At 44.2% G+C, this 57,671-nt stretch carries 56 protein-coding genes and 2 pseudogenes (1 of these 58 only partly in view); 8 read left to right on the forward strand and 50 right to left on the reverse strand.

All coding sequences use genetic code 11. The annotated features are described in order from the left end of the window. A protein-coding gene (locus NSQ57_RS20170) for a DUF2225 domain-containing protein (protein WP_049817024.1) crosses the window boundary here: on the reverse strand, window positions 1-144 show its 5' end (the start). It extends 588 nt beyond the left edge of the window; only the first 144 of its 732 coding nucleotides appear in the window; the start codon lies at window positions 142-144; the stop codon falls past the left edge of the window. Between the two features lie 21 nt (window positions 145-165). Next, a complete protein-coding gene (locus NSQ57_RS20175; protein ID WP_029518198.1) occupies window positions 166-543 on the reverse strand; it encodes a globin in 378 nt (125 codons plus the stop codon). Between the two features lie 411 nt (window positions 544-954). Here NSQ57_RS20175 and ylbJ point away from each other — a divergent pair, with 411 nt between their 5' ends. Continuing rightward, the gene (gene ylbJ / locus NSQ57_RS20180) at window positions 955-2,250 is read left to right on the forward strand and encodes a sporulation integral membrane protein YlbJ (RefSeq protein WP_340886357.1); all 1,296 of its coding nucleotides are present in this window, start codon (window positions 955-957) and stop codon (window positions 2,248-2,250) included. A gap of 66 nt (window positions 2,251-2,316) precedes the next feature. After that, a complete protein-coding gene (locus tag NSQ57_RS20185; RefSeq protein ID WP_013372943.1) occupies window positions 2,317-3,120 on the forward strand; it encodes an NAD kinase in 804 nt (267 codons plus the stop codon). Between the two features lie 58 nt (window positions 3,121-3,178). Here the strand turns inward: NSQ57_RS20185 and NSQ57_RS20190 are convergent, their stop codons facing one another. Together NSQ57_RS20190 and lipA are read right to left on the reverse strand one after the other, a co-directional pair. Beyond that, window positions 3,179-4,093, reverse strand: coding sequence for a YutD-like domain-containing protein (locus tag NSQ57_RS20190; protein ID WP_340956784.1), 915 nt, complete (start codon window positions 4,091-4,093; stop codon window positions 3,179-3,181). Between the two features lie 24 nt (window positions 4,094-4,117). Further along, window positions 4,118-5,020 (reverse strand): lipoyl synthase, encoded by a 903-nt coding sequence (lipA, locus tag NSQ57_RS20195; RefSeq protein ID WP_029518195.1) that lies wholly within the window; start codon window positions 5,018-5,020, stop codon window positions 4,118-4,120. Between the two features lie 246 nt (window positions 5,021-5,266). Between lipA and NSQ57_RS20200 the strand changes: the two genes are divergently transcribed. Then, window positions 5,267-6,373, forward strand: a complete 1,107-nt coding sequence (locus NSQ57_RS20200; protein WP_342425214.1) for a M23 family metallopeptidase — start codon at window positions 5,267-5,269, stop codon at window positions 6,371-6,373. Between the two features lie 46 nt (window positions 6,374-6,419). Here the strand turns inward: NSQ57_RS20200 and yunB are convergent, their stop codons facing one another. The 20 genes from yunB to NSQ57_RS20300 all read right to left on the reverse strand — a co-directional run bounded on the left by yunB (window position 6,420) and on the right by NSQ57_RS20300 (window position 29,114). Then, window positions 6,420-7,229 (reverse strand): sporulation protein YunB, encoded by an 810-nt coding sequence (gene yunB / locus NSQ57_RS20205; protein ID WP_165148474.1) that lies wholly within the window; start codon window positions 7,227-7,229, stop codon window positions 6,420-6,422. A gap of 126 nt (window positions 7,230-7,355) precedes the next feature. Further along, window positions 7,356-8,288 (reverse strand): aldo/keto reductase, encoded by a 933-nt coding sequence (locus NSQ57_RS20210; RefSeq protein WP_029518192.1) that lies wholly within the window; start codon window positions 8,286-8,288, stop codon window positions 7,356-7,358. An 83-nt stretch (window positions 8,289-8,371) separates the two neighbouring features. Next, entirely contained in the window at window positions 8,372-9,208 is an 837-nt protein-coding gene (locus tag NSQ57_RS20215; protein WP_340933131.1) for a carbohydrate ABC transporter permease, read from the reverse strand. Window positions 9,209-9,210: 2 nt separating this feature from the next. Beyond that, on the reverse strand, window positions 9,211-10,113 hold the full coding sequence (locus NSQ57_RS20220) for a sugar ABC transporter permease (protein WP_250240304.1): 903 nt from the start codon (window positions 10,111-10,113) through the stop codon (window positions 9,211-9,213). 32 nt (window positions 10,114-10,145) lie between these two features. Continuing rightward, the gene (locus NSQ57_RS20225; protein ID WP_340933135.1) at window positions 10,146-11,510 is read right to left on the reverse strand and encodes a sugar ABC transporter substrate-binding protein; all 1,365 of its coding nucleotides are present in this window, start codon (window positions 11,508-11,510) and stop codon (window positions 10,146-10,148) included. Between the two features lie 99 nt (window positions 11,511-11,609). Next, a complete protein-coding gene (locus NSQ57_RS20230; RefSeq protein ID WP_342425215.1) occupies window positions 11,610-13,463 on the reverse strand; it encodes a histidine kinase in 1,854 nt (617 codons plus the stop codon). A 23-nt stretch (window positions 13,464-13,486) separates the two neighbouring features. Further along, window positions 13,487-15,082: a response regulator gene (locus NSQ57_RS20235; protein ID WP_340933137.1), complete on the reverse strand. Its 1,596-nt coding sequence runs from the start codon at window positions 15,080-15,082 to the stop codon at window positions 13,487-13,489. Window positions 15,083-15,152: 70 nt separating this feature from the next. After that, window positions 15,153-15,842, reverse strand: coding sequence for a DNA alkylation repair protein (locus NSQ57_RS20240; protein WP_342425216.1), 690 nt, complete (start codon window positions 15,840-15,842; stop codon window positions 15,153-15,155). 19 nt (window positions 15,843-15,861) lie between these two features. Beyond that, entirely contained in the window at window positions 15,862-16,479 is a 618-nt protein-coding gene (locus tag NSQ57_RS20245; RefSeq protein ID WP_342425217.1) for a DNA-3-methyladenine glycosylase 2 family protein, read from the reverse strand. Between the two features lie 63 nt (window positions 16,480-16,542). Then, window positions 16,543-17,358, reverse strand: coding sequence for a radical SAM protein (locus NSQ57_RS20250; RefSeq protein ID WP_165148462.1), 816 nt, complete (start codon window positions 17,356-17,358; stop codon window positions 16,543-16,545). After that, window positions 17,348-17,890: a methylated-DNA--[protein]-cysteine S-methyltransferase gene (locus NSQ57_RS20255; protein WP_029518188.1), complete on the reverse strand. Its 543-nt coding sequence runs from the start codon at window positions 17,888-17,890 to the stop codon at window positions 17,348-17,350. The genes NSQ57_RS20250 and NSQ57_RS20255 overlap by 11 nt, the downstream gene beginning before the upstream one ends. Before the next feature lie 16 nt (window positions 17,891-17,906). Beyond that, window positions 17,907-18,476 carry a bifunctional transcriptional activator/DNA repair enzyme AdaA gene (locus tag NSQ57_RS20260; protein ID WP_039272725.1) on the reverse strand — a complete coding sequence of 190 codons (570 nt, stop codon included), beginning with the start codon at window positions 18,474-18,476 and terminating at the stop codon, window positions 17,907-17,909. Between the two features lie 184 nt (window positions 18,477-18,660). Next, window positions 18,661-20,151 carry an alanine/glycine:cation symporter family protein gene (locus tag NSQ57_RS20265; RefSeq protein WP_029518187.1) on the reverse strand — a complete coding sequence of 497 codons (1,491 nt, stop codon included), beginning with the start codon at window positions 20,149-20,151 and terminating at the stop codon, window positions 18,661-18,663. Between the two features lie 220 nt (window positions 20,152-20,371). Further along, a complete protein-coding gene (locus tag NSQ57_RS20270) occupies window positions 20,372-22,261 on the reverse strand; it encodes a beta-glucoside-specific PTS transporter subunit IIABC (RefSeq protein WP_029518186.1) in 1,890 nt (629 codons plus the stop codon). A gap of 251 nt (window positions 22,262-22,512) precedes the next feature. After that, window positions 22,513-23,343, reverse strand: a complete 831-nt coding sequence (locus NSQ57_RS20275; protein ID WP_029518185.1) for a PRD domain-containing protein — start codon at window positions 23,341-23,343, stop codon at window positions 22,513-22,515. A 276-nt stretch (window positions 23,344-23,619) separates the two neighbouring features. Next, a complete protein-coding gene (locus tag NSQ57_RS20280; RefSeq protein ID WP_342425218.1) occupies window positions 23,620-25,059 on the reverse strand; it encodes a 6-phospho-beta-glucosidase in 1,440 nt (479 codons plus the stop codon). An 886-nt stretch (window positions 25,060-25,945) separates the two neighbouring features. Beyond that, on the reverse strand, window positions 25,946-26,047 hold the full coding sequence (locus tag NSQ57_RS20285; RefSeq protein ID WP_081317620.1) for a transposase: 102 nt from the start codon (window positions 26,045-26,047) through the stop codon (window positions 25,946-25,948). Between the two features lie 39 nt (window positions 26,048-26,086). Next, window positions 26,087-26,458, reverse strand: coding sequence for a hypothetical protein (locus NSQ57_RS20290; protein ID WP_342425219.1), 372 nt, complete (start codon window positions 26,456-26,458; stop codon window positions 26,087-26,089). 600 nt (window positions 26,459-27,058) lie between these two features. Continuing rightward, window positions 27,059-27,898, reverse strand: coding sequence for an enoyl-CoA hydratase/isomerase family protein (locus tag NSQ57_RS20295; protein WP_342425220.1), 840 nt, complete (start codon window positions 27,896-27,898; stop codon window positions 27,059-27,061). Between the two features lie 28 nt (window positions 27,899-27,926). Continuing rightward, complete coding sequence (locus NSQ57_RS20300; RefSeq protein ID WP_342425221.1) at window positions 27,927-29,114, reverse strand: M20 family metallopeptidase; 1,188 nt, start codon at window positions 29,112-29,114, stop codon at window positions 27,927-27,929. Between the two features lie 263 nt (window positions 29,115-29,377). Here NSQ57_RS20300 and NSQ57_RS20305 point away from each other — a divergent pair, with 263 nt between their 5' ends. Further along, window positions 29,378-30,691, forward strand: coding sequence for a hypothetical protein (locus NSQ57_RS20305; protein WP_029518181.1), 1,314 nt, complete (start codon window positions 29,378-29,380; stop codon window positions 30,689-30,691). A gap of 172 nt (window positions 30,692-30,863) precedes the next feature. Here the strand turns inward: NSQ57_RS20305 and NSQ57_RS20310 are convergent, their stop codons facing one another. From NSQ57_RS20310 to NSQ57_RS20340, 7 genes and pseudogenes are all read right to left on the reverse strand, one after another. Then, on the reverse strand, window positions 30,864-31,343 hold the full coding sequence (locus NSQ57_RS20310; RefSeq protein ID WP_340886364.1) for a DinB family protein: 480 nt from the start codon (window positions 31,341-31,343) through the stop codon (window positions 30,864-30,866). 178 nt (window positions 31,344-31,521) lie between these two features. Beyond that, a complete protein-coding gene (locus NSQ57_RS20315) occupies window positions 31,522-31,659 on the reverse strand; it encodes a hypothetical protein (RefSeq protein ID WP_239645226.1) in 138 nt (45 codons plus the stop codon). Window positions 31,660-31,709: 50 nt separating this feature from the next. Continuing rightward, window positions 31,710-31,898: a hypothetical protein gene (locus tag NSQ57_RS20320; RefSeq protein WP_204366477.1), complete on the reverse strand. Its 189-nt coding sequence runs from the start codon at window positions 31,896-31,898 to the stop codon at window positions 31,710-31,712. Next, window positions 31,895-32,068, reverse strand: coding sequence for a DUF2281 domain-containing protein (locus NSQ57_RS20325; protein WP_080658656.1), 174 nt, complete (start codon window positions 32,066-32,068; stop codon window positions 31,895-31,897). The genes NSQ57_RS20320 and NSQ57_RS20325 overlap by 4 nt, the downstream gene beginning before the upstream one ends. A 210-nt stretch (window positions 32,069-32,278) precedes the next feature. Continuing rightward, entirely contained in the window at window positions 32,279-32,659 is a 381-nt protein-coding gene (locus tag NSQ57_RS20330) for a hypothetical protein (RefSeq protein WP_029518179.1), read from the reverse strand. Window positions 32,660-32,690: 31 nt separating this feature from the next. Continuing rightward, a pseudogene (locus NSQ57_RS20335) lies at window positions 32,691-33,724 on the reverse strand (IS3 family transposase); the annotation flags it as partial. Between the two features lie 1,530 nt (window positions 33,725-35,254). Further along, complete coding sequence (locus NSQ57_RS20340; RefSeq protein WP_029518177.1) at window positions 35,255-36,133, reverse strand: hypothetical protein; 879 nt, start codon at window positions 36,131-36,133, stop codon at window positions 35,255-35,257. A 121-nt stretch (window positions 36,134-36,254) separates the two neighbouring features. On the opposite strand from NSQ57_RS20340, the gene NSQ57_RS20345 reads away from it, so the two are divergent. Beyond that, a complete protein-coding gene (locus NSQ57_RS20345; protein ID WP_342425222.1) occupies window positions 36,255-37,196 on the forward strand; it encodes a zinc-binding dehydrogenase in 942 nt (313 codons plus the stop codon). Between the two features lie 903 nt (window positions 37,197-38,099). Here NSQ57_RS20345 and NSQ57_RS20350 read toward each other — a convergent pair. Both NSQ57_RS20350 and NSQ57_RS20355 read right to left on the reverse strand, forming a co-directional pair. Beyond that, complete coding sequence (locus tag NSQ57_RS20350; RefSeq protein ID WP_340956799.1) at window positions 38,100-38,888, reverse strand: RNA methyltransferase; 789 nt, start codon at window positions 38,886-38,888, stop codon at window positions 38,100-38,102. 77 nt (window positions 38,889-38,965) lie between these two features. Then, window positions 38,966-39,631 (reverse strand): annotated as a pseudogene (locus tag NSQ57_RS20355) (TrkA family potassium uptake protein); the annotation flags it as partial. Between the two features lie 160 nt (window positions 39,632-39,791). On the opposite strand from NSQ57_RS20355, the gene NSQ57_RS20360 reads away from it, so the two are divergent. After that, window positions 39,792-40,025: a small acid-soluble spore protein SspI gene (locus tag NSQ57_RS20360; RefSeq protein WP_016819939.1), complete on the forward strand. Its 234-nt coding sequence runs from the start codon at window positions 39,792-39,794 to the stop codon at window positions 40,023-40,025. A 151-nt stretch (window positions 40,026-40,176) separates the two neighbouring features. Here NSQ57_RS20360 and NSQ57_RS20365 read toward each other — a convergent pair whose 3' ends face one another. The 3 genes from NSQ57_RS20365 to NSQ57_RS20375 all read right to left on the reverse strand — a co-directional run bounded on the left by NSQ57_RS20365 (window position 40,177) and on the right by NSQ57_RS20375 (window position 44,573). Next, window positions 40,177-41,757 (reverse strand): peptide chain release factor 3, encoded by a 1,581-nt coding sequence (locus NSQ57_RS20365; protein WP_029518174.1) that lies wholly within the window; start codon window positions 41,755-41,757, stop codon window positions 40,177-40,179. A 307-nt stretch (window positions 41,758-42,064) separates the two neighbouring features. Then, complete coding sequence (zwf, locus tag NSQ57_RS20370; RefSeq protein ID WP_029518173.1) at window positions 42,065-43,621, reverse strand: glucose-6-phosphate dehydrogenase; 1,557 nt, start codon at window positions 43,619-43,621, stop codon at window positions 42,065-42,067. Window positions 43,622-43,808: 187 nt separating this feature from the next. Then, a complete protein-coding gene (locus NSQ57_RS20375) occupies window positions 43,809-44,573 on the reverse strand; it encodes a YwmB family TATA-box binding protein (RefSeq protein WP_342425223.1) in 765 nt (254 codons plus the stop codon). Window positions 44,574-44,820: 247 nt separating this feature from the next. On the opposite strand from NSQ57_RS20375, the gene NSQ57_RS20380 reads away from it, so the two are divergent. Then, entirely contained in the window at window positions 44,821-45,285 is a 465-nt protein-coding gene (locus tag NSQ57_RS20380) for a hypothetical protein (protein ID WP_029518171.1), read from the forward strand. A 75-nt stretch (window positions 45,286-45,360) separates the two neighbouring features. Here NSQ57_RS20380 and NSQ57_RS20385 read toward each other — a convergent pair whose 3' ends face one another. The 14 genes from NSQ57_RS20385 to NSQ57_RS20450 form a co-directional block, all read right to left on the reverse strand. Then, the gene (locus NSQ57_RS20385; RefSeq protein WP_013372995.1) at window positions 45,361-46,011 is read right to left on the reverse strand and encodes a response regulator transcription factor; all 651 of its coding nucleotides are present in this window, start codon (window positions 46,009-46,011) and stop codon (window positions 45,361-45,363) included. Continuing rightward, on the reverse strand, window positions 45,989-47,068 hold the full coding sequence (locus NSQ57_RS20390; RefSeq protein ID WP_165148441.1) for a sensor histidine kinase: 1,080 nt from the start codon (window positions 47,066-47,068) through the stop codon (window positions 45,989-45,991). The genes NSQ57_RS20385 and NSQ57_RS20390 overlap by 23 nt, the downstream gene beginning before the upstream one ends. Before the next feature lie 16 nt (window positions 47,069-47,084). Continuing rightward, window positions 47,085-47,732, reverse strand: a complete 648-nt coding sequence (liaF, locus tag NSQ57_RS20395; RefSeq protein WP_165148438.1) for a cell wall-active antibiotics response protein LiaF — start codon at window positions 47,730-47,732, stop codon at window positions 47,085-47,087. A gap of 149 nt (window positions 47,733-47,881) precedes the next feature. Further along, entirely contained in the window at window positions 47,882-48,586 is a 705-nt protein-coding gene (locus tag NSQ57_RS20400; RefSeq protein WP_013311895.1) for a PspA/IM30 family protein, read from the reverse strand. Beyond that, window positions 48,586-49,074 carry a PspC domain-containing protein gene (locus NSQ57_RS20405; protein ID WP_029518167.1) on the reverse strand — a complete coding sequence of 163 codons (489 nt, stop codon included), beginning with the start codon at window positions 49,072-49,074 and terminating at the stop codon, window positions 48,586-48,588. The genes NSQ57_RS20400 and NSQ57_RS20405 overlap by 1 nt, the downstream gene beginning before the upstream one ends. A gap of 7 nt (window positions 49,075-49,081) precedes the next feature. Continuing rightward, entirely contained in the window at window positions 49,082-49,753 is a 672-nt protein-coding gene (locus tag NSQ57_RS20410) for a PspA/IM30 family protein (protein ID WP_013311897.1), read from the reverse strand. 84 nt (window positions 49,754-49,837) lie between these two features. Then, on the reverse strand, window positions 49,838-50,149 hold the full coding sequence (locus NSQ57_RS20415) for a hypothetical protein (RefSeq protein WP_013311898.1): 312 nt from the start codon (window positions 50,147-50,149) through the stop codon (window positions 49,838-49,840). Between the two features lie 127 nt (window positions 50,150-50,276). Continuing rightward, window positions 50,277-51,527: an MFS transporter gene (locus NSQ57_RS20420; RefSeq protein WP_274597671.1), complete on the reverse strand. Its 1,251-nt coding sequence runs from the start codon at window positions 51,525-51,527 to the stop codon at window positions 50,277-50,279. Between the two features lie 129 nt (window positions 51,528-51,656). Continuing rightward, entirely contained in the window at window positions 51,657-52,208 is a 552-nt protein-coding gene (locus NSQ57_RS20425; protein ID WP_029518165.1) for a TetR/AcrR family transcriptional regulator, read from the reverse strand. A 383-nt stretch (window positions 52,209-52,591) separates the two neighbouring features. After that, window positions 52,592-52,831, reverse strand: a complete 240-nt coding sequence (locus NSQ57_RS20430; RefSeq protein ID WP_013373004.1) for a NifU family protein — start codon at window positions 52,829-52,831, stop codon at window positions 52,592-52,594. Window positions 52,832-53,152: 321 nt separating this feature from the next. Beyond that, the gene (gene sufB, locus NSQ57_RS20435; RefSeq protein ID WP_341039996.1) at window positions 53,153-54,550 is read right to left on the reverse strand and encodes a Fe-S cluster assembly protein SufB; all 1,398 of its coding nucleotides are present in this window, start codon (window positions 54,548-54,550) and stop codon (window positions 53,153-53,155) included. Between the two features lie 43 nt (window positions 54,551-54,593). Next, complete coding sequence (gene sufD / locus NSQ57_RS20440) at window positions 54,594-55,877, reverse strand: Fe-S cluster assembly protein SufD (RefSeq protein ID WP_049817023.1); 1,284 nt, start codon at window positions 55,875-55,877, stop codon at window positions 54,594-54,596. Window positions 55,878-55,924: 47 nt separating this feature from the next. Next, on the reverse strand, window positions 55,925-56,701 hold the full coding sequence (gene sufC / locus NSQ57_RS20445) for a Fe-S cluster assembly ATPase SufC (protein ID WP_029518161.1): 777 nt from the start codon (window positions 56,699-56,701) through the stop codon (window positions 55,925-55,927). Beyond that, window positions 56,682-57,203, reverse strand: coding sequence for a MarR family transcriptional regulator (locus NSQ57_RS20450; protein WP_029518160.1), 522 nt, complete (start codon window positions 57,201-57,203; stop codon window positions 56,682-56,684). Before NSQ57_RS20450 ends, sufC begins: the two co-directional genes overlap by 20 nt. 289 nt (window positions 57,204-57,492) lie before the next feature. On the opposite strand from NSQ57_RS20450, the gene NSQ57_RS20455 reads away from it, so the two are divergent. Further along, entirely contained in the window at window positions 57,493-57,636 is a 144-nt protein-coding gene (locus NSQ57_RS20455) for a hypothetical protein (RefSeq protein ID WP_190297943.1), read from the forward strand. Window positions 57,637-57,671: the final 35 nt, after the last annotated feature.

A 57,671-nucleotide genomic window follows, 5' to 3' on the forward strand; every position in this document is an offset into this window, starting at 1 on the left:
AGCGCAAAAATCTGAATCTGTACGAATGGCCTTCTTTAGGCTTGGTCTGACACGAGATGTCTGAAATTCTTCTTCACAATGTGTGCAGGTGATTTTAATCTGATATAACGGTTCAAGTTCCAATGTTTTTACAACCCTCTCCAAAATTCGGCAATCCCCGCAAGCTTACGGGGTATTTACAAAATGATGCGCAGGACCAGACAAACGGTTAAGTATGATGGAACGAAGCGGCTCCTCAATGCCCGTATCCGTTAACGCACCTGCCATACAAGACAACCATGCCTCTGCTCGCTCCTCCGTTACGGGAAACTTCATATGTCTCGCACGTAACATTGGATGACCATATGCATCAGAAAAAAGGGACGGTCCTCCAAAAAACTGGCTCAGGAACATAAACTGCTTTTCCTTAACCGGTTCCATGTCTTTAGGAAACAGGGGACTTAACAACGGATCTTTATAAACTCTCGGGTAGAAGGCCTCAATAATAGCACGAATACCTTCCGCGCCCCCAAGGTTGTCATAAATGCTCAGGCTAGGGTTCACTTTTCCTCCAACTTTCTGTGCTATGGTAATAAATATACACCCGTATTATAACAAAAAACAAAAAATGACGCTAAAAATAAGCGCCATTTTATCAATTTAACATATGAAGAGGATGTGCTTCGTTGCACATAGCTTCGTCATTCTATAAATACAATTAATAACTCCGCCAATCCTCTTCACCGGAATGGACGAGAGAGGCACGAATAACATACACAAAAGCACATACGAACAGACCGGCAACGATACTCATCCTGATCACTCCATCCTTAAGGTTATGGATCGTTGTTTTCCTATTTTAACATACTCTTTACAAAAATACAGCAACAAATGTAACCGTTTTCTTTGTTTTTTTGTACTCTTTGTCCATCCCCGACATAGGTATAATAGTACAACTCCAAAGGAGGGGCCTCTATGTCGCTATACCGTCGTTACTCGCTTCCTCTGCTCATCCTTTCACTGCTATTCCTATTTATACTTATGGCTGTATACCCGCAATCTTCTCTGAATGCCGGGCTTCGGGGGCTTGCCATCTGGTGGGACGTGCTGTTTCCGTCTTTATTCCCGTTTTTCGTTATTTCCGAGCTTCTCCTCGGTTTCGGAATTGTTCATTTCATAGGTGCGCTGTTGGATCCGCTGATGCAGCCTCTATTCCGTGTACCTGGCTGTGGAGGTTTTGTCGCTGCGGTCAGCTGTGCATCCGGTTACCCGATTGGAGCTAAACTAACAGCCAAGCTGTGGGAGCAAAAATGGATCACACGCATTGAAGGAGAGCGTTTGGTCGCATTTACGACTTCCTCTGATCCGATATTCTTGATCGGTGCGGTTTCCGTTGGCTTCTTCCATCAACCAGAAATTGCACTCGTACTGGGCGCGGCTCATTATGGTGGTGTGCTCATCATCGGGCTACTTATGCGCTTCCACGGTTCCCGTTCAGGGGAAACAGATACTCGCAGCGACCGCCCTCAACCTACTCCAAAAGCCTGGTCGAAGTCCACAAATACAAAAGCTGCTGGTCGCAATAGACAGCCTGGACCCCTACGCCAAGCATTATATGCCATGCATACAGCTCGTTTGGAAGATGGTCGTCCATTGGGTGAGTTACTCCGTGAGGCGATTACTTCCTCCCTACGCCTTATTATTGTCGTAGGAGGGCTAGTTGTATTCTTCTGCGTCATTTTAGAAGCTTTGACGAACTCCGGTTTAATGAGCGGGCTTCATCTGCTTACGGCAAACCTCTTGACTGCATGTGGTCTTCCTCCTACGTTAACGGAGTCCATTGTGGGTGGTATTTTCGAAGTCACTTTAGGAGCGCAGGCCGCAGGTAAAGCCACGGCAGCGATACCATTCAAGGTAGCCGCAGCCGCTTTTGTGCTCTCCTGGGGCGGGCTATCGGTTCATGCGCAGGTTGCAAGTATTTTAAATATGACGGATCTTCGTTATATGCCATTTTTGTTGGCCCGGGCTGCGCACGGCTTCATCTCGGCACTGCTCGCTCTCGTGTTATGGCAGCCTCTGATGGGACAGGGAAGCTCTCCAGTCTTTTTTCCAATATACGACATCGTATGGTCCCCTGGCTTCTCGTCCGCCATGCTGTTGCAAAGTCTGCTGTTTCTTGGCTTTATACTGGCTGGAATGCTTAGTCTCTCATGGTTGAGTGTGGGTACCCGTCGCTTATACGTACGTTTGAGAAGAACACACAGGCAATGAACGATTGTGTTCTTGCTCATAATTGATTATGATCGATATATACCCATGACAAAGGAGCTTTTCATCTTGAGATATTATGTTCTGGATCGCGGGGATCAGCACTCCATGGACTTGAGTCAGCAATTTCACCGTCTTGCCCAAGAAAAGAATTTCAAGCTGGATGCCGAATCGCCGGAAATCGTCGTGTCTATTGGAGGCGATGGTACAATGCTTCATGCGTTTCATACCTTCATCGACCGCATTCCGGATATTGCCTTTGTTGGTGTACATACCGGTCATCTAGGCTTTTACGCCGATTGGCGTGCGGACGAGCTGGAGGAGCTAATCCACCTGATGAGCCAAAGCGGATCTGAGGGACCGCTTAACCCGAGAATCGTTAAGTATCCACTGATTGAGTTGGAAATTCACAAGAAATCAGGCAATGCTTCTTTTATTGCCTTGAATGAGTTTACGTTAAAAGGGGTGGATGGCACTGTCGTTGCCCAAGTAGATATTAACGATATCACCTTTGAAATGTTTCGCGGTGACGGTATATGTGTTTCTACCCCCTCAGGGACGACCGCCTATAATAAAGCACTTGGCGGAGCTATGGTTCATCCCACCATTGAAGCATTGCAATTGACTGAGATCGCTTCCATTAATAACCGCGTGTATCGGACACTAGGATCGCCATTGCTACTGCCCAAACATCATCATTGTGATATTTTTTCACGGAAAGATCAGCGTCTTTTATTGACAGTAGATCACCTGAACTTTCCTGTGGATGACTTAATCTCTGTTCGATGTCAGGTCGCAAGTCAGAAGATCAGCTTCGCTCGTTACCGTCCTTTCCCATTTTGGGATCGAGTACGCAACGCCTTTCTTAATTAGAACCTGTAAAAGAGCCGACTCTGGCTCTTTTTTTACAAACAAAACGGTTCCTGAAAATTCAGGAACCGTTTTGTTGTGGAGCAGTAAATGTTTTATTCTTTTTACTACCCTCAGTTTTTTCGGCTTTAGCAGCTGGATGGGTCTGACGCTGGCCCTCAGGTTCACGTGAGACACGAACTTGCCGTCCCTCCCGATTTTCCTTTGGTTGACGCTCATAGCGTGGTCCACGTGATTCCTTTTTATCGAAATTCCCTTGCTGATTGCGCTGTCTACGCGGTTCGCGGGCTTGCTGCCCTTCACCCGGATTGCGTCCATCCTTCGCTTCACGTGGTTCTCTTGGCTGGCGCGAATCACGTGCTTCACGTGGCTCACGTTGCCGATTTCCTTCACGTCCTTCTCTGGATGAACGACTTTCACGAGCTTCACGCGGCTGTCGCTCACGTACTTCCTGGGCATCCTTCGGTTCCCGACGTTGCAACTCGCGTGGTTCTCGGAATTCTCGAGGCTGCTCCACTCGCGATTCCTCCGTAGCTGTGGAATCCTGTTGTGGTTGCGGCCACTCCTGTTCTCCAGCTGTATGTTGCAATACTTCTTGCTGCTCTTCGGTTTCTAACGTTCCCGCTTGTTCCCTTTGAGCATCTACCAACTGCTGAATATCTGGAGCAACGATTTCATCATTGACGCCGTTTTTATTAATCACTTCACGGCTTTTTTGCAGCACAAAATAGGCACAGCCAAAATTGCAGTATTCATTAATGTAATCGTCCAGTACCACTATAGATGTATCCTTATTTGCTTTGGGATGGCCGTCTCGATAAAAGCCCTTCAGACGCAGCTGATTGTAACCCCAATCACCAATAATGTAATCATAGCGATCCAGCACTTCACTATACCGATCACGAAACGCTTCGGGATTCCATCCGTTCTTGTGATCCTGCAACAATTCATAGTTTTTACCACCGATTTGAAACAAGCTATTCTGACCGCCTTTCCCGGATCAAGCCTGCGAAAGGGCGCTTTCTTCCTTATGCTGAGCGGCTGACTTCACCTGCTCATGCGCTTGGTAGGAGCTGCGGACCAACGGTCCAGATTCGACGTGGCTGAATCCCCGCTGTAATCCCTCTTCCTTTAACTTCGCAAAATCTTCCGGTGGATAATATTTTTGCACATATAAATGTTTCTCGGACGGCTGCAAATATTGACCAATTGTCAGAATGTCACAATCGACTTTACGCAGATCATCCATGGCTTGTAAGATCTCGTCCCACTCTTCTCCGACACCTAGCATGATGCTTGATTTCGTTGGAATAGCCGGATTTAATTGCTTCGCACGTTGAAGCAGCTCCAGAGAGCGACGGTATTTCGCTTTAGCCCGAACCTTGTCGGACATGCGCTCCACCGTTTCAATATTATGATTCAGAATATCTGGTTTGGCATCCATGACGATTCGCAGCGATTCAATATCGCCCATAAAATCGGGAATCAATACTTCTACACTGCACAAAGGTAACCGGCCGCGAATCGCACGAACCGTTTCTGCAAATATAGTAGCGCCCCCATCTTTTAAATCGTCGCGAGCCACACTGGTTACGACACAGTGCTTCAAATTCATGTTCCCAGCCGCTTCTGCGACGCGATCAGGCTCCTGCAAGTCAAGTTCCGTAGGCAATCCCGTATTTACTGCGCAAAAACGACACGCACGCGTACAAATATCACCCAAAATCATAAATGTAGCTGTCCTATTGGCCCAGCATTCATATATATTAGGGCATCGTGCCTCCTCACATACGGTATGTAATGTCTTGGAACGCATCATGCTCTTGATTTCTTGATAGTTATCGCCTGTCGTAAGTTTAATACGAATCCAGTCGGGCTTAGCTTCCTTCTCTTTTCTAGACAATGGCATAGACCTTCTTTCTGATAAGCTTAAGCTGTCATTGTCATACATTATAACATGAAAGCCATGGAAAAACCTCCATTCATTGTTCCCTTTTTGATATGACATTGATGCCGAAAAAAGTAAACTTTTTATATGGATAAAAGCGGCGGATATGGCTCAATCTAAACAAAAGCGCCCTATTCACGCTATTGAATAGGGTCTAGAATTTACTGGGCGGTTAAGCCCTTCTATAGGAGGTCGGTTCACGTGCCTTACCCTACGCGGACAGCCCGCGCTGTTCGTCTGTTATCGCTGCTGATATGCGCTGCTACACTGACAACGGCCTGTCCGCTTCCTGCCCATGCCCTTGCCAATCACTTACAGTCCTCGTCCGCCGGAAGCAGCCTGACAGTTAATGTAGATGCTGAACATGCACAGTCTTCAATGTATATTTCCAGGCTTGCTTTATATCGTTCCATCGAAGCCCTGACAGGAGTCCCTTGGTACAGGCTGGCCGCCATCGACCAGTATGAACGTACACTTACGGTGGCCCATCCCAAAGATCGCAAGCATGCAGAACGAACCATAGGTATTTTCGTTACGGGACCGATCTGGTCCGGCTTGATGAACCCTGATTCGGAGGATCAAAATCCACGTTCCATAGAACTATTTTCCGGGCTGGGACAAGACGGTTCGGGTGATGGAATTGCTGACCGCAATAATGACAAGGATCTGCTGTTCAGCATCGCATCTTATCTCGGAAAGTATGGAAACAACGAGGATGAATTTGGTATTGCCGTTTGGGAATATTACCATAACAGCCGCGCAGTTCAAAGAGTTCAGCAGTTTGCCAAGCTGTATCGGACGTATGGCAAGCTGGATCTGGTCAGCCAAGCTTTCCCCCTTCCCTTAGGCAGCATTTATAGCTACCGCAGCACATGGGGAAGCCGTCGCAGCTGGGGGGGCTACCGTATACATGAAGGAACTGACCTGTTTGCTGGCTACGGAGTTCCAGTTCGCAGTACCTGCTACGGTGTAGTTGAAATGAAGGGCTGGAATCCCTTTGGAGGATGGCGCATCGGAATCCGAGATCTCAACAACCGCTATCACTACTATGCGCACCTTTCCGGCTTTGACAAAACCGTTCACAACGGAGACGTCGTTACACCTGGCCAGACGGTTGGCTGGGTCGGAAGCTCGGGCTATGGAAAACCTGGTACCCAAGGCAAGTTTCCACCGCATCTGCACTATGGTATATATCGGGACAATGGCTGGGCAGATTGGTCCTTTGACCCGTATCCGTTATTAAGACAGTGGGAGCAGTCCGAACGCAAAGCGCTCAAAAAAGGAAAGACAAAAGGGACCTCCTCATAGGGTCCCTTTTATTTTTCCAGAGCAACTCACGTCACTCCATTCTGCTCTATGGCGTTGGGGGCTGACTAGAGGAGTTTGGGTCTTCCTGTACCTCTGGAACACTTACTATGCTGGAATCTATAGCGCCGCTACTCTCTATGGAATGGGGAGGCAACGCCAACTGCGGAGCGGCTGCACCATTTTTACCTACTGGTTTTCCCTGATTGTCATAGTAGTACATCGGAACGTTGCCCACCACCAGCAAATAAGAAACGGGGATTTCCGTCTCCACAATCTGAGGTTGCATCTCAAACGGTATAACCACAGACACTTCCGTCGTAATCCGAATATACACTTCAACCAAGATCATGTTTATGCCCGCATCCTGTTGCCGCGTATTTAAATCCACCTTGATCGCTCCATGCGGCTCCACCTTTAGAGGAATCTTGGGGCCATAAGCTGCCAACAATGGACTGCCCAATGCCTGACCAATCGGAACGCTCTCATCAAAATGGCTCATGCTGTCCATCGTTGCCTTAACTGCTTTGAGCGTGTCTGACGTAATTTTCATATGCTCTGCATAATTCAGAACAAAGCCGGAGGTTCTTCCTTGTGCATCCGTTCTCCATTCGATCAAATTATCAGCTGTCTTCCCCTGCTCTACCTGTGCTGTAATTGCTGAATTAATAGCCTCCGTCGCCATTTGTTTGACCCGCACTTTTGCCAGATGCATCATAGGCGGCTTTAAATGCTGCTCCACATAAGCAGCCACCTGTATGATTCCTACCAGCAGCGCCAGTACCACAATCAAAAATACTCTACGTCTGCCGCGTCGCCTTCTGTTGGGCGCGCTGTGCCATTGCGGTCTTCTCATCATCCGATCCCCCCGCAGCGTTGAACTTACCCTACAAGGATATGCAAGGAAGGGACGAAAAAGAAGCTGCCCGTCCGGCAGCTTCTCTAGATGGAATACATATACAATTGCAAATTTCAGGTGCACTCATTATTTAAAAATGTGGTCAATCTTTTCGATATCAGCCTGACTCAATTGGACATTTAGCGTTTTCAGATTCGCCAGCACCTGCTCCGGCCCCTTCGCACCTGGAATGAGGGCATCAATTGAATCGCGTGTCAAATACCATGCGAGCACTACGTGAGCAACCTCTGCATTCAACGCATTGGCAATCTCCCGTACCTGCTCCACTTTGTCCAAATTACGAGCAAATGTATCTCCCTGAAACAGTGGATTATTCGCTCTGATGTCCGTGAAGGTCATGTCTTTCGTATACTTACCACCCAGCAATCCTGAAGCTAGCGGGAAATAAGGCACAAACGAAATGCCATTTTCCTTGGTATAAGGCAGCAGATCCTTCTCAGCTTCCCGTTGAAACAAATTATATTGGGATTGGAGCACATCTACATAACCGTCGCTATTCGCATCCTTAAGTTGTTCAATGGAAAAGTTAGATACGCCAATAGCCTTGATTTTGCCTTCGTCCTTAAGCTTCTTCAGTTCTCCGACTGCTTCTGCCTTCGGCGTAGCTTCATCGGGGAAATGGATATAGAACAGATCGATATAATCGGTCTGCAATCTTTTCAGACTAGATTCGACGGATTCTCGTAAAAAAGCAGGCGAGTTGTCAAAAACAATCTCTCCGTTCACAAATTTGTGTGCACCCTTCGTGGCAATAACAGCTTTATCACGCTGACCACGCTCTTTCAATACCTCACCAATTAATCGTTCCGAGTGCTCAGGTCCATAAATAAAAGCCGTATCCAGAAAGTTGATGCCATTGTCCAAAGCTGTGCGAACGACTTCTTTGCCCGTTTCATTGTTCAAATCGGAAAAGAGATTATGTCCTCCCACCTTATTTGCACCCAAACCGATTGGTTTTACATATAAATCTGTTTTACCAAGACGCACTTGCTCTGCCAATTCACGTCATCTCCTTTTCGAAAGTTACTTCCATTTTATTATTAAATTCCAAAAAAGGCAAAGTGCGTACCTAGCAGTTGCTCTTATCCTTTAATCCCCGTCAAGGCAATCCCTTCCATAAAATACTTCTGTCCTATGGCAAACAGAATAATAGCAGGCAAGACAACAATTAAAGAAGCGGCCATCAAAACGCCCCATTGAGCTGAATATATTCCCTGAAACTGCTGCAGCCCAATCGCCAACGTAAATTTGCTCTCATCATTAAGGTAAACCAGCGGCCCCATAAAATCATTCCATGTGTTCAGAAACGTAAATAATCCAATGACCAAAATCGCCGACCTCGACAAAGGCAAAATAATACGGGTAAAAATCGTAAAATGATTGCCTCCATCCACAAATACAGCTTCATCCAGTTCTCGTGGTAGAGTCATGTAAAATTGTCTTAGCAAAAAAATATTAAAAACGCCTCCACCAAAAAACGAAGGTAATACCAATGGAACGTACGAATTAACCATGCCTAATGCCTGCCAACCAATAAACGACGGAATCAGCGTGACTGCAAACGGAAGCATCATGCTACTTAATAATAGAGCAAATACCTTATCTCTTCCCTTCCATCTCATTCGCGCAAAGCTATAGGCAGAAATGGTACTCGACAGAAGTACACCTGCCAAAGTACCCGCAACGACGATAAATGTATTCACAAAATAGCGCCCAAAGGATAACTCTTCAAACGGCTGTAAAAAATTCTCGAATACAAAAGGCTCTGGAATCCATTTTGGCGGGATCAAAAAAATCTGACTTAAATCCATCATGGAGCTTCGCACCAGCCAGTAAAAAGGAAACATACAAAACAGGGAGCCCACTATGAGAACTGTGTAGAGTAAATTCCTGCTCCAACTCCAACCGCGTTTTTTCATCTTCATGCCCCCCCGCCTTCGTAATACACCCATTTTCGGGCCGTCTTGAACAGAAAGGCAGTGAATACCAAAACGACAATAAAGAGCACCCAAGCAATAGCACAGGCATAACCCATATTTGAAAAAGTAAATGCCTCGCGGAACAAATAAAAGGTATAAAACAAGCTGGAGTTATTGGGTCCGCCCTGAGTCATGACGTAAGGCTGAACAAACACCTGAAACCCACCGATGAAGCCCATAATCGTATTAAAAAAAATAGTGGGCGATGTCAATGGAATTGTAATATACATAAGCTTATGAAGAGCGTTTCCACCGTCAATTTCAATGGCTTCATAATAATGTCTAGGTATATCTTGCAAGCCTGCCAGAAAAATAATCATGGTTCCTCCAACGGTCCACAAACTCATTAAAACCAGAGTAGGGACTACCGAGCCTTCGCTATAGATCCACTGACTTTCGGGCAAATGCAGCGCACGCAGCACCACATTTAGCAACCCAAGATCCGGATCAAACAGCCACATCCAGATCATAGACGATGCTATGAGGGGCACAATGGTAGGGAGATAGAAAACAGTCCTGAAAAAAGCCAGACCTTTTACCTTTTGATTAAGTAATATCGCCAAAAAGAAAGCTACAATAATTTGCAGGGGCACACTTAGAAACACATAATAAAACGTAACCCCGAGTGATTTATAAAAAAATTGATCCGTACCGTCAAATAAGTGGACGTAATTATCCAGACCGATAAAATTAGCCTGTGAAGCTACCTTGTAATCGGTAAGACTGAACCAGAGACTAGCGATCATCGGTCCCAGAACAAAAATGACAAAGCCGAGAATAGCAGGGGCGGCAAAAAGCCACCCCAACCAACTTTCCTGCTTACGAATAGAAGATAATGATTGCATTCTATCCCTCTCTTTCTGTCAAAACACTCATCCTATTCTTTTGGATACGTCCCCTTAAATTCCGCGTTGGCCTTGGCGGAAACCTCCTTAAATGCTTGCTCCACCGTTTTCTTGCCTAGCCATACCTGATCCAGCGCCGGGTTAATGATGGCATTGATTTTTTCCGAGTTTTTCAGATAATAGTCGTAAGAATTGACACCGTTATGCAGCGTTTGGTTCATTACAGCATCACGGTAACCATCGGCATGACCTGGTTTGACATCGGCCCATTTGCTAATCAAGTCTGGTTCGGTGTACCACTTTTTCATGACAGGCATCCACAATCCGCTGGAATGCATGTCAAGTCCGCTTTCAGCATCCAGCAAGAATTTATAAAACATCCATGCTTCTTTAGGATGTTTGGTTTTGGCAGAAATCACTTCCGGTTCGCCAAACAGGATCGTTTTGCTGCTCTTCAGCTTGGGTAACACGCCTACACCAAAATTCACTTTCGATTCTCCAAGATCCAATTGAACCCACTGTCCATCCAGATCCATCGCTACTCGCTTACTTTGCAGTGCTACGGCCGGGGAAGGTATATTTTTGGACTGCGTCGGCGACGGTGCCACATGATAAACGTTGATCAGATCAGCCATTTTCTGAACAGCTTCAATCACATCAGGGCTCTCAAGATTAAGCGAATCCCCTTTGTCTGAAATGACACTTGCGTTATTGGAAGGCACAAGCAAATGCCACATCCATGTATCAAACCGAACTCCATACTGTTTAATGTTACTTGCATCGAAATTGGGGCTGAGCGCATTATTTCCCGCTTTATCAATGGTGAGCTTATGTGCTGTCTCTAAAAACTGCTCCCATGTCCAAGCGTCCTCAGCTTTTACCGGTGGCAAAGCAACACCAGCTTCATCAAACAAATCTTTATTGTAATAGAGGGCGAAAGCTTCCTCAGTTACCTTGACCCCTGCCACTTTGTCCTTATCCCAATAGATGACTGAATTAGGAATAAGACTTTCCTTCGTTAGCTCCTTATCCTCCTTCAAAAATTCATTTAAATTATATAGTTTGCCTTGTTCAGCCCATTGCAGAGCCTGTGCTTTATAAATGGGAAATACATCGGGTGCCTGATTGGCAGCAAACATCGTCGTTAATTTGGTAACGTAATCCCCGGGGATATGCATATAGTTGATTTTGATCCACGGATATTTCTCTGTAAATTTTTTAGCGATTTCCTGCTGAACCTTCTTTTCATTGGTGCTACCCCAACTGGCATAGGTCAGTGTCACTTGCTCGTGACCCTGCAAATCAACTGGTTTGCTGCTGCTCTCATTTGAACTACAGGCTGACATAAGCCCAACGATCAAGCACATGCAGACGATCCATAATTTTCGTTTTAACATGAGTAACGCCCCCAAACCGGTTATTTTTTTATCTTTTCGTTTGTTGCTTCGTCACTAAATTTATTTTAGCAAACGCTTACATTTTTAAAAGTCGTACTCTCATTGGATTGGTGTCATTTGATTAGATCTATGAATTTCTCCGATGCAAATCAGGACGAATGCCCCCTTACCTGCTGAGTGGAGCGTAACGCCATATTCCATTCCATATAATAGCCGTACTCTTCTGTCTACATTTTTAATACCCGTTGATCTGATTTCTCCAGCTTGAATTCGGCGTATATGATCTTCTTGAATTCCTAATCCGTTATCCTCCACTTTAAAACACACCAATTGCTTCTCAATCCAGGCTGTGATCCTTATCAGACCTCCTGATTCCATTTCCGCGAAGCCGTGAATAATTGAATTCTCCACAAAAGGCTGCAAGAAAAGTTTGGGAACCTCCATCTGAAGCAAAATAGGATCAATATCATATTCCACCGTAAACTTGTCCTGAAAGCGATTCTGCATAATGTAAATGTATTTTTCCAGCCAATTCAGATCGGTTTCCAAGCTCCATTTATCGTTTTTGTTTCGGGTAGTAATTTGCAGCATTTCCGCCAGATTAATGATCAATTGACCCAGCTCCTGCTGTTTATGTTCTAACGCAATCCAATACATTGTCGTTAAGGTATTATACAAAAAATGAGGATTTAACTGCAGATTAAGTGCCATTAACTCCGACTCTTTGGCTCGCAGACGCGACTTGTAATTTTCCTCGATTAAATCTTTAATTTTTTCATTCATTTGATTAAATCGAATCACCAGATCTCCCAATTCATCATAGCCACGTACAGGAATTCGAATATCAAAATGTCCCTTCTCCATTACTTTCATCGCCTGTTTCATATCCGTGATGGGCTTACTGATATAAACAGACAGTAAATAAGCAAGAATAACAGCAACGAGCATCATAAAGCCTAAAAAAAACACCGTGTAGGTACGAATCGTTGACAGATGTCCCAATACATCTTCCATAGGAATGGCTATATAGGATACCCAGCCCGTCGTTTTCATGGCTTCGTAAACCAGTAATATGCTTTGACCTTTAACGTTTACCATTTTCATCCCTTGTTCCGAAGTAATGGCATCCTTAAGCCAATCCGCCACGGGTTCCCCTACTTGTTGCTGTCTATCTGAACTCATGACCATCCCGTTTTTATCTTGAATCATGCCATAGGATAGATGTGCAAATCCGCTACGGGCTGCGTAATCTTCAAAACCCTCGTTTAACAAGTCAGGACGAAAATTCAATATAAGTATAGGTTTTTCCTTTCCCTCCGGAAGCGTATGGAAGGTTCCTGCATCATCTAATGCAGTCAAATGGAGCTGCTTTACTACAGCAAATAAAGAACTAAACTCATAAGAGCCTCGTTTTAAATCCTGCTGATGGAATGTATCGGCATACGAATAAGCGGGAATCCATTGGGTAGCCCCCTCTGCTTCCACCGCCGTTGTTGCCAACGGAGAAGAATAGAACGGCTGAACAGGAATATACATCCGCTCAGTGCTTCCATATGCATAATTTTGCGTCATAATTTGGGAAGCGTATACTTCCTCCATATTGCCAAAGTATCTGTACAAAATTTTTGTAATGCTGCGATCAGCTCGTAACAGCGATGAAGAATCCGTAGTGTCCACGTCCGTAATAGTTTGAAGAAGGTCATGGTCGATCGGAATCATATCTACGGTTTTTTGAATAGCTGTCAGCTTGTTATCCAGCAGCTGGTTATTACTACGCAGAACGCTTGTAACGCTATCTGTTACATTTGTAGTAATATTTCGTGCGCTCGTTTCAAAGTAAACGAAACCTAGGATCAAAACGATAAAACCAGACAACAAAAAATAGGACAGCATCAATTTCGTACGAAAGCTACTGTCCAAAAATTTTTGACACATATATTTAACTTGGCGCATCGTATCTTCCTTTCACCTAACAATCAGTTGAATTTCCTGCGAAATTCTTCCGGTGTGTGCATTACGTTTTTTTTGAACACTTTAAAAAAGTATTTGATATCTTTATAACCAACCTGTCTACTAATTTCTGCGACCTTGGCGTCTGTATGCAGCAGTAAGTGCTGAGCTTTTTGCATTCTGAGCTTCACCATATATTCCGTGAACGAGAGCCCAAAATAATTTTTGAACAGAATGCTAAAATAGGACGCATTATAGTGGAAGCGCCGGGCCACAATCTCCAGACTAAGGTCTTCATGTAGATGTGCATCTAGAAATTCCTTGCACTTTTTCATAATGGGTTCGCCTTTGGAGGCGCTATGAAGCTCAAGAATCAGCTCTTTTAACCATGTTGCAACACCATCCTCAAGGTTCTGAAGACAGGTGGCCTCTTCGACAGCTTTGTTCAACCGTTCCGAAAAACGTGAGTAGACTTCCTCACTCCACCCTATATTTAACCGTTGTAAACTAACCAACAGAAGGTGTACCACTTTTGCTTTAAGCGCTTCAGGTGCAGGATACCCTTGCGTCATTTGTCCAATGAAATTCTGCACCCGATCCAATAGCTGATCGGGCTCTCCATTAGAGATAGCGCTTTCAATAAATTTAAAAAAGGCCATTTGTTCGTGTGCGCTCATTTCCTGTACTGGCTGCTCATCATCTGAAACGACAAGGTTCAAACATCTGATGTGAGGTGTATAAAAGCGCATGGAGATTAGGCCGACGGCCTTTTCGTGAGATTGGCTTATTTGCATTTCATTAAAATCAAAAGGCTGACCCCAAGCAAACCAGATTGAAATCGCTTGCTGTTGCTCCATCTTTTTCAGCCCAGCTTGAAGTGCGCTTTTGGCCTCCTTGCCTTCAGATCTATCCTTCCAGTTCACCACTGCGACCATATGGTCTTTATGAAATTCGAGTGGAAATACGACTGAAGACACCCAAGGCTGCAATATTTCAACAACCGTATCACGCAGACGGGAATCCCACATATGTATATCCTCCGGGTGGGCTGCGGATACTCCCAACGCGAGAACTTCTCCTACCCCATGCCATCCAAAGTGACTTTTTAATAGACTTTTCTCGTTAGGCCGTAACTTGTCTGTCACGCATCTGCTAAACAAATGCTCCACAAATGCAGGCATACTCTGCTCAATTTGATTCAACGCTGTTTGATTCCCACTGAATGCTTCTTGTTCCTCTACAATTACCTTCTCTATATGTTCAATCACTTCAATAAGCTGCTGTGATTGCACCGGTTTCACCAAATAATCATTCGCCCCATACCGCACCGCCTGCTGTGCATAGCTAAATTCCTGGTAGACTGTCACTAAAATAACTTTGGTCTCATGCTGACCGGATGTTCTCAATTGTTGAAGATATTCAAGTCCATTCATGATCGGCATTTGAATATCTGTAAAAACGATCTGGATCGGTTTGGATAAAGAAATGGTCAGAGCATCTTTCCCGTTCTTGGCTTCCCATACCTCGTATTCTGGACGTAAATCCCTGACCATGGCAGCCAACCCTCGACGCTGTCTAGTTTCATCATCTACAACAAGCACTCCCAGCGGGATCGAATTCACTGACTCCCCTCCTGTCGATCTTATACACGTATGTTTTTTTCAGTATAACACTTACAGCTGGGAGCCGATCCTATTTTCTTTTTCGCTTCATACTGCGGATGGTCGTTTTTGTGGCCTGATCCACCCGATATGATTCCGTGATTTTTTGCAGAGCTTTATTGAAAGTAAAATCATCCAATGTATTATGATTTAAATACGCCATCGTTGCCTCAGGCAGCTTGATATAACAGATCGATATCGCCCATGCTACCGCCATTTGTACATAATAATCCTCACGATGGGTCTGATCCAGTAAAGTAAGCACCCGGTTCATATACTGTTCCTCAATATAAAAATTCAGAAGCATAACCACACCAAACCGAATTTCATATTCTTTCTTGGAGAGCAAGTAGGGTTGAATAAACTCCCACACTCGTTCTTTATGTTGCTTCGTGATCTTCAATCCAGCACAGAAACTGTCACATACGGACCAATTATCAATTTTAGGAACAAACCTGGCGGTATAACTCAAAACTTCCTCTATATCCGTTTTTACAGAACCAATCACCATGCCTTGCAGCATGACTTCTTCGAAGTGATCACTTTCAGCAGTCTCCAGATAGAGACGCCAATCCCCTTTGGCGATATTTTGAGCTAGCTTACGCAGCATTGGCAGACGTACACCCAGCACATTATTAATCGTCGGAAGCAATGCAGCCGTAAATTTCTGAAAATCCACATCCACATATGACAGTATCTGTTCCCTAATTGTTTTCTCCATCGTTTCCACTCCCTGATTTTTAACGAAATGAAATACTCCACAAATAAATAGAGGCCACCGAACCATAAGGCGAATAGACTCGGCGGTACTCCTCAAATTGCTGCTTGGTCAATGTATCTAGTTGGTACAGCTTCATCATTCCCCGTCGAATAGCCATATCGCCCCAACTGACAACATCTGGACGCTCCATGCAATTAATCAGCATCATTTCAGCCGTCCAAGGCCCTATCCCTTGCAGCGAGGACAATTTCTGGATCACCTGTGCATCGGAAAGCTCATATAATTCCTGTAAATCCAACAAGCCCTGCTCGATCGTTTGGGCTATATTAAGGATACATGTGGCCTTTTTCATGGTGATACCACAGCTTTGAATATCTAAAGCCGTTTGAACGACTATATTTTGTGGAGTGATCACGCCTAACTTCTCCTGCATCCTTGCCCATATGGTTTGAACCGCCTTGGCCGATATAAGCTGTCCCACAATCGCATGAACGAGCGCCGCAAACAGGTCGGGAATGATCACCCGTTCTACCTTGCCCAATTGCGTCATCGCTGCACCAAGTACGGTATCTACGTTTTTTAGATAATTGATTTCCTTTTCCCCATAGTCAAAGTTTTTGGTCATTACAGTTTGCATTCGTTCTCCCGCTGCCCCCTTATATGGTCTACTCTTGATTCAATGGCATAGACTGCTGTTGCATCAAGGTTCGAATCCTTCTTTGCTCACGTAGAGCTGTTCTTTCGGGAAAACATGGAGAAAACGTTCATAAACCGTCTTATAGGCAGCAGGATGATACCATTCTTCCAGCCCCAATGACTCGTACAGCGCACCTATTTTTAAGCTACGCGTTCGTCTCCCCCCACTGCCATCTCCCATAAAATAATCATCAATACAGACACGGTTGACCAGAGGCACGAGCTTGTCTGCAAAATGTTCACTGCTTGGAAGCATCGGAGCAATCGTAGCTTGCGTCGGTACACCTGCCTCCTTTAAGAGATGCAGCGTTTGGAGACGAGCCTGGATGGGAGGAGCTTCCGGGGTAAAATGTTTGCGTATATCTTCTCGATCTGTTTCTACAGTCATACTTACACGAACACGATCCCCCAATCGGAGCAGTAAATCGGTATCCCGCCGTACCAGTGGACTGCGCGTCTGTAAAAAGAGAAAATCTGGTGGCTCATCCACCATCACCTCCAGCAGAGACCGGGTCACCTCTTCCTTGTACTCAGCAGGCTGATAAGGATCTGTGCTTGACGACATGAAAATCGTGACTTTACCTTTGGATTTGGCTCTACGAAGTTCCTTGCGAAGAATATCTGCCGCCTGATTTTTAATATCAACCCATGTCCCCCACGCTTCCTTCCGAAATGTGGAGACTGGCAATTGGCGTACATAGCAATACGAGCAACCAAAGGTACAACCTGTATACGGGTTCAACGAGTGTGTATACCCTGACAAGAAGCCGGTCCCTTTATTCAGAAGTGTCTTTGGGGATTTGTAATACTCATTTTTCATACTGAACCAACGCCACTCTTTCCTTTTCGAGCTGCAAAAGCTTAACCTTCATGTCCAAACCACCACGATATCCGGTCATAGCTCCATTTTTACCAATGACCCGATGACAAGGGACCGTAACCAAAATCGGATTAGCACCGATGGCGGCCCCCACCGCACGAACAGAGGCTGGTTTTTGAATAGCGTTGGCAATATCTGAATAGGATAGTGTTTCCCCATACGGAATATCACACAACGCATTCCAAACCGCCAGCTGGAATGCAGTCCCCTGAAAGTCAAAGGGCAATGTAAATTGGGTGCGCTCCCCTTGGAAATATTCAATCAGCTCCTTGGCATAGGGCTGTAAAGCGGCATCCTCTTCAACTAAAGGGCTACCGGGAAATCGACTTCCTGCCCATGAAAACAATTCCTCTACAGGATGATTGGGCGAGCCCACATAACATAATCCTTCCGATGTAGCTGCAATATATAAATTCCAATCCTCATGTGTCAACAATGACCAATAGATCGTTTTATTTATTTGATGTGCCATGCTGTGTACCTCCATTTTATGTTGCTTTCGATTTGAGTTGGCGATATTGCAATGGGGTGTAGCCTGTATTCTTTTTAAATAACGTAATAAAGTAAGGTGCATTGGACAGACCTACGTTCTCCCCCACTTCCGCAACAGATATATCTGAGCAGATGAGCAGCTCCTTCGCTTGTTCCAACCTGGTCTGCTGTATATATTCCATCGGGGTTAGATGCATGACCCGCTTGAAGGTACGATGTAAATGATACGGACTTCCATGACTTATCTCAGCTAGGATGTGCAATGTTAAGTCCTTCATATAGTTAGAATTCACGTATTCTGTAACCCGTGCGATCCATTCATGATCAGGCAATCGTTGTCCTGTCGGTTTACACCTTTTGCATGGACGGAAATGCTCAGCCAATGCCTGTTCCGCTGTTTTAAATATACGGATGTTCTCTCTTTTGGGAGGTCGGGATTTGCAGGAGGGGCGACAAAATATTCCCGTTGTCTTCACGGCGTACAAAAATATCCCGTCATAAGACTTGTCGTTTTCTACGATAGCTCTCCACTTGTCGTCAGTTATGGATAAATCGGATGTACTCATTCAAATCACCTCTCTGATGCAAATGTGACCTCCCACATATCTATGGCAGGATTATTCAAAATCCCTCTGTCTAAATTATAAACTAAATAGTGAACATATGTACCCTTCTTGGAATGTAAAGGCAAGATAACGAAAAAAAGATGACTCCCCGCGGAGCCACCTTTGATCTTACTTCTCTATCTTATTAGGCTTGAAGCTTGCTTGGTTTAGCGGTGATCGTCAACTCATCTGAAGGAGGCTGATATTCCTTTGACCAGTAATCGGCATTTGAAATCCCTGCCTTCTTCGGATCAAATACCGGGTCTATCCCTTGCCTCCGTTGCCGTTCGTAATCCTTAAGCACCAGAAGCGCAGGCTTGGCCAGGAGGATCATAGCAATCAGATTCACCCACATCATAATACCGACCCCCACATCCCCCAGTGTCCACGCCAACGCAGATTCCTTGACAACCGTTCCATAGAATGTCGAACCCAGAATAACCAGCTTTAACAGGAACATAGGCCATTTGGCTTTACGATCGGCAATCAGGTAGGCCATATTCGTTTCAGCGATATAATAATAGGCGATAATGGTGGTAAAGGCGAAAAAGAACAATGTAATGGACAAAAGACTCGACCCAAAACCCGGAAATACCGATTCGATGGCAGATTGTGTATATTGAGTTCCTTCTTCAACACCCGGAAGATGCTGCACAATATAGCCCCCACCTGGTCCCTTCACATTGTACATCCCTGTAAACAAGACCATGAAAGCCGTAGACGTACAGACTAAAAAGGTATCTACATATACAGAAAATGCTTGAACCAGTCCTTGCTTTGCCGGATGAGACACTTCTGCGGCGGCGGCTGGATGGGCACCAGAGCCTTGTCCTGCTTCATTCGAATAAATGCCTCGTTTTACCCCCCAGGCAATGGCTGTCCCTGCTATACCACCGAACACTGAATCGATACCGAAGGCACTGCGAAAAATAAGGGCAAATACATCGGGAAGCGCAGTAATGTTCGTCATCATAATATAGAAAGAGACAAGGATGTAGCCAAGTGCCATAAAGGGTATGACTACCTGTGCCACATTGGCAATTCTTTTTACACCACCAAATATGATAAGCGCCAGCAACACCACAACTACTATCCCGGAAACCTTCATATCCATACCAAACGAACTATGAAAAGCTACCGCAATCGAATTCGATTGAGTTCCCGGCAACAGTAAACACATAGCGACCAACGCTACAACTGCGAAAATAACCGCAAACCATTTTAAGCCTGTCCCTTTTTCAATATAAAAGGCCGGGCCGCCTCGATACTGACCATCACGCTTTACCTTATAGATCTGAGCCAGTGTAGATTCAACAAACGCAGTGGCCGATCCGATAAAAGCCATGACCCACATCCAAAATATTGCCCCGGGTCCTCCCATACCGACTGCCAGTGCAATCCCCGCAATATTCCCCGTTCCTACACGTCCTGATAACGCCATCGTAAAGGCCTGAAATGAGGATACACCTGCCTCAGAACTTTTCCCTTTAAAGACAAGGCGAATCATCTCTTTGAAATGTCTGATTTGCAGAAATCGAGTCATAATTGAAAATAATAGCCCCACGCTCAAACAGACATATACCACAGGATTGCTCCAAATGACGCCATTTACTGCCTCTGCCCACTTCTCTAACATTCCTTGCATTTCCCCCTGATCCATCAATTCATATTCAGTTAATGTTTTCAGAAAATTTTTCATATTTACAAGAAATTATAGAATAGTTTTTACAACCGTACAAGCTAATTTAATTGACATATTGTCAATTACAAATCGACTTATCTGCTACCTGAAAGGACGACAAAAAAGCTCTGATGATCCGGGAATATGGATCATCAGAGCCTTGTCCTTAAGACATTTAGGCAATGCTTTCTTTCTCATTCAGAGCGCTAGACAGTTTCAACAGCGGGGCCTGCTCCGTTACCTCTCCTTGAGCGATTGGAAGGACTTCAGTATATTCGGAAGAATTCGTAATGATAACTGGCGTAATCGTAGGATAACCCTCTGCCCTGATTTGCTCAACATCAAACTCAAGCAGTAGGTCCCCAGCTTTCACCTGATCGCCTTCTTTGATATGGGATGTAAAATGTTTACCGTCCAGCTTGACCGTATCTACTCCGACGTGAATCAGAACTTCTGCGCCATGATGCGAAACAACTGCAAGCGCATGTTTTTTCTTGAACGCCACGGTGATGGTTCCATCGAACGGGGCTACGACTCTGCCCGTTGTCGGTTGGATGGCGATACCTTTACCCATAGCTTCCGAAGCAAATGCTGGATCGGGAACCTCCGACAGAGCGACCACCGTTCCTTCAATCGGGCTCAGTACCTCTTCATTAGAAACTGCAACTGTAGATGTCGATTCTTTAGCCGAATTGTTAGTAGTTTCCTCTTCTTCAACTGGATCTTCAAAACCTAAAATATAAGTCAAAATGGCCGACACCAGGAATGAAACGGTAATCCCTAAAATCAATCCTGGGAAGCCTTGTCCGCCAGGACCGTAAAAGATCGGCAAGGTCAGCAATCCAGGTGCGCCGGAGGCAAATGCTTGCGTTCCCGCTTGACCGATAATGGCACCACCGACAGCACCACCGATAATACCTGCAATAAACGGACGTTTCAACGGCAGCGTAACCCCATAAACTGCTGGCTCCGTGATGCCGAACAAAGCGGTAAGTGTAGCGGAACCCGCTAGTGTTTTCAGCTTTTTATTTTTCGTTTTCAGCATAACACCGAACGAAGCGCCGGTTTGAGCAAAGATGGATGCCGCAGCGGAAGGTTTGATCCCGTCTCTGCCATTAACAGCAATATTATTAATGAATACAGGTACAAGACCCCAGTGAACACCGAAAATAACGAGCAACTGCCAGCAAGCACCAAGAATTGCTCCAGCCAGCAGCGGACTAAAGCTGAACGCAGCAACGAGCGCGGTAGCGATTGCGTTGCCCACATACACCCCGACTGGACCAAAAACCATCAGGGTCAGAGGAAGCATAATTACAAGTAGAATCAAAGGTGTAATAAAGTTTTTGACACTCTCATGGATCACGCGATTGCACCATTTTTCCAGCTTACTCATGACGATAACGGCTAAAATTATCGGAATAACGGTAGATGAATAACTCATCATCACAATAGGAATACCGAAAAAGTCTGTAGGTGTACCTTCTGTTTTCAACGTGACAATGGTCGGGTAAAGCAGCCCTCCGGCGATGGTCAGAGCAACGAAGATATTACCTCCAAATTTCCGTGCCGTTGTAACCGCTAACAAGAGCGGCAGGAAATAAAACAAGCTGTCAGCCGCAGCATACAAAATCATATAAGTAGTGTCTTTCGGAACCAACCAGCCGAGGTTACTCGCAATCAGCAGTAGACCTTTCAAAATACCGGACCCCGCCATAACTCCGAGCAACGGTGCAAAAATACTGGAAATTACGTCGATTACAGCGCCAAACCCTTTCTTGCCTTTAGCTGAATGATCTTCTTTTCCAGTTTCATTTAAAATGTTGGATACTTGGCCGATGGCATTATACACTTCTGGTACTTTGTTGCCGACCACAACCTGGAACTGGCCACCGCTCTGCTTGACCGTAATAATTCCATCAGTTTTCTCCAGCTTTGCCTTGTCTGCTTTTGCCTCATCTTTTAGTACAAAACGCAGGCGCGTGGCGCAGTGTACGAGCGATACTACATTTTTTTCGCCGCCTACCAGGTGCACAATTTCTTTAGCAAGTTGTTCATAACTCATGATGGACACCTCCATGTTCTAAGGGGCTTTTTACCATATTTAGGCACACAAAAAACCTAAGCCTTGAAAAATGGTGGGCACTTGAGTCCCGCAATTTTTCATGACTTAGGTTTTGCCTGCATAACCAGTAACAATCCCAGTTAAAAATTATTAAATTCCTGTTACTCACATAATACATTTAATCTACCATATTTGTCAACAAAAACATTTTAATATATATTTTTGATTCTTTTTTACTAAAAAAGTTCAACTTATCTGTTCACCACTCGTTCAATATGCACAGTCAAATACAGCTTTTCTTCGTTCGTCAATTCGTGATTGTATTCTTTTTTTACAAAGGTTCCGATTTTCTCAGTACAAGCGGCTGCTTCCTTGTGCTTTTCCTTAATCATGTCATACAAATGGTCATAGTTATTTTCATAGTGATTTCCCTTAAATACGCGCTGGGCGAAAAATTTCAGATGCGTAATAAAGCGGAAATAACTCAAAGAATCCTCGTCAAAATCAACCTTAAAATGGTACTTTGCGATATTGATAATTTGCTGGATAAACTTCGTGATACTCATGGTTGTAATGACTTCCTCGTTCATTTCAGCATTTACGATGTGAAGGGCAATATAAGCTGCTTCATCCACAGGCAGTTCAATATCAAGCTTTTGTTTGATTTGTTCCAGCGTTTTCAGACCTATCGCAAATTCTTCTTTGTATAGCTGCTTGATTTCCCACAACAACGCGTTTTTGATTTCCAATCCTTCCCGGTATCTTTCAACAGCGAAATTGATATGATCGGTCAGCGAAACATAAATATTTTCGTTCAGCTTTCTATTCAGATTATGCTTGGCGTCATTTATGACTTCCTCTACAATCATGATCAAATCAAGCGGTACCTCACGTAACAGCATTTTAAAGTTATCGGACGTCTGTTTGTTTTTCAGAGCAAATACCTTCTGAATTCTGGTTTCGTCTACTTTGTCTCCAGGCTTTTTCTTAAAAGCAATCCCCCGACCCATCACCACGAGTTCGGTACCGTCCGTCTGGTAGACGCTGATTACATTGTTGTTAATGACCTTTGCTATGTTCATCTTGATCCCCCGTTCCATATGCCAGCAAGAGCCACACTTGCTCCATCCTCTTTATTGTAAACAGAAAAAAACCGAAGCACGCCAAATAAACAAGACTGTAACATCTTCTTATTTGTGGCTTAGGTTTTGCCTGCTACGCAGTAACAATCCTAAAAATGATGGAATTGCGTCAAGTATAGCCCGAAGAGGAACGATTGTCAACGCTTTCAATGAAGAAACGAAGATCGGAAATCCCCGTGGGCCCGGGATGTCCGATCCTATTTACTTGTGGTACGATTATTCGCCCAGATTTTCTCCGTCGGAATGAATTACGTTTTTGTACCAGTGGAAGCTTTTCTTTTTAATCCGTTTCAACGAACCTTCGCCTTCGTTGTCGCGGTCCACATAAATATAACCGTAACGTTTTTTCATCTCTCCTGAGGAAGCGCTGACAATGTCAATAGGTCCCCAACTTGTGTAACCGATAATTTCGACTCCGTCTTGAAGAGCCTCACCCATTTCGGCAATATGCCGCTTGAGATAGTCGATCCGGTAATCGTCGTTAACTTCTCCTTCAGGCGAAACCACATCATTGGCACCAAAACCGTTTTCCACTACGAACAGAGGCTTTTGGTAACGATCATGCAATTGGTTGGCTGTGATGCGGAATCCTTTGGGATCGATCGTCCAGCCCCATTCGGACTTATCCAAATATGGATTGGCTACGGAGCCGAATACATTACCACTGGTCATATTCTTGACGATTTCCGGGTCTGTGCTGGTCGTCCGGCTTGAATAATAGCTGAATCCGATATAGTCAACGGTGTGATCTTTCAGAATGGCTGCGTCGCCTGATTCCATCTCAATGTTTAATCCATGATCCTTAAAGAAGCGCTTCGCATAACCAGGATATTCGCCGCGTGACTGAACATCAATGAAGAAGTAGGACTCGCGGTCTTTTTCCATGCCCTGATATACATCTTCGGGATTACACGTATACGGATAGAAGCTGCCGGCAGCAAGCATACAGCCAATCTTCGCATCTGGGATAATCTCGTGACACGCTTTTACAGCCAGCGCACTTGCAACAAGCTGATGATGTGCAGCCTGGTACTGAATTTGTTTAACGTTTTCACCTTCTTGAAAAACAAGACCGGCGCCGAGAAACGGCAAATGGAGAAGCATGTTAATCTCGTTAAATGTCATCCAGTACTTCACTTTATCCTTATAGCGGGTGAATACTGTTTTGGCATAGGTTTCAAACAGACCTACCAGCTTCCGGCTCCGCCAGCTTCCATACTTCTCGACCAGATCCACTGGCACGTCAAAATGAGCGAGAGTAACGACTGGCTGAATGCCATGTTTATGCAACTCGTCGAACAAATCATCGTAGAATTGCAAACCTGCTTCATTGGGAGTAGCGTCTTCTCCTGTTGGAAAAATACGAGCCCAGGCAATGGAAACACGCAGCGCCTTAAATCCCATTTCTGCAAATAGCGCGATATCCTCACAATAGTGATGATAGAAATCAATGGCTTGGTGGGAAGGATAGAATTCGCTTTCAAGTGGAGTCAGTGAAGGAACATTCCCTTTCATTATGCTTCTTCTCTTCTCTCCGGTAGGCAGTAGATCCACCAGACTCAATCCTTTACCGTTCTCCAAATAAGCACCCTCGGCCTGATTGGCAGCAAGAGCACCGCCCCATAAAAAGTCTTTAGGAAAAATATAACTGGACATAAACATTCTCCTTCCAAATGTGTAATAAAAGGGGTAGCGAAGGGTGACAGACAATAAAAAAACCCAAACCAGCCTGTGTACACTTACAGTGTAAACAAGCCAATTCAGGTTATGCCCTATCGGTAACATCCCATGAAAAGGTTATACGTATTTGATTGAAACTCTAACAAAGATTTGGGAACCTGTCAAATTCATTTGATAAATGACACGCAGCCCCTGTGGGTTATATCATACAACAGCATTAATTCAAATGCCTATTGGGTAATGAATTGAACCATGAAGGAAACCCCAGATAAACGACTTTACGAAAGATACCTGGCTGTTCGTCTTTGTCTGGAAGGGCACGTGTTTTCGAAGATCGCCGATCTACTCAGTCGCTATTTTAAGATATTTTGTTGCAAGAAATTTAGAAAATCCCTTTGCATAGAGCCAAGAGGAAGAATTTTTTTGATTATCTTGAACCTCCAATGCTGTCCTTTAATGTTAAATGACCATATTGCAGAAGACAGATATATGGAATGATATTTTTGTTCTTGTAAATCAGCTACTTCAAATTCAACTTTCTGTACTACTTTAGTGGAAAATAGATTGAGGAAAAGGATAATAATTTTACCATTATTTAGGAGTAATATAGCTCGACTTGTCCAAGCCGAAAGGCTTTGAGGAGTTGAATAGCAGATAAGCATGTTAGGTTCTCTATGCGATTCAGTTAGCTTATTAATAGTTTTTTGTTAATGAATATCATAATCAAATACCTTTCTATTTGGATGTTCAAATGAAATGACATTTTAAATAGTATCTTCCAAAATATTCAAAACTCGAATTGTTTCCAGTTGTTAATCCGTTTCATAAACTGGCCGACATGAAGCTTAATCTTATAAAACCTCTAAAAAAACACGTTATTCGCCACATTGGATTTAAGCCACAGCCATAGCCCCTCTACTGGATTTAGGTTGGGACTATAGGGCGGAAGAAAGACCAGGTGCAGGCGTAGATGTTCCTATCTCATTTGACAATATAATTAGTCTCATTTAATGTTATGAACCACATCTGGTGCCTCTTTTATCTGATATAACAAAGGAGGATAACCATTTCGAAATACCAGAACATCAGGCACATGTAACCAAAATTTTTTCTCTAATTTTTTTGTTTTATATGGGATGGGGACTTCAACGGGTTGAACATAGTAATATAATGTTGAAACATCCACCTCTAGAAAATAATAAAATAAACACTCATTCAATGAGTGGTACTCGACAGTACGCTTCATCTTTCTACTGTGAAAACTTCCGATGATGTGAGGCCTTTGCCAGCTGATTTTATTATCTACTCTCCGTTTTGGTGAGAATTCTTGGTCTTCTTGTAGCCAGTTTTTATTATTCCACATTAAAGATTCCATGTAGAAAACCTCCCTTCCTGGTAATCAATATTACCAACCTCCAAAGCGTAAATCACTCGGCTATAATGCAATGCTAAGTTTGACTTCTGGCCCACAGTCCGTTATCAGATACGGTTGCTCGACAAGAAACACCGTGCTGAAAATGCGGTTTTCCTCTTTAGGAATATATCCCCTTCTCCTTTCGGGTAACAAATTAATTAGCTGATCTAGTTTTTATCTTTTCATAAATAAAATTAAGAATAGAGATTTTCACATGTAACCTCTAAAAAAGCGACACTACATATTTTCTGCAGCGTCGTCTCGTTAGTGTTATTTTTAATTGTTGTTTCAAAGTGTCTTATGGCAGTTATTAACCACATATAGCTTGAATTAAAAACGTCCTCAGAATATCTAAAGTAATTTAACGATACGGATTCAATTCAGACAATAATCTTTCTTATCTTTTAATAATTCATGCCTTTTATTTTCTTATAGAGCACAGTGTAAATGTATCCGGTAGATATATTTTTAGCTTCGCGGTATTGATCAATTTCTGTCATGAAGAACAAGTCCTTGTACTTCTCCGAGTATTCTACGAATCGTGTAGGTCCCGCCATAGCTCTAATGAACTTCTTTGCCCATTAGACGTCCTTGCATTTTTTTCAGCCGCTCCAGAGCTCCTTCTTCATCAATGGCCATGTCGTACATTTGGTGGGCAAGCTGGAACCCTTGATCACTGACCAGGGCTTGTTTCCATGGACGGGATATAATGGAGTGGGACAGATGTCTTGTTGAACGCGGTGCCTGCATGATCATCTCCGCAAGCTCCCATGCGCGAGGAAGAAGCTTTTCCCGGGGCAGGACTTCACTAACGATGCCCAGGTCCAAGGCGGTTTGACCATTGATATTCTTGCCGGTGTATGCGTAATATGCTGCTTTCTTGAAACCGATCATGTTCTGCAGTGTGAGCAGCATTCCATCTCCGGGAGGTGTGCCTCCCAGATAATGAGGATCAAAAAAGTCCGCGTCTTCAGTACAAATGGTAATATCGCAGAGAGTTGCGAGTTCACAGTGCGTTCCCGGCCCGTTGATCGCCCCGATGGTGGGGATGTCAATGCAGAATATCAAATTTTCAAGCAGTCTCAGCGATTCATGATACTGTTCGAGCTTCTTTTGCTTCGGCCAGTCCATAAATTTTGTATTCCAGACCTCAGGGTCCCCTATTACCCATTTATCCCCTGTTCCTGAAATAATCATTACCTCGTTCTCAGGGTCGCGGCCAACATCTGACCATGCATGGGACCATGCCGTATGGGCTTCCCAAGAATGCTTGTACGGCCCTCCGTCGGTATGCAACCGTACTTCGATGATTCCGGCACGGCGGGTCATTAATAGAAATTCCTTGTATTTCTCCGAGTACTCTTCAAATTTGGTTGGTCCAATCATACGTCTCTCTGTCATTTCAATTCCTCCTGGTTTTGTTGAGATATTATCTATTACTTTCAAGCCAATCTCTGGCGAAAGCAGCGTAAGCCGCAGCCCCTTTGTACAGCACCTCATCCGAGAACATCGTCTTTGGATGGTGCACAGGGTAACCATAGCCTTCCTCGGTATTGCCTGCGTTAAGAAATACTGAGGTACTTGGCACCGCTTGTGAGACAAATGCGAAGTCTTCCGATCCCATTAATTTCCCGCCGGGTATCAATTGGGTTATACCGATTAAGGAACTGGCGCCAAAAGTGTTTGCAATCGTAGTTCTCATTTGACGGTTAAGCCCGCTGTCCGTTTTCACCTCAGGACATCCCCTGGTATAGATCACATCCACCTTTGCCTGAAAAGTTTCTCCGATACCTGCAGAAATGTCGTGGATACGGGTTTCCATTTTGTCCCGCAATGCGGCGTTAAATGTGCGTACGCTTCCTTTCATTCTGGCCGTATCGGGAATCACGTTGTTTGTACTTCCGCCTTCCATCACGCCAATGGTAAGGACGGCACTCTCAACTGGCGGAATTTCACGGCTGAGAATACCCTGCAGCGCCAGATGAAGATGAGCAGCCACATTTAACGGATCGACCGCGGCACTCGGCATTGCTCCATGTGCACCCCTTCCGCGGATGATGATTTCGAACCAATCAGAGGAAGCTGAGATAGCTCCACCGGCCTCAGGCACTACAAATTGCCCGATAGGAATTGGCATTCCGGTCAACACATGAAGCATCATGGCTGCATTCACCTTAGGATTATCAAGAATCCCATTCTCAAGCATCATCTTTGCCCCGTGCAGAGTCTCTTCACCCGGCTGAAACATAAGCTTAACCGTCCCGCGAAGCTGCTCTTCGTTGGCCTTCAGGATCTCCGCAGCTCCGAGCAGCATGGAAGTATGCAAGTCATGACCGCATGCATGCATGTTTCCGTTCAACGACGCAAAAGAAAGCTCCGTTTCTTCTTGAATGGGCAGCCCATCCATATCCGCACGGATAAGGATCACCTTCCCGGCATGTTGTCCGCCGATCGTAACCATTAGACCTGACTCTCCTACGGGAGTAGGCTCAAGCCCCATCGACTCCAACACCTCTTTTACGTAGGCAGTTGTCCTCAGCAAACTTAAATCAAGTTCCGGAACCGCATGAAGATGATGCCTGTGCTTGACCAATTTGTCCTGCAGCTGATGGGCCATACTCAAAAAACCTCCAGCTTCTTCAATCACAATAAACATCTCCCAAAGCACAAATTGAATGAACGTAAGAACAGAGTAAACATTCCCCCCTTCATATTTTAAGACTTTTTGAGAACACTTTTATCGTACTTTTAAATCCATTCGCTGTCAAGATAAAATAAGACATTTTAAGAACATTATTTTAGAGGCTGCCGGAACATTGAAATATCACATTTATTGTGATATAACTCTTTTGATTGAACTGTTTATGAAAGGAATCTATCATGAAAATCAAGCTGGGTATTATCACGCCTGAGACCCATATGGACTATTTCCGCGCCATTGAAGAAGAAATGCGGCCCTTATGTCAGTTCAGGTTTCTTACAATCAGTAACTTCCGGGAAACAACAGACATCTATCTCAAAAACTTAGATTCGGTGGATGGATTTGTGATCAGTGGCAGGATGCTTTACGAGTCAATCGATAAGGAATGCCTGGATGAAAAAGTACCTGTTCACATTTTGCAGGATGATGAAAACCTGCTTTACAGGGAACTTTTCCGGCTGCTGGTTACAGAACCTGGGCTTGATATATCCCGGATCTATGTGGATTATGCGTATATAATCAAGTCTTTCAGCGAATTCCAGCAATACCTGACTCATGAGGGAAAGCCCATTGACAGCGGTGATCTGCTCGAACGGGTGGAGACAATGCTGGAGAACCATATCACTCTATGGGAAGACAAGAAAATAGACTTGTCCATCACCGCGTTCGGCCACTTTGTTCCAGAACTCAAAAAGCACGGAGTCAGATATATCTTAATCCGGCCCACTTTGGAAAACGTTAAAGAGACCATAAGAGAGATCATCAACGAGATTACTATCCTCAAGCTTAAGAGTCAGAGGGCAGTTGTCGCATGCTTATCGACCAGAACGGCGGATCCGCTATCTGAAGAGCAGCTTCATGAGCTAAAGGTCCTTGTCGGCAGGTTTCTGCGCAGCGTGAATCTGGCAGACACGGCCCAAATTTCGGAAGGCTTTGTCAGACTATACACCACCTACGGAAATTTCATGAAAATCACCACTAACGCGCATAACTGCACCCTACTGGAGTATCTGGAAGAGCGCATAAGCGACAAGGTGAAGATCGGGTGGGGCTCGGGACATGAATATTTTCAAGCTAACATTAACGCCACCAAAGCTCACAGACAGGCGGAAGCCTTTACGGGCAGCTGCAGCTTTTTTATAAACGAGGATCAGAAGGTTATCGGCCCAATGCGGAGCATGAATGTCATACAGTTCTCTGAACAGGGGGACCCGGAAATCATCGCGTTAGCCAAAACTATCGGAATAAACAACATCAACTTGCAAAAAATCATGTCCTATGCAGAAATCATGAGAACAAATAAATTATCCTCTGAGGATGTTGCTGGCTGCCTGTCCATGACCGTCAGAGGTGCAAACCGTATCCTTAACAAAATTGAAGAAAGTAAATACGTACAAACGGTATTTGAAAAACGAGACAACAGTAAAGGGCGACCCAAAAAATACTACGAACTGTTGTTTCTTGACAAAGAAGGGCGCAAATTAAGCAGATGACACTCATTGTTACGCTTGCCATTTCGATTTTAAATTAATGGCAAAAAAGGCACATTTTCAAAACTGAAAACGTGCCTTTTTTTTGAGCTTGATTTACCAAGCCAAATCACTTCCTGGCCGGACGACCAGCTCTGCATATGCTGCCCCCTCATCTGCGAACAGCCTAAAAACATTATTTAACTCGAATTTGTTTCTTTAACAACATGATTTGTCCGATATGATATGCATTATGAATACTTAAATTAGAAACAACTCCCCACCAAGGAGCATTAAAATATTCTGAAAGTTGTTTTGTGAGCTTTGATTCATCTGTTTCTTCTAAAATAACTCTCCAATTGCTAAATACATTCTCAAGTCTATTTAATGTTTCCTTCCAGCCTAAATCATTCAATTGATCTTGAGTCAAAGAAAATGTCTCATCATTGTTAATAGCATTATTTAATATAAATTCTCCTGCCTTAAAACGCTCAAGCCATGTTTCATTCCAATAAATAAGATGATTCACTATAGACCATATGGTTTGTTTATTGTCATTCTCAGTAACTGCTTCCGTTGCTGTTAGATCATCCAGTATATCCGCAAGAGGAATGAACCAACTCTTTTCGTTATAACATGCAGTTAATTGATCTATTAAAATTGATTTATAGGTCATCAAATGCTCCTCATCTCTTAATCGATTTAGGGTTCTTTCGGATAACGTTCCTATATTCACGACTCAGCGAATGCCGGACCCAGGACGAAAGTCCGCAGCATGAATATTATGTTAGATGTAACGGCCTACTTTGAATTACCTTCAGTCGTTCTTACAAAAAAAGAACACCAAGCCACTTCTACACTTGATGCTCTTCTATCCATTTTTGTATGTTCTCTTCTGTGAATTCACCTTCTGCAGTCTTCAATCCCAATTCAACTAATTCTTCTTGCTCGTACTTTACAGAAATCTCATTTAAACGTAGTAAAAGCAGCATTGTTGCTACCCCTATTCGTTTATTCCCATCAATAAATCCATGATTCTTTATTAAGCAAATGTAATGACAGATATTTCCTTTATACTTCCTTCGTAAAGTTCCTGTCCATCGAAAGCTGCTTCTGCTTTCTTTAGAGCACTTTCAATTAGTCCAAGATCTCTAACTCCATCGGAGCCACTAGTTGCCTTAATAATCTTAGTATGGAATTCAAGAATTTGTCCCAGACTAAGACTCTTCATTTAGCTAACTCCCTAAGTGCCTCAATATTTTCATTCACAATATCGTCCATGATCGACTCCATTTGCTTATTGCTACGATTCTTTAGGAATTCAACGAAATCAATCACTTCAATTTTCTTGTCATCAGGCAATGCCAAAAAGTCTTGAATAAGTTTCTCTTCAATGCTCACTATGCATACCTCCTGCACTTCTTTGTTCTTTATTATACACTAAAGTCTGAAGGGAACTAACATCTGCTTCCTATGTTGTTTGGTGTTGCTGGTATTTCAGATAACATTTCTGTATTCACGACCCAGCGTATGCTGGGTGTCTGGCAGCTCCCACTCCCATAAAACCCCTCTGCCGGGGCCCAGGGGCATGCCCGCCGCGTGAATATTATGTTATACGATGGGCATTTCATCACTGAATATACTCATCAAAATTTCTCGAATATATACTAATTGAATAACTGCAATCTTGCTTGCAGGATCGAGTGATCTTAATGACAGATCGTATTCCCTACAATCAAAATACACAGAACCACTTCTCAAACTAATCTTGTTTGCTTCTGGGATTTCACTTACTCCTCTTAGCAGATTCAATTTCTCCTCTCTACTTCTTGGATCATCTGGATCCCATTCTGTTATTAATGGGAGAGTTCCATGCGTAACTTTATTCCTAAGATTTTTAACTTTCTTCAAATTATCAATTACATCTTTATTATAAACTTTTTGTTTTTCTAAATAGGTAATCAGATTGTTAAATGTAAATTTATCGCTCAATGAAAATGGATCTTCTATCAGTTCGATGCTGGTTGAACCAATGAACATAATCGTATAATTCCAACTTCAAATGACGAAGATTTTGAAAGTTCATCTGGTTCACGAACTCCGTTTTCATGATCTTATAGGTGGCTTCGGCCACGGCGTTGTCATACGGACACCCTTTCGCACTCAGCGATCGACCGATTTCAAACGTCTCTAAAAGCTCATTCATCTTTTGATTTTTGAACTCGCTGCCACGGTCAGTATGAAACCACTGAATCTGATGCAGATCGCCTTTCACGGTCGCAAAGGCGCGAGAAATCAGTGCTGCATCCTTATTAGGGCCAGCACTATGACCGATCATTTCTCGATTGAACAGATCGATAAGCACACAAATATAGTGCCACTCGTTCTGGACTTTCACATAGGTTAGATCACTGACCACCACACGTTTGCTTTCCGTTTGGTTGAACTTGCAGTTCAGTGTATTGGCTATAGCCGCTTCATTACAAGCGGCTTTATGGGCTTATATTGTGCCACAGTGTATGTCGAAACCAGTCCCTGCTCTTTCATGATCCGACCGATTCGACGTCTGGAAACCACGAGCCCTCGCTCGTGAAGCTTAACTTTAATCTTTCGAGGCTTTTCGATTTTTGTGAAAAATGTCCACAATGGCTGTGGTCACTTCGTCTTCTGGCGACTCTTCGTTGGCTTCATAGTAAAACGTACTTCTTGCGATTTGCAGGACGTCACACAATGCTGATACCGAGTATTTATCCCGATTATTCTGAATGATAGCTACTTTCGTCCCATGATCAGCGCGGCTTGCTTTAAAATATCATTTTCCATTTTGAGGCGTTGAACTTCTTTGCGTAAAGTGATTAGCTCATTCTCTTCTGGCGAGCGATTGTCCTTCTCTGAGAAAGAGTCTGTCGTTTGGCCTTGTTTAATCCAGCGATCCAAAGCCGAGGCGGTGAGGTCATATTCCTCCACCAGATCCGCTCTGGACTTTCCGTTCTCATATAATAGCACCATTTGCTTCTTGAACTCTGCTGTAAAGGTACGTCGTTGTTGTTTTGGCATTGTAGAAATCCGCTCCTTAGGATAATAGGTTTATTCTACAAGCCCTCATTTTTATTGCCCAACTAAGTGTAGCCGATCCACCCTTGGGAAAAATCATCTAATAGATAGCTGATTATTTCTTCCTTCTTCATTAGCCCCCCTAAAAAAGCACGCCAATGCCGAATATTAAATCTCCATGTTTATAACTACCTAAGGATAAAACAGAGTAAAAAAACTCATAAAAATGATAGATTTATTATCATCCTTACCAGGAAATTAAACATTTATTCATTCTTTTCAGTATCAATTTCTTTTTAAACATTTCTTCTCCTAAGAATTGCACTAATAAACGAGTTTTCCTTGAGTTTCGGGATACGTAAAAACGCCAAATAGCCCCTATCTATAAATCAGATGGGAGAAGAGCTAGAATATATCCAAGTTTGAAAAAGTGGCAACAAGGAAATCAAATGCTTTTCGATCTCCAATATCCAGGAATTGGGGAAACAGCACAAACAGGTACATCAAATAGTGGAACAGAAACAAACTGTTTCCTTGGCTGTCAAATCCCACTCTAAATTAGAGTACTTTTTTTCGCACTCGCAGTGTGTTGTTGAAGAGCCAAATCTTTCGCCCATTTATAAGCGATGAATTGATCTATCACCCTTCTAGATCGTTGTGGATCCGATCCAATCTTTTTGCATACGAGAAACTTCTCCCGCAGGTCTAAACTATGGTGAGTGCTTACTGAAACAGGCTCTTAGGCAGCAATTTTGCCTGCTGCTAGCGGTAATTTTTGTTGTGAATTTCTATAACAGTCCCCATATTCGAACATTATTCTAGATAATGAAGCTGTTAATTCATTATTTTAGTTAGGGTTTACTCGTGAAACAAGAGATAAATCAAAGTATGAATCCATTCATTACATGTAGAACCATATTTTCAATTACGATGAAATGAAACCACTACTGGTCTTACCATCTTTCAACCTGTTCTTTTTCAATATCTTCATTTTGTTTTGAATAATAAGTATCTGAACACCACTTAATTTGAGGCTCTCTATTCTTTTCATAAATTTTTATTAGTTGGTTTAAAACAAAAATCTTTTGTACAATATCTTCACAAAAAAAATTAAGCTGTCGATAATAAAATTAATATCCTTTTGATAAGGATGGCGATCCTTTTGGTTCCTCTCATATACATTAAGAAGCTGAATATGTAAATTATATATATCTTTATAATTAATCTTAATCTCCTCCCTTTTTATTTTATAACCAGCATAGCCATATAGCAAACGAAATAGACATATGATATCTGTTCGGTGAAAATAAAGTATTAGACTAGAGTTGTTGATTTAGCGAGGTTTTTGAACTGAAGAATCGTCAGCTTTTGAAAAATAGGTTTTCGACTGAACAATTAATATAAAGCAGCGGCAGACCAAGACTTGATAAATAAAGCCTTAGACTGCCGCTGTTGTCATTCAACTAACAACCACCTATTCTGAATTATCAGCTACCAATAACTTTTCGATTCCATCCTCTTGTAAGTGTCGGATTAGACAAATGCACAATCAGCTGGACATCCCAGGTTCTCGAAAACTGTGCGCGCAGCAGAATCTACTGGCAGGAAAACCTCAATTTGCGGATATAAGCGGCCGCCTGCGGAAATCGAAACCTGTCTGTAGCGTACGGGAATAAGGTCTCCGGAGCTTTCCATTCTGGCTAGAATTGTTTGTATTTGATCAACATTTCCCCCTACATCCGGCACACTCAGATATTCGCACGCGTTATATTTCTGAACTCTATCCAGCAATTTTTGATACCACGCATCATAACGCGAGAGCATGTGCTCACTCTTAAAGGCTTGTATTCCGTTTATGATGTGCTCCTCCCACTGCTTAAACGACGCCTTGTCAAACGTGGAGCGGGACCGGATAGGAAAACCAGAATTAAAATGTAAATCGACCCTATTCATTAAACCGTCATATGAACGGTCGAGAGGGATTTCGAACAATTGATGAAACGGCTCATTTAATCCCTTGATGTCCTGAGTATGTGTTACGACCATGGCGGGAAAAGGAATACTCCTCATCGTTTGCTGAGCCCACTCTAATGCACGCTCCAACGACCGTCCATACAATTCGGTCTGAATTGGAAGAAAACCGGCTGCCAAAAGCAAATCGTTACGCTCGTTGGATGTACACTCAAGATATTCTGCAATATTTATTATCGTCTGGCGGGTCGGTATGCGGCGGGTACGTCCAACCAGCAAATTTTTATACGAAGGAAAAGCCTCGTCGTTTAGCTCTTGTTGAGTAAATCGTTTCAAGGACGGTTGAGGTTGATCGACAAGCTTTTGCTGGCGTTTTATCCGCAGGGCTTCAATTTCTCCCATTACGATTCTATGTCTGGAATTCTCCGTATCTATATCCATCTTCTCTTCCCTTCTCTTATGAAGTGTAGTTCTGCACTTGGGCCGAACCTTTATTTAAAGTATACTCCTCATTGAAATGAAGGTCATCTAATGACCATAACCAACATGGAGGAAAACCGATATGATTCGTACTATTGTTGTTGATCCGCATGCCCCGTCTCTTTTGGCCTTCAAGGAAGTTGACGCCCCGCAGCCTAAGCCATGGGAAGCGCTTGTGCAAGTGAAGGCCGTCTCACTCAACCGCGGTGAAGTGAGTGACGCTAAAAATCAGGAAATTTCTAGCCGTCCTGGCTGGGATTTCGCCGGGATTGTCATCGAGCCGGCAGAGAACGGCGCAGGACCGCAAAAAGGGGCCAGGGTTGTTGGTTTGCTCCCGATGGGAGCCTGGAGCGAGCAAGTGGCTGCTCCCGTATCGTTGTTGGCCGAAATCCCAGACAAACTCACTTTTACGGAGGCGGCTACCCTCCCCGTAGCAGGGCTCACGGCTCTTTATGCACTTCGAAAAGGCGGCATGCTGCTTGGCAAACGGATTTTCATTACAGGCTCTAGCGGCGGAGTTGGGTTATTCGCCCATCAGCTTGCAGTCCAATCCGGCGCATACGTTGTAGGTACGGCAAGCACGGAAGAGAAGGCTGAGCTTGTTCGGGAGGTCGGATCCGACGAAGTGATCATTGGATATTCCGCAATTTCATCAGCTAGCAAATTTGGGCCGTACGATCTGATCATCGATTCAGTAGGCGGCAATGCACTGGCGGCGTTGCTGCCGCAGCTAGCGCCCCAAGGGATTTGCGTTGCGGTAGGATTTTCCTCTTCAAATACCGTAATGATCGATATGAAGAATATGGTGACCAGCGGAGGAAGAACCTTGTACAGCTTCTTTTTAGGTGAGGAACTCACTCGTCAATCAGCCGCGGACGATCTGAGTTTGCTGGCCCGGCTGGTCACAGATGAGCGGTTAATCCCACGAATCCAAGTGGAGGCGCCTTGGACCGAAATTGACACCGTTGCCCGTAATCTTATGGAACGGAAATTCTCGGGCAAAGCCGTGCTTCACTTAGATTGATTATATAAGTTTGCAACTATAATCCCAGGAATCTAAAAACGAATCTGAAAAAGAAACGGCAGTAGTACACCCTTACTCGTTTGAGTGGGAGTACCGCTGCCTTTCAATGAACCCGGCTATTTGACCTTTATATTTCGTATAGTAATCCATCCAGCTTTAATATCAACACAGTTATTCCTCTGCCCTCAGTGGCACCGCTTTAAGAATGTTCATTTTCTCTCACTATTCTGCCAGTTGGCTTAATGAAATGCTCACCAGTCTAATACTTTATTTTCTAAGTCTGGTACTTTATTTTTCAGTCTAACACTTTATTTTCTTCGGACAATATCAATTTAATATTTCTCAGAATTAATCAACAAATGAGATAAATGATGGGTACCGTTTCGCCTCAGCTTAACAATACAATCTAAAAACAGGTTTGCTAATTATCTAAATATCCTCGAAAGCTAAAGACAAACTTTGCCTGAGTATCGACGGATGTAATCCTCCAAAAAGCAGAAAGAGATTTGAATGGGAATAGCAATTTCCCAAAAACGGGTTATCATTTCACCTACCATCTATAACGTAAAAACAGCCCCGAAATAGAAAGCTTTTCATCGGGACTGTTTAGGTTAGATATTAAAATGTCCTGTAGGTAAGAATATATATAACAAAATTTTATTGTAGCCGAGAAGAGGTTATTTTCCCTTTAGATAATGTTTGTCTTACTTCTTGTTATAAAAAATTTTCTGTCCTTTTTCACCATAAAATAAGAAAACTTAGATTAATCATTAACAGATAATTTTGTATTTGGTTAGCCTTAATTACCGGTTTTATTGGGTTTTCGGGGACATTGACTGTCTCATTTAGATGGTATAAACAGTCTCAATTGATGTTATAAACCACAGCCCCATGTTCACTCTCTTAGTTTCGTTGTCTCATGGCCTCAAATAACAGCACCGTAGAAGCCATCGCCGCGTTCAGTGATTCCGCTTGCCCCTGCATCGGAATGAATACCGACTCATCCACCATGCGCGCGGTAGCAGCAGAAATACCTTGGCCTTCGTTTCCGATCACAAGCCAAGTGGAAGCACGCAAATCTATGGTATAGCATGACAAGCTCGCATCCAACGAGGTGCTGAGCAAGCGGGCACCTTTACTTTTGGCCTGCGGCAAAAGCTCCTCCAGACTGCCTTCAATCACCGGCAGGTGAAACAACGATCCCATCGTGGAGCGGATCGTTTTGGGATTGTACAGGTCGGCGCAGCCATGACCCAATATTACGCCTGCGGCTCCAGCAGCGTCCGCGCTGCGGATGATAGTGCCTACATTGCCGGGGTCCTGCACCCCGTCCAGCACCATTACCAGTGCATCCGGCTGCTCCAGCAATGCCTGGAATGCGCTGCGCTCCTCCTTACGCACGATGGCAAAGACCGACTGCGGCGTCTTCGTATCGGTGCATTTTGCAATGACCGCCGCTGACACGGGAACCCATTCCACCGGCTGGTCTGCTGGATCCAGGCCATTCAGCTCGGCGGGAATGCCCTTGTCCAAATCATAGGCGACGGTTTCGACAGCCGCGTCCGAACGCAGCGCTTCCTGCACCAGATGAATACCCTCGACAATATATTTATGCTGCCGTGTGCGATGCTTTTTCTCCAGCAGTTGCGCCCACTCTTTTACACGCGCATTATTCGGTGAAATGATTTCCATTCGTTTAACCTTCCGTTTCTTTGTCCGTTTCAATAAAAATAAATGATGTATCACTTGCACTTGAACACAAGCCCTCATTAGGCTGCAAATGCCAGCTCCAGCTTGGTCAGGTCATCCTTGTGGCCCACAATGACCAGTACATCACCCGGCTCCAGACGATCCTCGGCATAAGGTGAAATGTTCATTTCCTGATTTCTGCGAATCGCCATCACATTGCAGCCGAAGCGTGCACGTATGTCTAACTCTTTCAGGTTTTTTCCAATCATGGAATCGGCGGCTCTCATCTCCAAAATACTGTAGTCCTTGGACAGCTCGATATAATCCAAAATGTTGGGGGATGTCAAATGATGGGCTACCCGTAACCCCATATCCCGTTCAGGATAAACGACTTTATCTGCACCTATCTTTTGCAACACTTTTCCATGCAGCTCATTTTGTGCCTTGACCACAAGAGCTGGTACGCCCATGTCCTTGAGAATCAATGTCGTCAGAATACTGGCCTGTATATCTTCGCCAATCGCAACTACGATTACGTCAAAATTACGGATACCCAGCGCTCGCAGCGCTTCCTCATCCGTCGAGTCGGCAGACACCGCATGCGTCACTATATTCGACATTTCCTGTGTACGCTGCTCGTCCGAGTCAATAGCCAGCACATCAAAACCCATCTCACTCAGCGCACTGGCAACACTGGAACCAAAACGTCCCATGCCAATGACCGCATACTGTTTTTTTGCCATTCCTTCTTTACCTCCCGATCACCATACTGTCCGTCATAGTATAGCATATCATGCTACAAACATAAATTTTGACATACTTATGCCAAATGCTTCTCCATGTATACTGGACAACAGCCCAAGCCATAATACATTCGATCACTACTACAACATACGGGAGGTACACATGCCCATTACAATGGATTTACGACAAGCAATTGTTCACAAAGTACACGGCAAATCAGAAGCTGATCTTACGGATATGATTATTGGGTCAGTGGACGGACCTGAAGCCGCTCTGCCTGGATTGGGTGTCATTCTTGAAATCGCTTGGAAGCATATGAGCCCAAACCAACAGCACGATTTCGTCCATTTGGCACATGAACAAATCGATAAAATCAAACCCGTGCCTTTAACCTAACTCTAGCTATTTAACTTTTTGTTCCAATTTAATTGTGCTCATTATTTTACCCGTATTCGAAAATGAGAATAGTCCACTCGCATTCACATCGAGTGGACTATTCGTTGTATACACTAAATGACTGAGATCAAACTGTTCTGCTTATTCAATCTTACGGAGCCATTTCTAGAAACTTAGCTGTCGGGTTTTTCTCCATAGCCGTACGCATGGCATACTCGTTTTCGAACAAGGCGACATAATTGCCCTTCTTATCCTTTACCAGCGTAGAGTTAATACGGAACTTGCTCGGGTCAATCTGCTCATCCACAATCCAACGTGCAAATTGGAATGGCATACGCTGAAGCTGTACATCAACTCCATACTCACCCTTCATGCGGTACTCAAATACTTCAAATTGCAGTTGGCCGACAACACCTAATAGCGTATCGTCAAAGCTTACCGTACGGAAAACCTGAATCATACCTTCCTCGGTCAACTGGTCAATACCCTTCAGATACTGTTTGTGCTTCAAGGCATTTTTCACCGTTACCTTGGCAAAAATCTCAGGCGAGAAGGTCGGCAATTCATCAAACACAACCTCGCTACCTTGGCTGAGTGAATCACCAATACGGAAAATACCCGGGTCAAACAATCCAATAATATCGCCAGGAAAAGCCTCCTCGACAATATCACGGTCCTGTGCCAGGAACTGCTGTGGCTGAGACAGCTTAATCTCCTTGCCCATACGTACATGCTTAACACTCATCCCGCGTTGAAACTTACCAGATACAATACGCAAAAATGCAATACGGTCACGGTGAGCCGGGTTCATGTTCGCCTGAATTTTAAATACATAGCCAGTAAACTTTTCGTTTGTTGGCTCAATTTCCCCAGCTGTACTACGGCGTGGCTCCGGTTTAGGAGCAAGCTGAAGGAAGTTTTCCAAAAATGTTTGTACACCAAAATTATTAATCGCACTGCCGAAGAATACCGGTGTTAATTCTCCGCGCTGTACTTTCTCCATGTCAAAAGGGTCACCCGCGACATCAAGCAACTCCAAGTCTTGGCATAATTGGTCATGCAAATATTCGCCCGCCATCTCACGAATGATCGGATCATTGTAATCTTCCACTTTTTGTACTTTAATCGTGGAATGGTCATCTCCCTGAAACAGCTCGACCTGATTTTTGACACGGTCATAGACACCGCACAGCTCGCGTCCTGTACCAATCGGCCAATTCATAGGCACCGAACGGATGCCAAGTACCTGCTCCAACTCCTCCATCAAATCAAAAGGACTGCGTCCCTCACGATCCAGTTTGTTAATGAAGGTGAAAATCGGAATTCCACGCTTCGCACAAACTTGAAACAGCTTAATCGTTTGCGCTTCCACACCTTTCGCTACGTCAATCAGCATGACTGCACTATCTGCTGCTGTTAATGTACGATACGTGTCTTCACTGAAATCCTGGTGACCTGGCGTGTCCAGAATGTTGATGCGGTGACCATTATAATCAAATTGCATCACTGAGGATGTTACAGAGATCCCCCGCTGTTTTTCAATCTCCATCCAGTCACTCGTGGCGTGTTTGCTTGCTTTACGCGCTTTAACTGAACCAGCAAGACGAATCGCGCCCCCGAACAGCAGCAGCTTTTCCGTCAGTGTCGTTTTACCCGCATCCGGGTGAGAAATAATCGCAAACGTACGCCGTTTGTCGACTTCCTGTTGAAGTATATCTGTTGTTTTACTCATTTCACATATCCCTTCATGATCAAATCCATTGCATTCCTGCTCAAGCTATTCATAAAAAGGCCATGATGCACGCCTGTTTTCATAAAATCATCGGCTCTATCGGCTCATTGCCGTTAGCCCCATTATTCGGCGTACCCCGTTACCATATTCATTATAAATACGATCTATTTACATGTTTTAGCCTGCCTTTAACTTATAATCAGTTGCAAACTGAAAACCTGAGACTAAGCTATTATAGCACACTCCGAACGCAAAGCATCCCCTTACGTCCTAAACAGGACATAGGGGGATGCAGGACAAAACGGGATTACTGAACGCCGCCTACTCGCCAGATGACATTATCTTCATCCTGACCGCTAACCGGCCACCACTTGAAGCCATCCTGCTCCAATAGCTTGTGTGCACCTTCCGGTCCCCATGAGCCTGCAGCATAGGTTTCCAGCGTATCCGGGGTCTGCTGCCATGCTTTGGCGATTCGATCGACGAATCCCCATGCCGTGGCAACCTCATCCCAACGCGTGAAGTACGTCGAATCACCCTCAATGGCATCCATCAGCAACCGTTCATAAGCCTCCGGTGAGTTGATACCCACCATACAGCTTTGGCAAAAATCCATAGCCAATGGCTCAATATCTGATTCCGAGCCAGGTTTCTTGGCATTAATTTTAATGTAAATGCCCTCCATTGGATTGACCCGAATTACGAGCAAGTTCGGTTCCAGCTTATGCTTTTGACCGAGGTACACGTTCGTTGGCATGCTCTTAAATTCCACAACAATCTCCGTTGTTTTTACAGGGAGACGTTTGCCCGTACGAATATAGAACGGTACGCCAGCCCAACGGAAATTATCAACAAACACGCGTGAGGCAAAATAAGTCTCTGTGTTTGACTGCGGATCAACCTTGTCTTCTTGGCGATATCCCGGCAACTGCTGACCGCGATAACTGCCTTCGATGTATTGACCACGCACCACATTGGTTTTCACATCGTCAGACGTTTCAAAAGGGCGCAGCGAACGCAGCACTTTCACCTTTTCATCACGGATATCCTCAGGCAACAAACGACTAGGTGGCTCCATCGCAATCATCGTTAGCATTTGAAGCATATGGTTCTGTCCCATATCCCGCAAGGCGCCGGAATGATCGTAGTAACCTCCGCGTTCCTCCACCCCTACCGTTTCACTAAGCGTAATTTGCACATTGGCAATATGCTTATTATTCCACAGTGGTTCAAAGAAGGCGTTCGCGAAGCGGATCACCTCAATATTTTGTACCATTTCCTTGCCAAGATAGTGATCAATTCGATAAATTTCTTCTTCGGCAAATACTTCTCGTATTTCAACGTTCAATTCTTGTGCAGATTCGAGGTTATAACCGAATGGCTTCTCAATGACAAGACGATTCCACCCCTTGCCATCCATCATGCCGCCATCTTTCAAGCTCTTAGACACGCTTCCGAATAATTCAGGAGCCAAGGCCAAATAAAACAACCGATTTCCCGGTATGTTAAACTTGCTTTCTATAGACTCCGTCTGCTGTCTCAACTCATGGAACCCTTCGACATTGTTGATATCAAGCGATTTATATTCAAAATGCTCGGCAAATGCCTGCCAATCTTGATCATTTTCTGCTTTGTAGCGACTAAACTCCTGTATGGAAGCGTACAGGTCATTACGGAATTCTTCCTCTGTGCGAGGACGCCTTGCTACGCCAATAACGGCAAAATCCTCAGCAAGCTTGCCTTCGCGGTACAAGCTGTAAATAGCAGGAAAAAGCTTGCGACGAGCCAAATCGCCCGTAGCGCCAAAAATAAACAGAACTGCGCCTTGCGTCACAACAGATTCTTTAGCAGGTATGTCAGCCATGTAGTACCTCATTCTTCCCATGTCAAGATTCCGCAATCCACAATCCCCGAAATCCGCATGTAGTATTGTGTATATTTATACAAGATCATACTTGATTTTCGAAAAACATGGAACTAAAGATTTGATGATATTTTAGCATATCCTCCATGGATAAGCTATCCGATGAATCATCAATTTACCTTATAAGTCAGTATTCAATCGTGATGAGCGGAAAACCGAGCGTTATACGTGTATCCTGTTGCTCCTTATCTTCATGTACAGCCATCTGCATCTGGACCTGATGCTCACCGCTTTGAATCATTAACGGCAGCTCTGGAGCTTCATAGGATATAGCCACAGTAGTCGCATCCGTATATCTTTCTTTGGCCTGCATGGAGATATTCCCTGTTAAGCTCGCTTCTGTCAGTTTCAACAGTTGATCTTTGGATTCCTTTGTATGCAGCGAACGCTGAAGGGCCGTGTTCCACTGCGCTTGAATCCCCATAGATTTTAATTGCTCAGCACAGAGTTTATGAAGCTGAATCAACGGCTCACGTCCTGCATCGTTGCTCTCCAGTTGAACGACTACATACCATTGCCCAGTTTGACGTTCCATTACATTTAAGCGGATTTTTAGATCCTCACTATTACGAACAGAACGATAAACCGTGTGTCCATTTTCCACGAGTTTGTTTACTGTGGGTATATTCAGCTGATCAGCTATCTGTGCCGCTACATCTGCCGGCTCTTCATGGTTAGAAATCCAATCGCCTTGCCACTTCACAACCAGCTTATCCAGCGTACCCGGGGCCTGGTCCGAGATGGTTAACAATGAGCGTAAAGCCGTTTCTGCCTCGCGGGAATCATATCGGTTTGTCTGAAGGGTTCCGTAACGCCAGCCAGCCAGTATCAGCACCGTTCCTAATACCAAAATCGTAATGATCCCTTTTTTAATCAACTCTGCTTTTAGCATTATCGTTCCTCCCGCTCCACAACCATCCGATTCCCACACCTACGCTCTGGATACTTTCTTTTTCGGCTGGTTTGAAATCTATGAATCTATTAATAGCATTCCCGTTGTCAGAGGTTTTATACACACAGCAATACGGCAAAGCCCTTCTAAAATATTCATCTGCCTACTGGGTGTTCGACCATACATCGTAGGCACCGTAAGAATAGACTATGATCACAATGCATCTTACACCAAAAGAGGTGAAATCATGTTTCCGATTTATCCTGTAAATGAAGCCAGTGTGGCACCTCATGGTGGACGTCTGGTCTGTGCCGTTATGCGTGATGGTACACGACACATCGGCATCTTAAGTGGGTGTAGCAAAGGCAAGCTGATGTTGAACGGATATCCACCCTCCTTTCCTGGCAGTCTCTATGCCGGGAGCTACAGTAACAAAGGAAAACAAACCCCTAAAAAGATTTCCTCTAAAAAGAAAAAAAGGAATCCTAAAAACAAAGTTCGTACCTCTGCCAAACTAAATGCCTTAATTAAGCCGCCCAATGCACCTCTGAGTCCATCCTTTCCTTATGACGCAGGCGGATTTGCTGGAAATGGCTATAGTAGTTATGGAAATGGCAGAGCAGGCTATCGCGGTGGGTACGGCGGATATGGATACGGTGCAGGGCTTGCACTAGATCTGGCTTTAATCGCCTTTTTATTCCTCCTGATCTAAACACCTTGTTATAGAACACAAAAAACCGGAGAACTATTATCGTCTCCGGTTCTTTGTATTCGTTTATTCTACATTCTACTCTGCTAATCCGTTCTTATAGGCATAGATCGCCGCCTGTGTACGGTCTTCCACTCCTAATTTAGCGAGAAGGTTCGTGACATGGAATTTTACCGTCTTAATCCCGATAATCAGCTCGTCTGCGATATCCTGATTAGACTTCCCTTGTGCCAACAGGCGAAGTACCTCCATCTCACGATCAGTCAGCTCCGTATGGGCGGGCGCTTCAGCCTGTGGCTGGCGGAATCGATTCATCATCTTGGAGGCCACCTGTGACTCTAGTACGGACTGTCCACGTGCAGCTGCACGGATCGCATCCGCTATTTCGGAAGCGCGAGACGTTTTAAGCAAATAGCTGAATGCCCCTGCCTCAATGACCGGATACATTTTCTCATCGTCCAAATAACTCGTCAGCACAATCACCTTTGTCTCTGGAAGCAGACGAGTTACCTGGCGTGTCGTTTCGATGCCATCCATGCCATCCATGACCAGATCCATCAAAATCACATTTGGCTTGTATTCAGAAGCCAACCGTATGCCTTCTTCTCCGCTTCCGGCCTCGCCGACCACTTCAATACCTTCTTCCGTCCCCAGCACCGCCGCAAGACCAATCCGTACCATTTCATGGTCGTCTACCAGCAGTACGCTAATCGGTAATTCCGTTTCCATGATCATCGTTCCTTCCGCTTTCATCATTAATAACTGGCACGGACACCTCAATCCGTGTACCTTTTCCCGGAGCCGTTATATACTGAATAGCCCCTCCAATTTCACTGACCCGCTCCTGCATGGTGGATAATCCATATGAAGTCTGCTTTTTCTCATCCAGTTCAAAACCAATACCGTTATCCCGAATCGTCAGCCTGATGGAATCCGGGCGTTGCACGATACGAATTTCCATGCGGGTTGCTTTGGCATGGCGCAATGTATTAGACATCGCTTCCTGAACAATACGAAACAAGTGGTTCTCAATGCCTTTAACCAACTGTACTCCGCTTTCAATCTCAAAATCAATCTCCATGGGTACCTTTGCCTGCAACTCCTGTACCAAATCACGCAACCCCTGCTCAAGCCTTTTCCCTTCCAGATAGACAGGCCGTAGATGAAGTAGTAACGCCCGCATTTCAGATTGTGCCACAGAAGACATTTCTTCAATTAGTGCAACTTGACGCTGTGCTTTATCAAAATCCTTATCCAGCGTCCTCCCCACAGCCGTCGCGGTCATTGAAATAGCAAATAATTGCTGTGATACGGCATCATGCAACTCTCTGGCCAGCCGCTGCCGCTCCTCCACAATCGCAGTCATCCGTGCCTGTTCCGCCAACTGAGCATTATCCGTGGATAAGCGTTGTAAAGACGTAACTTGTTCCTGCCATTTACGTCCAATCCGTTCCAGCTGCTCTCCCAGTCTACCAAGTTCATCATGCCCTAGGGGCGGCAACTCACGTGCAGGGGTTCCCTTTTCCCACATCAGCAACGTCTCTCTCAACATTTCCAGTCTGCTTTTAAAGCGGTAGCTCTCATAAAATCCGTACATTGCCCCTGTACCAATCAACACCAGTATAACGGCTCCTGCAACTTTCAATATCATTCCCCAGGTTGGAAACGACTTCACATATCCATATGTATACAGCATATAAAAGACAACTACGCCTACAACAACACACAGGAGGATACCTTGACCCATACTGCGGGTTACCATGTTGGACGTTTTTTTATGATTCATCCCGGCTCCTCCTGATTCAATAAAATCGGACGCGGACATCGCCCGCCAAGTACGAAACGACAAACTTCACTTTATATTCACTCTGCTCAAAATGGGGAGACTTCCAAACCAGTCGATTGAGCATCCCCGCCTCATGATCCCGGTCAAACTGAATCTGTCCGAACAGGACGAACATCTCCACCTCTACACCGTAATTATCCGGTAGCGTGATATCAATGTCACCGAAGATCCCTTGTAAAAATATGACGGACTCACGTTCCTCTGGTAGAGCCAACGTCAGATCGGCATCCACATCGCCAACCACATGCCATATGCTTGTGCTACGCAGGCTCCACGGCACTTCATCCCATTTATGATTCGATATAAAATTGTGCTTGAATATGGAGCTTTGACCTTTATGCAGCTTCCTTGAACGTGAATAGAATATAGCTAATGATGCTAGTGTAACTACCACAAACAGGAACAAATGATCCAGCACTAGCAATCCAGCACCAATCGCGAGCATCGTGTAACCCTTTTTGATTTTGGAATTGCGGATCTTATATATTCCGGCCAACATTAGAATCAGTGCAACCACGGAGAGGAACCCAATCCACTGACCGAATAAAATGATAATCCCGATGCCAATCCCTGCCAGTGCCAAGGCTGATTTTCTTCTCTCCATGCTGCACCCCCTTTTTGTTTATACAGGACGGAAAAGCCATAGTGGCGCAACATTCCGCCATATGGCTTTCCTGAACCATACAGATTAGGCACGATCATCGACCAATGTCCATTCCATACAGCATATCATAATGTCTTGTTTCCGAGTAGTCAGTCCTTCTTCATATCGACTGGTTTAACACCTGTCTGAATTTTGGACTTAAGCTGTTGAAGCTGCTCATCCACTTTAAACTGTTTTTCAGCCTCAGCCGGATTAACATATGCTTCTCCTGGAGCTTGACGGTAAGGAGCACGCAGTACGTCAGCTTCAGCTTCCATTTGCATAATTTTTTCTTCCATACGGTGGAAGCCCAATGAAGCAGACCCACTTTCAATCGTATGCAAACTATTGATTTGAGACATTTGCTTTTTGGCTTTCGCCATTTGAGCACGGGATACTAACTCATTGCGCTTGTTGCGCATTTTATAGAACTCATCTTTCATGTCGTGAAGCTGTTGTACTAATTCTTTTGCTTGAAGCTCAGCTTGTGTATGCAAGTCGCGGTATTCGTCCTGCTTTTGCACAAAATAAATCTTCTCTCCCAACAGCTTGCGCGCTACTTCTTCCTGACCATTTCGCAATGCGGATTCGGCTTGCTTCTCACGCTCATTGGATACACGTACCGCTTCCTCTAAACGCTGTTTCATACGTCGTTCATTCGCCATTTGCTTGGCAACCGTTACCTCAGCCTCGTGAATTTCCGCCTCCATATCGCGCAGATATTGATTCAACATAATAATCGGATCTTCCACTTTATCCAACACTTCATTCACCGATGCTCTTGTCATATCCTTCATTCTTTTAAAGATCCCCATTATTTACGATCTCCCTTCTCAAATTGCTCTACTTTTTTGCGTAACTCTGCCAATTCTTTTTTCATTGCCTTTTTCTCAATATCTTCCATCATGGAATCCAAGTCATTGTTCTGACCTGTGTTAAATTTGGATGAGTTGCGGGCATCTTGACCAAAAAACGGGTTCGAATTGCCATATGCACCGCCCTGGTTGTAACCAGTTCCCTGCCCATACTGCGATCTTGTATTGTTACTGCCATAATAGCGTGGATCCTGTTGATGGTAGGGCCCGCTGTCAGGGCCAAATCCTCCATCGAAAGGAGATCTCGGCTCCTTGGAGATAACCAGTGCCGCAATCACATAAATCATAAATGTGGTTCCTGCTGTAATAAAGAAACTGATCACAACCAGAATACGAATCCATGTTGAGTCCATTCCTGTTGCGTCAGAAAGACCGCCACATACACCTGTTATTACTCTATCCCGGCTTGATCTGTAAATTCGGGTCATTATCAAATTACTCCTTCCCGCTGTTGTTCAGCTTGCTTTTCAGTCTCGCCCACTCTTGTTCGAGCAGCGATCCACCGCCTTGGGCATCCTGTGCATGGTCGCCCTCACCCCGACGTAAATCACGCAGACTCATCGTTTCTGCTTCCATATCGGCTACCCGGTCTTCCAAGCGGTTGAACATTCGGGGAACATTTCGTCCACCGTATGTACCAGCCCGTTCGTTCATTTGCTGCTGGAGTCTCAACGTCTGTACACGTGCCGCATAATACTGACGCTTGCTGTGTACCGTTTGATATTCTGTCTTTAACGTATCTAGCTGTTGTTCTAGCTCACGTAGTGATTCACGGCTCTGCTCCCACAATTCTCTATACTGCTCTTCTTTTTCTGCATATAGCATTTTCTCCTGTAGGGCCAGCTTCGCAATATGTTCTTCATCAGCTTTCAAAGCCAGTAGCGCCTGTTCCTCCCGTTTGGTCTGCATGGACAATGCATGATCCAACTGCTGCTTCATCTGTCTTGTATGCATCGCATACTGTTGATGGAGTTTTTCCGCTTCGGCAATTTCCTGGCGGGTATTATACAAGAACTGGTCAATCAGTTGCACTGGGTCTTGGCTTTGTTCCAAATGCTCATTGAAGGTCGCTACCGTAATATCGCGCATTCTTCGAAAAACACTCATTTGCATCTGCTCCTTTCACAATTCGTATCCCCATAATTAAAACTTCGTTACTGCAATATTTCTTCATTCGCTAAACTGCTAAAATCAGTAACGTCTTCTGCGGTCACTCAGCAGGGAAACACCAAATATAATCAACCCGATTGCCAGTAGTGGTCCCAGAAGCCAGGACAGTTTGCCGAGCAAAATCAGTACCCCAAGTACAAGTACGATCCAGCCGAAGAGCGCATTTCCTTTTTTCACACCGTAGTAGCCTAGCATAACCATAGCTATCGGAATTAAGTAACCAATCAGATGTCCTAAAAAGTGACCGAAAAACGGAGTAAACTTACCGAGCAGCATAATCGAACCCAACACGATCAGTACAATGGCTAACCCATTCCCTTTGTTAACTCTCATCATCTCTCACCGCCTTTCACTGTGTCTTGCTTATGTCCTTATTGTACGCTGAACAAGCGTTTGACAAAACGGACCCCAGACGGTTTTTGAACCTAGACCTAAGTCGGGGATGAGTATAGACCTGCGGCTATCCTCCTCTATGCTGTTCTGCTGCACGGGCTATCGAATGTTGCTCACCCGCTTGCTTGGAACGTAGTGAAAGGACGAGACAAGCCAGTAACGCTATAGCTGCAACCATATAAGGCAGATTAATATGAACATCGAACAACAGTCCTGCAATTAATGGTCCAATCACATTACCCAAGCTGGTATAGGATGAGTTCATGCCTGCCACAAAGCCTTGCTCATCTCCGGCCTGCCGCGATAGAGAAGTACTTACTGCCGGGCGAAGGATATCCATAGCCAGAAAAATGATGAAGGTCGTCAGCATAATCATCACGTACTGTTCAGCAAATAAGGTTAGAAAAATGAACAGGCCCCCAATGGCCAAACAGAGGTGAATTACTTTTTTCTCTCCAAAACGATTAATGATCCATCCAAATATAGTCGCTTGGACAACTGCTCCCAAAATGGAGCCTGTCGTTATGATGATGGCAATATCCATCGGTGTGAAACCATATTTATGGTCAACAAACAGTCCAAATACGGTTTCGAAGTTCGCTAACCCAAAAGCAACGACAAATACAATGAGTAAACCCATGAAATATGGAGATTGATATGACTTGGCAAATTGCTGCAAAAGATTTTCTTTTTGACGTGGAAGCTCTCTATTATATTGTTGCTTTTCCTTGCTTAAAGACTCAGGCAGCACTAACAGAGACAAGATAGCTGCTATTCCCGCAGCTCCAGCTGCCGCAAAGAAGGGAATGCGTATTCCATATGTGGCAAGCAATCCGCCAATCCCTGGCCCGATTATGAAGCCTGTGTTGATCGCCGCATTGATCATGCCCATTCCCTTGCCTCTTTCTTCGAACGAGGTCACGTCAGCGACATAGGCCATTATAGAAGGAGTCAGCAACGCTGCCCCTGCTCCACCCATGATTCGTGCTATGAACAGGGTAGGAATGGAATGAGCCAGTCCAAAAACAAGCTCTGATAACATGAAGATGAACATCCCAGAAACAATCAATTTTTTACGTCCATAACGATCAGACAACTTTCCTGACAATGGTGATAATAAAAGCTGAGTCAACGCAAAAGCTGCAACCATCAGTCCCATCGAAGAACCATTCATCCCTAGCTCACTTATAAATTTAGGTAATACAGGGACAACTAAGCCGATCCCCATGAATGCCAAAAAAATGTTAAGCATCAATAACAGCATTGCTCCTCGATTTCTTGTGAGTATAGACATATTACCACCCTTCCTTTTCCGTATCTCTTTATTCGATATCAGGTAAACTTCATTATCCCTTTTCAAAAAACAATTGAAACTAAAAATGTTTTCTTAGTTTTCATATAAAAAAGTGGCCTCTTCAAATATGCAGCATATTGTTGAGGCTATTTTTTAATTTTCGACCAAACCGAACAACAAAATATCTACAATAGAATAAGTAGCTTCCTCTACCGTCACACTGTTATCCAGAAAGAAACGCTGATCAAGCGTTAAATTTACAGATTCAATAATAAGCTTCATGATCAGAGCCTCATTTTTGTTCACAATAATTCCTTCTCGGATGCCTTCCTGAATTAATGTTCTAATCGGAGACCAATCATTTAAATCGGCATGTACCCTTTTCCATTGTTCAGGATAATACTTTTTCATCTGGTCCAATATCCTTAAATCGTAAAACTTATAATACAGAGGCATGACCCTAATCGACTGCTTAATCTTGTCTAACAAAGATAACTCATTATTTTGGATAATCTGCTCAGTTTTTCGAATCATATCATCATTTGTACGCTCAATAAGTGTTTCTAAAATAAGCGTCTTAGACGAAAAGTTTTCATACAACGTACGCTTGCTAATAGCGAGTCTTTTCGCAAGATCATCCATCGTAAATTTCAATCCATTTTCATGAACTTCATCTACAAAAGCCTCCAAAATTCTTTCCTGCATATTCGCCCTCATTTCTTTCGCGCTCGGTAAACTAGAAAAGTTTTTTCAGTACCATCATCTTACGATAAGATCAAAGCGCTGGTCAAGTCCATGTTAACCTTGTTGCCAAAATCATGAATATATAATAAAAAGGGGGATAAAATGCCTTTAAGCATTTTATCACCCTTTTGTGTATGGGCGAGAGGACTAGAACCTCCACGGTTTCCCACTCGATACCGAATACAATCTTGATAATACCTTGTTTAATGAAGGGGGATAAGCGTTGCTCGTCGATTTCGACCCGCAAGGTAATCTGTCGATGTACTTTGGTATTGAGCAGCGGGATCAACTTCCGTGGCTATGGTCTGCGACAGGACTAACTCAGTTGCTCAGTATCAAGGAATTTAGAATACTTGTACAACTTCTTTAATATCATCAATTTCCTCAAGAATTGCGCGCTCAATAGCAACCTTTAACGTAATCGTAGCACTTGGGCAACCATTGCAAGCTCCCAAAAATCTTAATTTTGCTATACCGTTCTCAACTTCGACCAGTTCAGCATCTCCACCGTCACGCAGTAAGAAAGGACGTAGTTTGAGAAGAACTTCCGATACTTCATCGAATAAAACTCCATTTTCATCCATCATGCCAACTCCTCCCATTGTTTTACCAACCGTCAATTCAGACCTTTTTTCACCCTAGATCGTCTGAGTGATCCTTGGTTTTTTGCCTAAGAGTGACCTCTTGATCCGAAAGTTCCCTTATAAGCGTATGAATAGAGTCTAAAGGTATCATCACACCGCAACTTGCGCTCAATCCTGACAGCATATTGAGGCAGAACTGAAGTTTTCGTATCTCTCGGGTAATTTGAGCTAGTTCTGAATCGTCCGAATTATTTTTCTTCATTACTAGCACCTCGCACTTCTTTAAAGAATGATAAAAGTTTGATCTATTAAATTAATGAATCAACCGATGCTTCCTTCCATCTCAAATTGAATCAACCGATTCATTTCAACGGCATATTCCATTGGCAATTCTTTGGTAAACGGTTCAATAAAGCCCATTACAATCATTTGTGTAGCATCTTGTTCTGTAAGCCCGCGGCTCATTAAGTAAAACAATTGTTCCTCGGACACTTTGGATACTGTTGCCTCGTGCTCCAAAGTAATCTGATCGTTTTTAATTTCATTGTACGGAATCGTATCTGATGTTGACATGTGGTCCAATATCAACGTATCGCACTTAATATTGGACTTGGACCCTGCGGAATCGCGGCTGAAGCTGGACAACCCTCGGTAGTTTACTTTTCCGCCCTGCTTGCTGATGGATTTGGATATAATCGTAGATGTTGTCTCGGGAGCAAGGTGAATTACCTTCGCGCCAGCATCTTGATGCTGATCTTTACCGGCTACGGCAATAGACAGGATGGACCCCTTGGCTCCCCGTCCTTTCAATAATACTGCCGGATACTTCATTGTTACCTTGGAGCCGATGTTGCCGTCCACCCATTCCATTGTGGCATTTTCTTCTGCCACAGCCCTTTGGGTTACCAAGTTGTAGATATTAGGAGCCCAATTCTGAATGGTCGTGTAACGGACACGGGAATCTTTCCGGCAAATAATTTCAATAACTCCACTATGCAGAGAACTGGTACTATAAATAGGTGCTGTACATCCTTCAACATAATGGACAAAGCTGCCCTCTTCGGCAATAATTAATGTCCGCTCGAATTGACCCATATTTTCAGAATTAATACGGAAATAACCTTGTATAGGTACCTCGCACTGAACACCCTTCGGAATGTATACAAAGCTACCGCCTGACCAAACCGCACTATTAAGCGCCGCAAATTTATTGTCGGCGGGAGGGATGATCGTCCCAAAATGTTGCTTAAACACTTCGGGGTATTGCTTTAATGCACTATCCGTATCAAGGAAAATAACGCCCTGATCCTCCAGCTCTTTCCGCATGCTGTGATAAACTACTTCCGACTCATATTGAGCGGATACGCCCGCCAGGAACTTTTGCTCCGCTTCAGGGATTCCCAGCTTGTCAAAGGTTGCTTTGATCTCGGAAGGAACCTCCTCCCAGGTCTTTCCCTGTTTTTCAGAAGGGCGAACGTAATACTGGATGTCATCAAGATTTAGCTCGGTCAAATCCGCTCCCCATTCAGGCATCGGCATTTTGTAGAATTGATTCAAAGCTTTCAACCGAAAATTGAGCATCCACTCCGGCTCTTCCTTGATTCGGGAAATTTCCCGGACAATCTCTTCCGTCAGACCTTTTCCAGATTGAAAAATAGACTGGTGCTTGTCGCGAAACCCATATTTATATTCGCCCATATCTGGTGCTTTTTTAGCCATTGGTATCACTCCTTTTTAACCTTTCAAGATTCATTTTGATTTGCTATGATCTGCCGAGCTTGCTTTCCACTAAATCTTTTAGGCGACTGCGAACACCTTCCAGCGGGATCTCCGAAATGACAGGAGCGAGAAATCCGAAAATAACAAGATGTTCGGCTTCACTCCGTGATATCCCGCGCGACATCAGATAATAGATTTGCTCTGCATTTACTTGCCCCACGGATGCAGCATGACCCGCGGTTACATCATCCTCATCTATCAGCAGGATCGGATTGGCATCGCCGCGAGCTTTAGGACTTAACATAAGCACGCGTTCTGTTTGCTGACCATCACAATGGGTTGCACCTTTTTCAATCTTTGTAATGCCGTTGATAATGGCCGTAGCTTCTTCAAGCATGACTGCACGCGTAATCATCTGGCTTACCGAGCTTCTGCCAAAATGCTGAGCTTGAGTTGTATAGCTCGATTTTTGATTGCCCGTGCCAATAGCAATCACCTTATTGTCGGAGACCGCCCCGTTGCCTTGTAGCAAAGTCTTGGTATCGCTCACGGTATAACCATTGTTCATCTCACCGATAATCCATTCCACACCCCCATCAGCAAGAACGACCGCCCGTCGCTGGGTGAAATCTGTTGTAGTTACAGCAAGCTGATGAACCGAAGCTACTTGCACCTTTGAGCCCGCCCCCGCGAAGACCTCCGTCACACCGTTATGCAATACCTTGACATCATCACCACTCGATACACAATTATCCACATAAGTGATCTTGCTGTTGCTCCCTGCCACAATTAAGACGTGAGGAGCAAAACACACACCGCTTGTATCGTTAAGAAAGATCGCTTGAATAGGTGCTTCAACCTCTACACCGTCTGGGACATATAGAAAAACGCCACCACTCCATAAGGCACTGTGTGCAGCAGATAAACGATGTTCTTCTGGCTTTACTGCCTGAAAGAGATAACGTTGAACCAGCTCCTCATGCTCTTTTGCCGCAGTATGCAGATCCGTTAAAATGACTCCCTGGGCGGCTAAGCTCTCGGACAATTTCGTATACACTACATCCGAGTTGAGCTGAACGATTAGTCCGCCTTTCACCGGAGAAGCAACCAAACCTCGAACAACCTCCGGCGCTTCCTCCAAACTAGACCACGCATTCTCAGCTTTGTAATCTCCACTTTCGTAGATATCCCATTTTTCAAGATTGATTTTCTCCACTTTAGGCAACTCCAGCGTCCCTGCCAGTTCGAGTGCATGAACGCGGCGTTCAATCAGCCAACGAGGTTCATCCTTAGCGCTTGACCATGCGCGTAAATCGTCCACATTCATTGAAACTCTAGCTTGTATATCCACGTGCTGTTCCTCCTCTCCGGCTTTTAAGCATCCCTTACCGTCTCATCCGTAATCCCAAGTTCCTCCTTCACCCAATCGTACCCTTCAGCCTCCAAACGGTGGGCAAGCTCCGGACCGCCAGATTTAACTATCCGGCCTTGCATCATGACATGCACAAAATCCGGGGTAATATAATTCAACAGTCGTTGATAATGGGTGATGATTAAAAAGCCTCTATCCGGGCTGCGCATCTCATTTACGCCATTGGCCACAATACGCAGTGCATCAATATCAAGCCCTGAGTCCACTTCATCCAGGATCACAAACTTGGGTTCAAGTAGCATCATTTGCAAAATCTCATTCCGCTTTTTTTCACCGCCAGAGAATCCCTCATTCAAATAACGATGCACAAATTCCGGGTTCATCTCCAGCCCCTTCATTTTGCTCTCCATTTCACGGATAAAACGGATTAAGGATATCTCATCGCCTTCTTCACGCCGTGCATTGATGGCACTTCTGAGAAAATCCGAGTTGGTCACGCCAGCAATTTCACTTGGGTATTGCATTGCGAGGAACAAGCCTGCCTGGGCACGCTCATCCACCTCCATCTCCAGAAGGTCTTCATTGTCCAATGTCACCTTACCGCCAGTAACCTCATATTTGGGATGGCCCATTAAAGCTGAAGCCAATGTACTTTTTCCCGTCCCATTAGGCCCCATAATCGCATGAATCTCTCCGCCATGAATCTCCAGTGTGAGCCCTTTTAAAATTTCTTTCCCTTCAATCTTGGATCTTAATTCCTCAATCTTTAATGTCGTCATTTATCGTAAACTTCCCTTCGGAGTATTCTTCGGCACGCGCCACCAAATCACTCATAAATTTTCCAATAGTCTGCAGCTCAACCTCTGAATAGGATTCAATGAATTGGTAAAACCTTTCTTCTTTTTCTTTGTGCATTTCTTTATGCAAATGATAAACGTGTCTTCCCTTATCCGTTAAACTAAAGTAAATCTCCTTACGATTGCTGTTCAGTTGACTTCTCATAATGAAGCCCATTTCCAGCAGCTTTGCACTAATTTTAGTAATGCTAGCTTTGGACAACCCCATCTTCTCCACAATCCCGGTATGATTTATCGGTTCATAATCACCAATGCAATCAATAACGTGCACACTAGTAATATTGTTGGAAAGCATGTCAATCTGGTACTTTCTGGCCTGTTGCCGAAACGAGTTAAATTCTTGTTCAGTATACAGCTCATTCAGATGTAGCATTTTAATATATTGCTCGTAAAGATGACCTTTAAAATGATTTTGAAACTCCAATTTCCCAATCTCCCCTCTCTTGTAGTAGTTGAGACCAAGTTCAGTGTCTCCATTAGATTTTTTTGTTCACTAGTAAACAAAATTATATTAACACAATTGATATTGATAATCAATATCAATTGTGTTGAATGTGACGTAATTTTGGAGGCGCTTTTCATGAGTTTGTTGTCATTGTCATCGGCCTCATGCTGTGTTTTGACTAGGGCACGTCCCGGAAATAGTTTTAAATACCTCTGATCAATCCTGCTTTGCGGGGGTTGAACAATGGAACCAATTCGGCAGCACCTGGATGGATCTGGTAACCGAAGCCAAGTCCAATACCGTTGCCTATGAACGTCATGGTACACCTGCCACAGACCGGGGTCGCTACCGTAAAAAGAGGACAAAGGTGGTGCTTGGCCGAGCTGTTTTAAAGCCGTATCGCCGCGTTTGAGTACGCTATCGTGAGCATGTATGGCAATGAATAAT

Origin of the sequence: Paenibacillus sp. FSL L8-0502 (assembly GCF_038593055.1) — a bacterium.
Classification (GTDB): Bacteria; Bacillota; Bacilli; order Paenibacillales; family Paenibacillaceae; genus Paenibacillus; species Paenibacillus polymyxa_D.

Bases quoted from the DNA above. Each gene is read 5' to 3' on its own strand.
- ylbJ (WP_340886357.1), top strand. From the start codon at position 955: ATGTCGCTATACCGTCGTTACTCGCTTCCTCTGCTCATCCTTTCACTG.
- yunB (WP_165148474.1), bottom strand. From the start codon at position 7,229: ATGATGAGAAGACCGCAATGGCACAGCGCGCCCAACAGAAGGCGACGC.
- NSQ57_RS20215 (WP_340933131.1), bottom strand. From the start codon at position 9,208: ATGAAAAAACGCGGTTGGAGTTGGAGCAGGAATTTACTCTACACAGTT.
- NSQ57_RS20220 (WP_250240304.1), bottom strand. From the start codon at position 10,113: ATGCAATCATTATCTTCTATTCGTAAGCAGGAAAGTTGGTTGGGGTGG.
- NSQ57_RS20225 (WP_340933135.1), bottom strand. From the start codon at position 11,510: ATGTTAAAACGAAAATTATGGATCGTCTGCATGTGCTTGATCGTTGGG.
- NSQ57_RS20230 (WP_342425215.1), bottom strand. From the start codon at position 13,463: ATGCGCCAAGTTAAATATATGTGTCAAAAATTTTTGGACAGTAGCTTT.
- NSQ57_RS20240 (WP_342425216.1), bottom strand. From the start codon at position 15,842: ATGGAGAAAACAATTAGGGAACAGATACTGTCATATGTGGATGTGGAT.
- NSQ57_RS20245 (WP_342425217.1), bottom strand. From the start codon at position 16,479: ATGCAAACTGTAATGACCAAAAACTTTGACTATGGGGAAAAGGAAATC.
- NSQ57_RS20250 (WP_165148462.1), bottom strand. From the start codon at position 17,358: ATGAAAAATGAGTATTACAAATCCCCAAAGACACTTCTGAATAAAGGG.
- NSQ57_RS20255 (WP_029518188.1), bottom strand. From the start codon at position 17,890: ATGGCACATCAAATAAATAAAACGATCTATTGGTCATTGTTGACACAT.
- NSQ57_RS20260 (WP_039272725.1), bottom strand. From the start codon at position 18,476: ATGAGTACATCCGATTTATCCATAACTGACGACAAGTGGAGAGCTATC.
- NSQ57_RS20265 (WP_029518187.1), bottom strand. From the start codon at position 20,151: ATGTTAGAGAAGTGGGCAGAGGCAGTAAATGGCGTCATTTGGAGCAAT.
- NSQ57_RS20270 (WP_029518186.1), bottom strand. From the start codon at position 22,261: ATGAGTTATGAACAACTTGCTAAAGAAATTGTGCACCTGGTAGGCGGC.
- NSQ57_RS20275 (WP_029518185.1), bottom strand. From the start codon at position 23,343: ATGAACATAGCAAAGGTCATTAACAACAATGTAATCAGCGTCTACCAG.
- NSQ57_RS20280 (WP_342425218.1), bottom strand. From the start codon at position 25,059: ATGTCCAGTTATATTTTTCCTAAAGACTTTTTATGGGGCGGTGCTCTT.
- NSQ57_RS20290 (WP_342425219.1), bottom strand. From the start codon at position 26,458: ATGGAATCTTTAATGTGGAATAATAAAAACTGGCTACAAGAAGACCAA.
- NSQ57_RS20295 (WP_342425220.1), bottom strand. From the start codon at position 27,898: ATGACAGAGAGACGTATGATTGGACCAACCAAATTTGAAGAGTACTCG.
- NSQ57_RS20300 (WP_342425221.1), bottom strand. From the start codon at position 29,114: ATGGCCCATCAGCTGCAGGACAAATTGGTCAAGCACAGGCATCATCTT.
- NSQ57_RS20305 (WP_029518181.1), top strand. From the start codon at position 29,378: ATGAAAATCAAGCTGGGTATTATCACGCCTGAGACCCATATGGACTAT.
- NSQ57_RS20310 (WP_340886364.1), bottom strand. From the start codon at position 31,343: ATGACCTATAAATCAATTTTAATAGATCAATTAACTGCATGTTATAAC.
- NSQ57_RS20315 (WP_239645226.1), bottom strand. From the start codon at position 31,659: ATGCTGCTTTTACTACGTTTAAATGAGATTTCTGTAAAGTACGAGCAA.
- NSQ57_RS20320 (WP_204366477.1), bottom strand. From the start codon at position 31,898: ATGAAGAGTCTTAGTCTGGGACAAATTCTTGAATTCCATACTAAGATT.
- NSQ57_RS20340 (WP_029518177.1), bottom strand. From the start codon at position 36,133: ATGGATATAGATACGGAGAATTCCAGACATAGAATCGTAATGGGAGAA.
- NSQ57_RS20345 (WP_342425222.1), top strand. From the start codon at position 36,255: ATGATTCGTACTATTGTTGTTGATCCGCATGCCCCGTCTCTTTTGGCC.
- NSQ57_RS20350 (WP_340956799.1), bottom strand. From the start codon at position 38,888: ATGGAAATCATTTCACCGAATAATGCGCGTGTAAAAGAGTGGGCGCAA.
- NSQ57_RS20360 (WP_016819939.1), top strand. From the start codon at position 39,792: ATGCCCATTACAATGGATTTACGACAAGCAATTGTTCACAAAGTACAC.
- NSQ57_RS20365 (WP_029518174.1), bottom strand. From the start codon at position 41,757: ATGAGTAAAACAACAGATATACTTCAACAGGAAGTCGACAAACGGCGT.
- zwf (WP_029518173.1), bottom strand. From the start codon at position 43,621: ATGGCTGACATACCTGCTAAAGAATCTGTTGTGACGCAAGGCGCAGTT.
- NSQ57_RS20375 (WP_342425223.1), bottom strand. From the start codon at position 44,573: ATGCTAAAAGCAGAGTTGATTAAAAAAGGGATCATTACGATTTTGGTA.
- NSQ57_RS20380 (WP_029518171.1), top strand. From the start codon at position 44,821: ATGTTTCCGATTTATCCTGTAAATGAAGCCAGTGTGGCACCTCATGGT.
- NSQ57_RS20385 (WP_013372995.1), bottom strand. From the start codon at position 46,011: ATGGAAACGGAATTACCGATTAGCGTACTGCTGGTAGACGACCATGAA.
- NSQ57_RS20390 (WP_165148441.1), bottom strand. From the start codon at position 47,068: ATGAATCATAAAAAAACGTCCAACATGGTAACCCGCAGTATGGGTCAA.
- liaF (WP_165148438.1), bottom strand. From the start codon at position 47,732: ATGGAGAGAAGAAAATCAGCCTTGGCACTGGCAGGGATTGGCATCGGG.
- NSQ57_RS20400 (WP_013311895.1), bottom strand. From the start codon at position 48,586: ATGGGGATCTTTAAAAGAATGAAGGATATGACAAGAGCATCGGTGAAT.
- NSQ57_RS20405 (WP_029518167.1), bottom strand. From the start codon at position 49,074: ATGACCCGAATTTACAGATCAAGCCGGGATAGAGTAATAACAGGTGTA.
- NSQ57_RS20410 (WP_013311897.1), bottom strand. From the start codon at position 49,753: ATGAGTGTTTTTCGAAGAATGCGCGATATTACGGTAGCGACCTTCAAT.
- NSQ57_RS20415 (WP_013311898.1), bottom strand. From the start codon at position 50,149: ATGAGAGTTAACAAAGGGAATGGGTTAGCCATTGTACTGATCGTGTTG.
- NSQ57_RS20425 (WP_029518165.1), bottom strand. From the start codon at position 52,208: ATGCAGGAAAGAATTTTGGAGGCTTTTGTAGATGAAGTTCATGAAAAT.
- NSQ57_RS20430 (WP_013373004.1), bottom strand. From the start codon at position 52,831: ATGGATGAAAATGGAGTTTTATTCGATGAAGTATCGGAAGTTCTTCTC.
- sufB (WP_341039996.1), bottom strand. From the start codon at position 54,550: ATGGCTAAAAAAGCACCAGATATGGGCGAATATAAATATGGGTTTCGC.
- sufD (WP_049817023.1), bottom strand. From the start codon at position 55,877: ATGAATGTGGACGATTTACGCGCATGGTCAAGCGCTAAGGATGAACCT.
- sufC (WP_029518161.1), bottom strand. From the start codon at position 56,701: ATGACGACATTAAAGATTGAGGAATTAAGATCCAAGATTGAAGGGAAA.
- NSQ57_RS20455 (WP_190297943.1), top strand. From the start codon at position 57,493: ATGGATCTGGTAACCGAAGCCAAGTCCAATACCGTTGCCTATGAACGT.